The sequence below is a fragment of the Pseudomonas sp. Sample_22 genome, from assembly GCF_004307635.1.
Lineage (GTDB): Bacteria > Pseudomonadota > Gammaproteobacteria > Pseudomonadales > Pseudomonadaceae > Aquipseudomonas.
On the sequence record NZ_RCNY01000004.1, the window covers coordinates 84552 to 142222 of the forward strand.

General features: G+C 59.4%; 44 protein-coding genes and 2 riboswitches (2 of these 46 cut by a window edge). Of the genes, 22 read left to right on the plus strand and 22 right to left on the minus strand.

Going from position 1 to position 57671, the window contains the following annotated elements:
- The 6 genes from D8U73_RS00375 to D8U73_RS00400 all read right to left on the minus strand — a co-directional run.
- Positions 1-166 carry the beginning of an amino acid ABC transporter ATP-binding protein gene (locus D8U73_RS00375; protein WP_056852803.1) on the minus strand. It extends 629 nt beyond the left edge of the window, so only the first 166 of its 795 coding nucleotides appear in the window; its start codon is at positions 164-166; the stop codon falls past the left edge of the window.
- A complete protein-coding gene (locus tag D8U73_RS00380) occupies positions 163-825 on the minus strand; it encodes an amino acid ABC transporter permease (protein WP_130903422.1) in 663 nt (220 codons plus the stop codon). Before D8U73_RS00380 ends, D8U73_RS00375 begins: the two co-directional genes overlap by 4 nt.
- Before the next feature lie 8 nt (positions 826-833).
- Complete coding sequence (locus D8U73_RS00385; protein WP_130903423.1) at positions 834-1496, minus strand: amino acid ABC transporter permease; 663 nt, start codon at positions 1494-1496, stop codon at positions 834-836.
- A gap of 51 nt (positions 1497-1547) precedes the next feature.
- The gene (locus D8U73_RS00390; protein ID WP_056852806.1) at positions 1548-2396 is read right to left on the minus strand and encodes a transporter substrate-binding domain-containing protein; all 849 of its coding nucleotides are present in this window, start codon (positions 2394-2396) and stop codon (positions 1548-1550) included.
- A gap of 387 nt (positions 2397-2783) precedes the next feature.
- Positions 2784-4343 carry a TerC family protein gene (locus tag D8U73_RS00395; protein WP_056852807.1) on the minus strand — a complete coding sequence of 520 codons (1560 nt, stop codon included), beginning with the start codon at positions 4341-4343 and terminating at the stop codon, positions 2784-2786.
- A gap of 312 nt (positions 4344-4655) precedes the next feature.
- Complete coding sequence (locus D8U73_RS00400; protein ID WP_130903424.1) at positions 4656-5522, minus strand: LysR family transcriptional regulator; 867 nt, start codon at positions 5520-5522, stop codon at positions 4656-4658.
- Positions 5523-5625: 103 nt separating this feature from the next.
- Here D8U73_RS00400 and D8U73_RS00405 point away from each other — a divergent pair, with 103 nt between their 5' ends.
- Entirely contained in the window at positions 5626-7170 is a 1545-nt protein-coding gene (locus D8U73_RS00405) for an MFS transporter (protein WP_130903425.1), read from the plus strand.
- Here the strand turns inward: D8U73_RS00405 and D8U73_RS00410 are convergent.
- Positions 7156-7560 (minus strand): MerR family transcriptional regulator, encoded by a 405-nt coding sequence (locus tag D8U73_RS00410; protein ID WP_130903426.1) that lies wholly within the window; start codon positions 7558-7560, stop codon positions 7156-7158. The two genes, D8U73_RS00405 and D8U73_RS00410, sit on opposite strands and share 15 nt — an antisense overlap.
- A gap of 77 nt (positions 7561-7637) precedes the next feature.
- Here D8U73_RS00410 and D8U73_RS00415 point away from each other — a divergent pair, with 77 nt between their 5' ends.
- Positions 7638-8861, plus strand: coding sequence for an NADH:flavin oxidoreductase/NADH oxidase family protein (locus tag D8U73_RS00415; protein WP_130903427.1), 1224 nt, complete (start codon positions 7638-7640; stop codon positions 8859-8861).
- Between the two features lie 72 nt (positions 8862-8933).
- Here the strand turns inward: D8U73_RS00415 and D8U73_RS00420 are convergent, their stop codons facing one another.
- From D8U73_RS00420 to cobW, 4 genes are all read right to left on the minus strand, one after another.
- Positions 8934-9596 carry a VWA domain-containing protein gene (locus D8U73_RS00420; RefSeq protein ID WP_130903428.1) on the minus strand — a complete coding sequence of 221 codons (663 nt, stop codon included), beginning with the start codon at positions 9594-9596 and terminating at the stop codon, positions 8934-8936.
- Between the two features lie 2 nt (positions 9597-9598).
- Positions 9599-10606 (minus strand): ATP-binding protein, encoded by a 1008-nt coding sequence (locus tag D8U73_RS00425; RefSeq protein WP_130903429.1) that lies wholly within the window; start codon positions 10604-10606, stop codon positions 9599-9601.
- A 309-nt stretch (positions 10607-10915) separates the two neighbouring features.
- Positions 10916-14758 (minus strand): cobaltochelatase subunit CobN, encoded by a 3843-nt coding sequence (gene cobN / locus D8U73_RS00430; RefSeq protein ID WP_130903430.1) that lies wholly within the window; start codon positions 14756-14758, stop codon positions 10916-10918.
- A gap of 3 nt (positions 14759-14761) precedes the next feature.
- Positions 14762-15829, minus strand: a complete 1068-nt coding sequence (gene cobW / locus D8U73_RS00435; RefSeq protein WP_130903431.1) for a cobalamin biosynthesis protein CobW — start codon at positions 15827-15829, stop codon at positions 14762-14764.
- A 98-nt stretch (positions 15830-15927) separates the two neighbouring features.
- Positions 15928-16140: riboswitch (cobalamin riboswitch) on the minus strand.
- 255 nt (positions 16141-16395) lie between these two features.
- Positions 16396-16621: riboswitch (cobalamin riboswitch) on the plus strand.
- Positions 16622-16741: 120 nt separating this feature from the next.
- On the opposite strand from cobW, the gene D8U73_RS00440 reads away from it, so the two are divergent.
- The 4 genes from D8U73_RS00440 (at position 16742) to cobM (ending at position 18901) form a co-directional block, all read left to right on the plus strand.
- Positions 16742-16936 (plus strand): CbtB-domain containing protein, encoded by a 195-nt coding sequence (locus D8U73_RS00440; protein ID WP_130903432.1) that lies wholly within the window; start codon positions 16742-16744, stop codon positions 16934-16936.
- 11 nt (positions 16937-16947) lie between these two features.
- Positions 16948-17661, plus strand: coding sequence for a CbtA family protein (locus D8U73_RS00445; protein WP_130903433.1), 714 nt, complete (start codon positions 16948-16950; stop codon positions 17659-17661).
- Positions 17658-18071, plus strand: coding sequence for a cobalamin biosynthesis protein (locus D8U73_RS00450; protein WP_056852817.1), 414 nt, complete (start codon positions 17658-17660; stop codon positions 18069-18071). The genes D8U73_RS00445 and D8U73_RS00450 overlap by 4 nt, the downstream gene beginning before the upstream one ends.
- A gap of 83 nt (positions 18072-18154) precedes the next feature.
- Positions 18155-18901: a precorrin-4 C(11)-methyltransferase gene (gene cobM, locus D8U73_RS00455; protein ID WP_056852818.1), complete on the plus strand. Its 747-nt coding sequence runs from the start codon at positions 18155-18157 to the stop codon at positions 18899-18901.
- Positions 18902-19064: 163 nt separating this feature from the next.
- Here the strand turns inward: cobM and nfuA are convergent, their stop codons facing one another.
- Together nfuA and D8U73_RS00465 are read right to left on the minus strand one after the other, a co-directional pair.
- A complete protein-coding gene (gene nfuA, locus D8U73_RS00460) occupies positions 19065-19649 on the minus strand; it encodes a Fe-S biogenesis protein NfuA (protein WP_007959519.1) in 585 nt (194 codons plus the stop codon).
- A 199-nt stretch (positions 19650-19848) separates the two neighbouring features.
- Positions 19849-22158, minus strand: a complete 2310-nt coding sequence (locus tag D8U73_RS00465) for a fatty acid cis/trans isomerase (protein ID WP_130903434.1) — start codon at positions 22156-22158, stop codon at positions 19849-19851.
- Between the two features lie 156 nt (positions 22159-22314).
- Here D8U73_RS00465 and metH point away from each other — a divergent pair, with 156 nt between their 5' ends.
- Positions 22315-26025 carry a methionine synthase gene (gene metH / locus D8U73_RS00470; protein WP_130903435.1) on the plus strand — a complete coding sequence of 1237 codons (3711 nt, stop codon included), beginning with the start codon at positions 22315-22317 and terminating at the stop codon, positions 26023-26025.
- 61 nt (positions 26026-26086) lie between these two features.
- Here the strand turns inward: metH and D8U73_RS00475 are convergent, their stop codons facing one another.
- Positions 26087-33148, minus strand: coding sequence for an NEL-type E3 ubiquitin ligase domain-containing protein (locus D8U73_RS00475; protein WP_130903436.1), 7062 nt, complete (start codon positions 33146-33148; stop codon positions 26087-26089).
- Between the two features lie 152 nt (positions 33149-33300).
- Between D8U73_RS00475 and D8U73_RS00480 the strand changes: the two genes are divergently transcribed.
- The gene (locus D8U73_RS00480; RefSeq protein ID WP_056852822.1) at positions 33301-33519 is read left to right on the plus strand and encodes a DUF2970 domain-containing protein; all 219 of its coding nucleotides are present in this window, start codon (positions 33301-33303) and stop codon (positions 33517-33519) included.
- A 6-nt stretch (positions 33520-33525) separates the two neighbouring features.
- Here the strand turns inward: D8U73_RS00480 and D8U73_RS00485 are convergent, their stop codons facing one another.
- Positions 33526-34611 carry an ABC transporter substrate-binding protein gene (locus D8U73_RS00485; RefSeq protein WP_056852823.1) on the minus strand — a complete coding sequence of 362 codons (1086 nt, stop codon included), beginning with the start codon at positions 34609-34611 and terminating at the stop codon, positions 33526-33528.
- Positions 34612-35130: 519 nt separating this feature from the next.
- Here D8U73_RS00485 and D8U73_RS00490 point away from each other — a divergent pair.
- The gene (locus tag D8U73_RS00490; protein ID WP_130903437.1) at positions 35131-36789 is read left to right on the plus strand and encodes a nitrite/sulfite reductase; all 1659 of its coding nucleotides are present in this window, start codon (positions 35131-35133) and stop codon (positions 36787-36789) included.
- Positions 36773-37267: a DUF934 domain-containing protein gene (locus D8U73_RS00495; RefSeq protein ID WP_056852825.1), complete on the plus strand. Its 495-nt coding sequence runs from the start codon at positions 36773-36775 to the stop codon at positions 37265-37267. Before D8U73_RS00490 ends, D8U73_RS00495 begins: the two co-directional genes overlap by 17 nt.
- A gap of 59 nt (positions 37268-37326) precedes the next feature.
- Here D8U73_RS00495 and D8U73_RS00500 read toward each other — a convergent pair whose 3' ends face one another.
- The 3 genes from D8U73_RS00500 to sohB form a co-directional block, all read right to left on the minus strand.
- Positions 37327-41178, minus strand: a complete 3852-nt coding sequence (locus tag D8U73_RS00500; protein ID WP_130903438.1) for a DUF6543 domain-containing protein — start codon at positions 41176-41178, stop codon at positions 37327-37329.
- 176 nt (positions 41179-41354) lie between these two features.
- Complete coding sequence (locus D8U73_RS00505; RefSeq protein ID WP_056852827.1) at positions 41355-41660, minus strand: hypothetical protein; 306 nt, start codon at positions 41658-41660, stop codon at positions 41355-41357.
- 193 nt (positions 41661-41853) lie between these two features.
- A complete protein-coding gene (gene sohB / locus D8U73_RS00510) occupies positions 41854-42876 on the minus strand; it encodes a protease SohB (RefSeq protein ID WP_130903439.1) in 1023 nt (340 codons plus the stop codon).
- Positions 42877-43077: 201 nt separating this feature from the next.
- Between sohB and D8U73_RS00515 the strand changes: the two genes are divergently transcribed.
- The 5 genes from D8U73_RS00515 to D8U73_RS00535 all read left to right on the plus strand — a co-directional run bounded on the left by D8U73_RS00515 (position 43078) and on the right by D8U73_RS00535 (position 47524).
- Positions 43078-43788 carry a histidine phosphatase family protein gene (locus D8U73_RS00515; RefSeq protein WP_130903440.1) on the plus strand — a complete coding sequence of 237 codons (711 nt, stop codon included), beginning with the start codon at positions 43078-43080 and terminating at the stop codon, positions 43786-43788.
- A gap of 79 nt (positions 43789-43867) precedes the next feature.
- Positions 43868-44182 (plus strand): SCP2 sterol-binding domain-containing protein, encoded by a 315-nt coding sequence (locus D8U73_RS00520; protein WP_007987439.1) that lies wholly within the window; start codon positions 43868-43870, stop codon positions 44180-44182.
- 141 nt (positions 44183-44323) lie between these two features.
- Positions 44324-45187: a LysR family transcriptional regulator gene (locus tag D8U73_RS00525; protein ID WP_130903441.1), complete on the plus strand. Its 864-nt coding sequence runs from the start codon at positions 44324-44326 to the stop codon at positions 45185-45187.
- Positions 45188-45293: 106 nt separating this feature from the next.
- Positions 45294-46439 carry an SRPBCC family protein gene (locus D8U73_RS00530; RefSeq protein ID WP_130903442.1) on the plus strand — a complete coding sequence of 382 codons (1146 nt, stop codon included), beginning with the start codon at positions 45294-45296 and terminating at the stop codon, positions 46437-46439.
- The gene (locus tag D8U73_RS00535; protein ID WP_130903443.1) at positions 46436-47524 is read left to right on the plus strand and encodes an SMP-30/gluconolactonase/LRE family protein; all 1089 of its coding nucleotides are present in this window, start codon (positions 46436-46438) and stop codon (positions 47522-47524) included. The genes D8U73_RS00530 and D8U73_RS00535 overlap by 4 nt, the downstream gene beginning before the upstream one ends.
- 54 nt (positions 47525-47578) lie before the next feature.
- Here D8U73_RS00535 and D8U73_RS00540 read toward each other — a convergent pair whose 3' ends face one another.
- Positions 47579-47812, minus strand: coding sequence for a DUF465 domain-containing protein (locus D8U73_RS00540; protein WP_130903444.1), 234 nt, complete (start codon positions 47810-47812; stop codon positions 47579-47581).
- Between the two features lie 255 nt (positions 47813-48067).
- On the opposite strand from D8U73_RS00540, the gene D8U73_RS00545 reads away from it, so the two are divergent.
- On the plus strand, positions 48068-48586 hold the full coding sequence (locus D8U73_RS00545; RefSeq protein ID WP_056852834.1) for a DUF4142 domain-containing protein: 519 nt from the start codon (positions 48068-48070) through the stop codon (positions 48584-48586).
- 60 nt (positions 48587-48646) lie between these two features.
- Here D8U73_RS00545 and D8U73_RS00550 read toward each other — a convergent pair whose 3' ends face one another.
- Positions 48647-48871, minus strand: coding sequence for a hypothetical protein (locus D8U73_RS00550; protein WP_130903445.1), 225 nt, complete (start codon positions 48869-48871; stop codon positions 48647-48649).
- A 262-nt stretch (positions 48872-49133) separates the two neighbouring features.
- On the opposite strand from D8U73_RS00550, the gene D8U73_RS00555 reads away from it, so the two are divergent.
- From D8U73_RS00555 to D8U73_RS00580, 6 genes are read left to right on the plus strand one after another with little or no spacing between them, the layout of a single operon-like run.
- Positions 49134-49985 carry an STAS domain-containing protein gene (locus D8U73_RS00555; protein WP_130903446.1) on the plus strand — a complete coding sequence of 284 codons (852 nt, stop codon included), beginning with the start codon at positions 49134-49136 and terminating at the stop codon, positions 49983-49985.
- Between the two features lie 4 nt (positions 49986-49989).
- Complete coding sequence (locus D8U73_RS00560) at positions 49990-50352, plus strand: STAS domain-containing protein (RefSeq protein WP_056852837.1); 363 nt, start codon at positions 49990-49992, stop codon at positions 50350-50352.
- Complete coding sequence (locus D8U73_RS00565; protein ID WP_056852838.1) at positions 50349-50753, plus strand: anti-sigma regulatory factor; 405 nt, start codon at positions 50349-50351, stop codon at positions 50751-50753. The genes D8U73_RS00560 and D8U73_RS00565 overlap by 4 nt, the downstream gene beginning before the upstream one ends.
- On the plus strand, positions 50744-51760 hold the full coding sequence (locus D8U73_RS00570; RefSeq protein WP_177336553.1) for an ATP-binding protein: 1017 nt from the start codon (positions 50744-50746) through the stop codon (positions 51758-51760). The genes D8U73_RS00565 and D8U73_RS00570 overlap by 10 nt, the downstream gene beginning before the upstream one ends.
- Complete coding sequence (locus tag D8U73_RS00575) at positions 51753-52628, plus strand: ATP-binding protein (protein WP_130903447.1); 876 nt, start codon at positions 51753-51755, stop codon at positions 52626-52628. The genes D8U73_RS00570 and D8U73_RS00575 overlap by 8 nt, the downstream gene beginning before the upstream one ends.
- Positions 52618-54561 (plus strand): response regulator, encoded by a 1944-nt coding sequence (locus D8U73_RS00580; RefSeq protein ID WP_130903448.1) that lies wholly within the window; start codon positions 52618-52620, stop codon positions 54559-54561. The genes D8U73_RS00575 and D8U73_RS00580 overlap by 11 nt, the downstream gene beginning before the upstream one ends.
- Positions 54562-54669: 108 nt before the next feature.
- Here D8U73_RS00580 and D8U73_RS00585 read toward each other — a convergent pair whose 3' ends face one another.
- Together D8U73_RS00585 and D8U73_RS00590 are read right to left on the minus strand one after the other, a co-directional pair.
- Positions 54670-57297 (minus strand): excinuclease ABC subunit UvrA, encoded by a 2628-nt coding sequence (locus D8U73_RS00585; RefSeq protein ID WP_130903449.1) that lies wholly within the window; start codon positions 57295-57297, stop codon positions 54670-54672.
- 40 nt (positions 57298-57337) lie between these two features.
- Positions 57338-57671, minus strand: partial view of a PAS domain-containing hybrid sensor histidine kinase/response regulator gene (locus tag D8U73_RS00590; RefSeq protein WP_130903450.1) — the 3' end only. 1778 nt of this gene lie beyond the right edge of the window; only the last 334 of its 2112 coding nucleotides appear in the window; its start codon lies off the right edge, out of view; it ends in the stop codon at positions 57338-57340.

Sequence of the window (57671 nt, forward strand, 5' to 3'; positions counted from 1 at the left end):
AGGTGGTCTTGCCCGAACCGCTGGAACCGATCAGCGTCACCACGTTGCCGCGCTGCATGCTCAGGTCAACGCCCTTGAGCACTTCGAGCTGGTCATAACGCTTGTGCAAGCCGCGAATGTCCAGCAGCGGCTGGCCGTTTTGACTATTGGATTGAGTTTGAGTCATGGCAAGGCCACCCGCTTTTCAATGTGCCGGCCGAGTAATTCGATGCCGTAGTTGATGACGAAGAACAGAAAACCGGCGAACAGATAGAACTCCAGGGTCATGAAGGTTCGGGCAATGACCTGCTGGCTGCTGAGCAGCAACTCGGCCACGCCGATCACCGACAATAGCGTCGAGGCCTTGACGATCTCGGTGGACGAGTTGACCCAGGTCGGCAGGATTTGCCGCAACGCCTGGGGTAACAGTACGTAGCCCAGGGTCTGGTTGAATGTCAGGCCTATGGCCTTGCTCGCTTCCATCTGCCCACGGGGCAGTGCCTGCAAGGCACCGCGCACGATCTCGGCGACGTGGGAGCCGCAAAACAGCGTCAAGCCCAATGCACCGGCCTGAAACGCACTGATCTGCCAGCCCAATGCCGGGGCCATGTAAAAGCAGGCGAGCACCAACACGAACACAGGCGTGCCGCGAATCACGTCCACATAAAAACGAAACGGCGCGCGCATCCAGAACTTGCCGTAGGTCAGCACCAGTCCGGCAAACATACCGACCACCGTGCCCAGCAAAATCGCCAGTGCCGACACCTGCACACTGGTCAAGAAGCCTTGCCAGAGCGGCTCGCGCGCGATCCACAACTCATGCAACCAACTGGGGGATTCGTACATGGAGCCTCCTATCGGCGGATTGCCAGACGCTGCTCGAGATAACGCAGCAGCATGGCAATGAGGTAACAGGCCGCGACATACAGCGCCGTAGTCACCAGCCAGGTTTCGATCACCCGGTAGCTTTCGACATTGATCTTGCGCGCGTAATAGGTCAGCTCCGGCACGGCAATCGCCGCCGCCAGCGAGGTGTCCTTGAACAGCGAAATGAAGTTGTTCGATAACGCTGGCAGTACGTTGCGCAGCATCACCGGCACGGTGACATAGGCCTTGACCTGCCATTCCCCCAGGCCGATCGCCAGACCCGCTTCGCGTTGGCCCTTGGGAATGCTCAACAAACCACCGCGGAACACTTCGGTCAGGTACGCCCCGGCATACAACGACAAGGTAATGATGAACGAGGGAATCTTGTCCAGACGAATCCCCAGGCTCGGCAATGCAAAGTAGATCAACAGAATCAACACCAGAATCGGCGTGTTACGGATCACCGTCACATACACCGAAGCCAGCACCCGCAACGGGCGGTGCTTCGACAACAAAGCAAACGCCATCAGCAGGCCGATCACGCAGCCGATGGCGATCGACACCAGCGCCAGCTCCAGGCCCAGGCCGAGCCCCGCCAGCAAGGTGTCGAAATCGCGCCAAACGGCGGCAAAGTTCAACTGATAGTTCATGGTCAGCAGTACCTGAACGGGGCGATTCAGAACCGCCCCTCTCTCACGGGATCATTGAAATTCGACGGGGAAACCAATCTTTGGCGAAGGCAGATCCACACCGAACCATTGCTTGAATGACGCGGCGTAAGTCGGGAACTCGACGCCGGTCATGGCCTCATGCAAGGTGGTGTTGACGAAGTTCAGCCAGTCCTGATCGCCGCGCTTGACCGCACAGGCATAGGTCTGCGGGCTCCAGGCGTAAGCCGGGCTGCGGTAGCGACCGGCGTTCTGCACCATCAGGTATTTCACCGAAGACTGGTCGGTGGCCGCCGCGTCGGCGCGACCGGAGTTCACGGCCTGGTACATCAGGTCAACGCTGTCGTATTGGTCGACCTTGGCATTGGGCAATGCCTGATGCACCAGCTCTTCGGCGTAGACATTCTGCAGCACCGCCACGGTCAAGCCGTCGCCAGCGGCCTTCATGTCTTCGATTTCCTTGTACTTGCTGTTGGCCGGCAACAGCAGGCCAACGCCTTCACGGTAGTAAGGCAGAGTAAACGCCACTTGCTGCGCACGACTGGCGGTCACGGTGATGAACTGGCAGCTCATGTCGACCTTGTCGGTCAGCAGGTTGGGAATCCGCGCATCGGATGACTGCACAACAAACTCGACCTTGCTCGGGTCGTTGAACAGCCCTTTGGCCACCATGCGCGCGATGTCGATATCAAAACCCTGCAATTTGCCATCTGCACCCTGGAAGTGCCACGGCGCATTAGTGCTGCCGGTGCCCACGATCAACTTGCCGCGGGCCAGGACACTATCGAGCTTGCCGTCTGCCGCCTGGGCCACGCCCATGGCAGCAGCAGAAGCCGCGAACAGAAAAACACACGCTTTGAACAACGAAGGTCGGCGATGCATGGCAAGCACTCCAGAATGATGTTTATTCCGCTATACCGGAACATGGTATGTAACAACGGAATAGACAGCAGAAAGTGTGCCACAGGATGTGCAGGGAATGTAGGGAGATTGAAAAGTGTTTTGAATCAGGGGGATGCGTACATGCGAAAGAAAGGGTTACCAAAACGAATCAAATAGAAACCGCTACCATCGGCTACAGCAGTCGGGAATCTGATTCACAACAGGGCCCAAGAGAATCAATCAGGTGCATTTTTGTATCGTGGTGATTGATAAGAGTGAGTCGTCTGGCGGTCTGCAATCGCGGGCAAGCCCGCTTCCACAAGCTCAGCGTATAACTTGTAGGAGCGTGACTTGCCCGCGATGAGGCCATTGGCATCAATACAACATCTACGCGCCAATGCGCGCCAGCCGAACCCGCGTCACCCGCCGCTCTTCCACCGACAACACGGTCAAGCACCAGCCTTCCCATTCGTGGCTGTCGCCGATCATCGGCAGGCGATCCAGCAAGCTGACCACCAGACCGGCGAGGGTCTGGTAGTCGTCGGTAGGCTCGGCAGCAAACCCGGTGTGCTGTCGAACTCGCGCCAGGTTCAAAGCGCCGCTGACCACAAACCCGCCCTTTTCCTCGACCACGTCCGGCCCTTCGATTTCGCTGGCATCGGGTAATTCACCGGCGATCGATTCGAGGATGTCGGTCATGGTCAGCACACCGACGAAGTCGCCGAACTCGTTGACCACGAATGCGATGTGCGTCGACGCCTTGCGCATCTGCTCCAGGGCGTTGAGGATCGAGTAACTCTCCAGCAGGTTGATGGTCTGACGCGCAAGATGCGCAAGATCCGGTTGGTTACCTGCCAGGAACTCTTTCAACAACTCCTTCTTGTGTACGAAACCCAGCGGTTCATCCACCGCACCGTCGCGGATCAGCGGCAGGCGCGAGTAAGACGAATGCATCAGTCGCGTGCGAATCGCCTCGGCGTTGTCGGCCAGGTCGATATGATCGACGTCGGCGCGCACGGTCATCAACGTGCGGATCGGCCGCTCGGCCAGTTGCAGCACGCCGCTGATCATCACCCGCTCGCGGCGATCGAACAGCGCTTCGCTGGGCGCCTCGCCGTTGTCGAGCATGTCGGCAATTTCCTCGCCGACTTCTTCCACCGCCAGTTTGCGCCCGCCCAGCAGGCGCATCACCGCGTGGGCGGTGCGCTCACGCATCGGTCGCAGGCCCATCATCGATCGTTTGCGGCGAGCCCGGGCGATCTGGTTGAACACTTCGATCAGGATCGAGAAACCGATGGCTGCATACAGATAGCCCTTCGGAATATGGAAGCCCAGGCCTTCGGCAGTCAGCGCAAAGCCGATCATCATCAAAAAGCCCAGGCACAGCATGATCACCGTCGGATGCGCGTTGACGAACCGGGTCAGCGGTTTGCTGGCGACGATCATCAAACCGATGGAAATGATCACGGCGATCATCATCACCGCCAACTCATCAACCATGCCCACTGCGGTAATCACCGCATCGAGGGAGAACACCGCATCCAGCACCACGATTTGCGCGACGATTGGCCAAAACAGCGCATAGGCGGCGTTGGAGGAACGCTCACCGACGTGTCCTTCAAGCCGTTCGTGCAATTCCATGGTGGCCTTGAACAACAGGAACACACCACCGAACAGCATGATCAGGTCGCGCCCGGAGAAGCTCTTGTCGAATACCTCGAACAGCGGTTGGGTCAGGGTCACCAGCCAGGAAATACTCGCCAGCAAGCCAAGACGCATCAGCAACGCCAGGGACAAACCGATGATCCGCGCACGATCGCGCTGGTGCGGCGGTAGTTTGTCCGCGAGGATCGCGATAAACACCAGGTTGTCGATGCCCAGTACCAGTTCCAGCACAATCAGCGTCAACAGGCCCAGCCATGCGGTGGGGTCAGCTAACCATTCCATAAAAACGTCTCGATCTCTTCAGTGGATTCAGAATGCCGGGCACGGCAAGGCACGGCACAGACGCCGAGGAACTGCAATGTCATGGGAAAACGCAAGCCAAAAGACGGGGTGCTTCGCGTGCATCAAGACCGCGCGATGGCGCGTGGGGAAAGGATAACTGGGGGGCTCCGTGAGGGTGTTCATACAAGTCCTGAAAGGAAAAAGAACTTGGATCGTACAAGCAATAGCGACTGTTCCTACAGCCGGAAATCATTTCAAGATCTGTAGCGGCTATGAATCTTCGGTATTTCGAACAACGCGATGCTTGCGCACTCAAGCATTTTTTACGCGATCGATGTACTTGATCACTGCCGGCGACCTCTCGAACCGCCGATGAACCAAGGCCAACCAGGAAATCACCTGGCAATCCGCAATCTGCCGATACACCACGTTCGGCAAACTGACATGGCCGACCACGGACTCCGGCACCACCGCCACGCCCTGCCCCAGCGAAACCAGGGCAATCACCGCGACCAACCCACCCGGCTGCGCCCCCAGCCTGGGTACAAACCCACCCTGCGCGGCGACTTGCAAGGTGCCGACCACTTGCTCGGGAAGAATGAAGTTTTCGTTCTGCAGATGCACTGAATTGATCATCGGCAAACGGTTGAGCCATGAATCGACCGGTAGCGCCAACACAAAGCCTTCCTCGTCGAGCCGCACACTTTCGATACCGTCGGGCAACGCCAACGGGCAGCGGATGTAGCCGAGGTCGAAACGTCCCTCGAGGATCATGTTCGGCAGGCTGGCCATCGGGCTCTCCCGCACATTGAGGCTGACGTCCGGGAATTGGCAAGCAAACCCCTGCACTTGTTTTTGCAGCACTCCTGAGTACACCGCCGACGCCACATAACCGAGTTCGATGTGTCCGACTTCACCGCGACCGGCACGTTGTGCATTGCGTTGGGCAGACTCGAATTGCCGGACCGTGGCTTCAGCCTCGATTACCAGCGCCGCGCCGGCTTCGGTCAGGCTGACGTCCCGCGACTGACGGAAAAACAAGCGCGCCCCCAACTCCGCTTCCATGTCTTGAATCTGCCGGGTCAGGGTCGGCGGCGCGATGCCTAATTGCTCGGCGGCGCGGGTGAAATTGCGATGGCGAGCGACGGCGAGGAAATAGCGGAAGTGGCGGATGTCCATGGGGGCATTAGCTCAAAGGTAATGAAGTGATGAGGCGCGCCTAACAACGACACTGTCAGCCAGGGATAAGCTGCTCGAACCGTCACAGTAGAGAACCCTTGCCATGCCCGTCAAACCCACGCCAAGTGCACGTCAGACCTTACTGACCGCATCCGCCGTGTGCTCGCTGATCGTGCTCGACACCAACATTGTCGCCGTTACCTTGCCCAGCATTGCGCGTGACCTGGGGGCTAATTTCGCCGACATCGAGTGGGTGGTCAGCGCCTACATGTTGGCGTTCGCCGCGTTGCTGTTGCCGGCCGGTAGCCTGGCCGACCGTTTTGGTCGCCAGAAGACCCTGATGTGGGGCCTGGGAATTTTCATCGTTGCTTCACTGGGCTGCGGTGCGGCTCCGAACGCCCTGTTTCTCGACATCGCACGCGCGATCAAAGGCGTCGGCGCCGCACTGCTGTTGACCTCGGCGCTCGCAGCCATCGGCCACACCTTTCATGATGAAGCCGAACGGGCCAAGGCCTGGGCATTCTGGGGTGGCTGCATGGGCGTTGCCATGACCGCCGCGCCGACCCTGGGCGGACTGATCACCGAATTCGTGGGCTGGCGCTGGATTTTCTACCTCAACCTGCCAGTGGGCTTGTTCCTGATGTACAGGGTCTGGCGCGCGGTGCCGGAATCACGCGATGCGCAAGCAGCGCGCCTTGATCCCTGGGGCAGCCTCGCCTTCAGCGCCAGCCTGCTGTGCCTGATCTGGGGCCTGATCGAAGCCAATCGGATCGGTTGGAGCAACCCGGTCACTTATGCGCGCCTGATCGGTGGAGCAGCGTTGTTGGGACTGTTCGTGGTGATCGAACGTCTGCAACAGCGCCCGATGATCGACCTGCAGTTGTTCCGTCATCCGCGCTTCATCGGTGCGCTGCTCGGCATGTTCGCGTACGCCGCGTGTGCTCAGGTCATGATGACCATGCTGCCGTTCTACTTGCAGAACGGGCTGGGGTTCACCGCGATTTCGGCGGGCTTGGGCATGTTGCCGTTCGCCGTCACCCTGCTGATTTTCCCGCGCATCGGTGCTCGGCTGACGGGGCGGATCACGCCGGCAAACATGATGGCCATCGGGCTCACCCTGGTAGGCTGCGGCAACTTGCTCAGTGCCTGGGCGGTCAACAGTGGCGGTTATCTGCCGTTCGCCCTGGCGATTGCCGTCACCGGTGCCGGCGCAGGTCTGCTCAACGGCGATACGCAGAAAAACATCATGGCCTGCGTCCCGCGGCAACGCACCGGCATGGCCTCGGGCATGAGCACGACCATGCGCTTCAGTGCGGTGATGCTGGCCATCGGCGTGTATGGCGCGCTGCTCGCTGGCCACACTGAACAACAGCTGCACTTCGGCTTGTCGAGTCTGGCGCCGGAGTTGCTCGAACAGTCAAAGGATGTCGCCTCGCGGGTGGTCGCCGGTGATATGAACGCGGCGATGAGTCTGTTGCCCGAAATCGCGCGGCCGCTGGTTGAAGCCTTGGCCCGGGAGGCGTTCGTCGCGGGGTTCAGTCTGTTGTTGTGGGTGGCGGGACTCGCGGCTTTGCTCGGTGCGCTGGTGGTGGGGACGTTGATGCGCAAGCCGATTCCCACCCCTCAAACTGCTTTAGTGCCTGAATGACTCCAGCACCCGCTCGGCATTCGCGTCACAAGCCATGCCTTCCGGCCGGGCCTGGATGTTTTCGATCAAACCCTGCAACTGCGCCTTGCTTTGCGCCAGGTGCCGTTGCATGGCTTCGATCTGTTCGATTTTGCGATGCAGGCCGACCATCAACTCATCATGCTTGAACGCCCCCGTCACCGTGTCCGGTAACAGTTGCTTGAGTTCTTCGAGGCTGAACCCGGCCTGCTGGGCGCACTGGATGATTTGCAGGGTTTGCAGGACCTGTTGCGGGTATTGTCGATAGCCGTTCGCCGAGCGCTGAACCTGTTGAATCAAACCTTGAGCCTCATAAAAGCGAATGCGCGAGGCGCTCAATCCGCTCAGCAGTGCCAATTCACCGATTTTCATTGCGACCTCATTTGCCTGCTTGACATTAAAGTTAACTTTAAGCTTAGCCTCTACTCTTCACTGATGAGGAGTCAAGCATGTCGCCCTTTCAAGCGTTGAATCTGCCCAACGGCCAGACCATCGGCAACCGCATCGCCAAAGCCGCGATGGAAGAAAACCTCGCCGACATCGATCAGGCACCCGATGGTGCGCTGTTTCGCTTGTACCAGGCCTGGGCAGATGGCGGAGCCGGGCTGCTATTGACCGGCAACGTGATGATTGACCGGCGCGCCATGACCGGCCCAGGCGGTGTAGTACTCGAAGATGAGCGGCATCTGCAACGCTTCCGTCAGTGGGCCGACATTGGGCGCAGCGGTGGTGCGCAGTTCTGGGTGCAATTGAATCACCCCGGCCGCCAGACCATGGCCAACCTTGGCCAGCAAGCGTTGGCACCTTCGGCGGTAGCACTGGATCTGGGACAGTTTTCGAAGATGTTCGCCGAACCGAAACCCATGAGCGAAGCCGACATCGACGAGGTGATCCAGCGCTTTGCCGCCAGTGCCGCGATGGCCGAAAAAGCCGGTTTTACCGGCGTGCAGATACATGCCGCTCATGGCTACCTGATCAGCCAGTTCCTTTCACCACTGACCAATCGCCGAACCGATCGCTGGGGCGGCTCATTGGAAAACCGTGCCCGCTTGCTGCTTGCAGTGGTCGATGCCGTGCGCCAAGCGGTATCACCGCAGTTTTGCGTAGCGGTGAAGCTCAACTCGGCGGATTTCCAGCGCGGCGGCTTCGATGCCGACGACGCCCGGCAGGTTATCCAATGGCTGAACGAGCTGCAGATCGATTTGCTCGAACTCTCGGGCGGCAGCTACGAAGCACCGGCCATGCAAGGCGAGGCCCGTGACGGGCGGACGTTGGCGCGCGAGGCTTATTTTCTGGAAATGGCCGGTGAGTTGGCTGCAGTGGCATGCATGCCGGTAATGGTCACCGGCGGGATTCGACGCCTGACAGTTGTCGAACAAGTGCTCGCCAGCGGCATCGCCATGGCTGGAATAGGCACGGCCCTCGCCGTTGAGCCCGGCTTGGTCAAGCATTGGCGAGAAGGTCTGAACAGTCACCCGCAACTGCCGCCAATTCGCTGGAAACGCAAACCGCTGGCAGCATTGGCAAACATGGCGGTCGTGAAATTCCAGCTGCATCGATTGAGTCGTGGCCGTAAGACCCGACCTGGAGTGTCGGCGCTGTGGGCGTTGATTGTCGACCAGTTGTACCTGGGCAAGCGTACCCGGCAGTATCGGCGGGCGATGGCGAAGTAATTCGATTGAGGCTGGCGGGTACACCGCTATCGCGAGCAGGCTCGCCGTGATCGGCGCGCAGCACAGGAAAAATCACCCCGGCAACAACTCATCGATATGCCGATACTCCGACTGCAACTGCTCCGCCATCACCTTGCAGCGACCCAGCCTGATCGGCCCACGCTCGATATCGATCAGCAGCCCGGGACAATTGAATGGCTGCAATGTCGCCCCGTCCTTGATCCGCCCATCCGTGATCACCAGCAAGCGTTGCTGCTCGGCCGGAAAGCGCTTTCGCCGGGCCGCAAGCCACTGCCCCGCTTCGCTCAAGGCCGCCAGCAACGGCGTGCCGCCACCGGCGCCCAGTCCATCAAGCCAGTGACGCAAACCGCTGGACGCTTTCAACCCTTGAACCTGCCACTTCGGCGCAGCGCCACTGGCAGACAGCAAGGCCAGCCGGGCGCGTTGGCGATAGGCGTCATCGAACAACTGCGCGAGCAAACCCTTGGCATCGCTCAAGGCATGGTGCCGACGGGTCGAAGCCGACGCATCGACAATCACCAGCCACAATTGATGAGCCGAACGTGTGCGCACGTGGAACAACAGATCCGCACGCACACGTGGCCGACCAATGAGCAAGGTCCCCGGCCAGTTGATCGAACCGCTGCAGGCAGCGTGACGCTTGCCCTGTCGGCCATGGTCCAGTCGTCCGGCGCGGGGCCTGGCATTCGCCCCCGCGTCGGATCGGGGGCGAATGCCTAGGGCTTTTTTGGCCAGCTCGGCACTTCCCGGCGGGCGCCGACAGGCGATGCCTGAGGAGCCATTTCACCCCACTGCCCCTGGCCTTCACCCGGATTGGTCGTTTGCGGCGAAGACGACTGTGGCGCTTGCGCCGGTTGTGGTGCCGATGCGGCAAGCTCACGGCGACGATGGCGCAAGGCGAACTCGGCGACCGCGTCGATATCTTCGACGCTGATGGCACGAGCGCCACGCCAGGCTGCGTGGGCGCGAGCCGCGCGCAGCCAGACCAGATCGGCGCGCATGCCGTCGACTCCGGCGGCGAAGCAGCGTTCAGTGATCTGCGCCAGCGCGTCGTCGTCCAGCGGGATGCTCGTCAACGCAACGCGTGCCTGCTGGCAACGCTCGCGCAGGCTCGCTTGTTGGCTCTCCCACGTGGCGCAAAAGCGCTGGGGATCGCTGTCGAAATCCAGGCGCCGACGGATGATCTGGCCGCGCTCTGCCGGTGCGGTGTGGCCGCTGAGGGCGACATTCAAGCCAAAGCGGTCAAGGAGCTGCGGCCGCAATTCGCCCTCTTCCGGGTTCATGGTGCCGATCAACACGAATTTCGCCGAATGCCGATGGGAGATGCCATCCCGCTCGATCAGATTGGTACCGCTGGCGGCGACGTCGAGTAGCAGATCGACCAGATGATCCGGCAGCAGGTTGACCTCATCGACGTAGAGCACGCCGCCATCAGCCTTGGCCAGCACACCCGGTGAAAATTGCGCCCGGCCTTCACTCAGCGCGGCATCCAGATCGAGGGTACCGACCAACCGCTCCTCAGTCGCGCCCAACGGCAAGGTAACGAACTGACCGCTGGCGAGCAGGTCCGCCAACCCTCGAGCCAGGGTCGACTTGGCCATGCCACGCGGACCTTCGATCAGCACACCGCCGATCTTCGGGTCAATGGCGGTCAGGTACAGCGCGAGCTTCAAATCGTCGGCGCCGACCACGGCGGACAGGGGGAAATGCGGAGTGTCGGTCATGTCGGGTTTCTCATCATGGTCGGTCATTACTCTGTGGCGAGGGAGCTTGCTCCCGCTGGGCTGCGCAGCGGCCCCAAAAATCAGATACACCACGGTTTCGGGTTTTTTGTGATCGTTCCCACGCTCTGCGTGGGAATGCCTCAACGGACGCTCCGCGTTCGGCTCTGGGTGGGACGCGGAGCGTCCCGGGCTGCATTCCCACGCGGAGCGTGGGAACGATCAGCTATACGCCACGGTTTCGGGTTTTACGACTGCTTCGCAGCCGAGCGGGAGCAAGCTCCCTCGCCACAGGTGTCCACTGTTCTCTAGTCAACTGTCTTCTTCTATGTCCAGCAGCAGGTTTTCCAGCGCCTCGCGATACTCGCCCGGCGCTTTCCACATGCCTCGCTGTTGCGCTTCGAGCATGCGTTCGGTCATGTCGCGCAACGCGTGGGGATTGTGCTCGCGAACAAAATCCCGGGTGTCCGGGTCGAGCAAATAGGCATCTGCCAGCAAGGCGTACTGATGATCGTCGATCAGCTGTGTGGTGGCGTCGAAGGCGAACAGGTTGTCGACAGTCGCAGCCATTTCGAAGGCGCCTTTATAGCCATGTCGCTTTACCCCGTCGAGCCACTTGGGATTGGCTGCCCGCGAGCGGATGACCCGGTTCAGCTCTTCCTTGAGCGTGCGGATTTTCGGCAAGTCCGGCTGGCTGTGATCGCCGTGGTAACTCGCCGCCGCGGCTCCGCTGAGGCTTTCCACCGCCGCGAGCATACCGCCCTGGAACTGATAGTAGTCATTGGAATCGAGCAGATCGTGCTCACGGTTATCCTGATTTTGCACAACGGCCTGCACTTGGCCCAGGCGTCGACTGAAGGTTTCTCGGGCCAGGGTGCCCTCGTCAGATCCGCCATAGGCGTAACCGCCCCAATTCAGATAGACCTCGGCCAGATCCTCACGGCTTTGCCACAGCCGGCCATCGATAGCGCCCTGCACACCTGCGCCATACGCGCCGGGTTTGGCACCGAAAATTCGCCAACCGGCCTGGCGTCGGGCCGATTCCTCATCAACCCCCGATTGCAGCAACGCTGCCCGCTCGGCACGGACCTTGGCCGCCAACGGATTGAGATCGTCAGGTTCATCCAGCGCAGCCACCGCTTGTACCGCGGCGTCGAACAAGCGGATCAGATTGGCAAACGCGTCGCGGAAGAAACCGGAAACGCGCAAGGTCACGTCCACTCGCGGCCGATCGAGCAAGCTCAGCGGCAGGATTTCAAAATCGTCGACGCGCTGACTGCCGGTAGCCCATACCGGGCGCACGCCCATCAACGCCATGGCCTGTGCGATATCGTCGCCACCGGTGCGCATGGTCGCGGTGCCCCACACTGACAGGCCGAGCTGACGCAGATGATCGCCATGATCTTGCAGGTGGCGTTCAAGAATCAGGTTGGCCGATTGAAAACCGATGCGCCAGGCGGTTGTGGTCGGCAGGTTGCGCACGTCCACCGAATAAAAATTGCGCCCGGTGGGCAGCACGTCCAGCCTTCCGCGACTCGGCGCGCCGCTGGGGCCGGCTGGCACGAAGCGGCCGCCCAAGGCATCGAGCAGGCCGCGCATTTCTGCCGGGCCGCAGGCGTCCAGGCGTGGTGCGACCACTTCGCGCAGATTGTCGAGGATGGCCTGGACCTCGGACCAACCCGGCCCCTGCAGGAGCGAGCCTGCTGGCGAGGCTGTGTCAGCTGCGTTGGCGTCGACTGACACGCCATCGCCAGCAGGCTCGCGCCTACACGGATCGGTCAACGCCTGCGAGATCAGTTGTGCGGCGAACAACTCAAGGCGTTCGCGGGCATCGCCAGCGGTGCGCCAAGCTTCATGGGTGAGGTTGTGCAGTTCAATTGGTCGCGGCCCGGTCCATGGTTCGGCCAACACGCAATCCAGCGGATCGAAACCCAGCGAGAATGCCTTGGCCAAAGCGCGCAGCAAGCTCGATTGCGCACCACGCCCGTCACCCCGGGGGATTCGCAGCAATGCCAGCAACGTATCGATACGCAAGCGCCCGACCGGCGACTCGCCGAAAACATGCAAGCCGTCGCGGATCTGCGATTCCTTCAAGTCACACAGGTAAGTGTCCAGGCGCGGCAACCAGATCGCCGCATCGACATCGCTGTCGAGTTGTTCGTCCAGTTGCAGTTCGCGGTCGATGTGGGTGTCGCGCACCAGTTGCAGGATGTCGCGCTGCAACTCGCGGGCGCGACGCGGATCGAGCAATTGCGCTTCGTAGTATTCGTCGGCGAGCAACTCGAGATTGCGCAGCGGGCCGTAGGTTTCGGCACGGGTCAGCGGTGGCATCAAGTGATCGATGATCACTGCCTGGGTCCGTCGCTTGGCCTGGGCGCCCTCGCCCGGATCGTTGACGATGAATGGATAGATGTTGGGCAGCGGCCCGAGCAATGCATCCGGCCAGCAGTGTTCCGACAGGCCTACCCCTTTGCCCGGCAGCCATTCGAGGTTGCCGTGCTTGCCGACGTGGATCAGCGCGTGGGCGCCATAGGTGTTGCGCAGCCAGAAGTAAAACGCCAGATAGCCGTGGGGCGGCACCAGGTCCGGGTCGTGATACACCGCGCTCGGGTCCACCTGATAGCCGCGCGCCGGTTGAATGCCGACGAAGGTCAGGCCGAAACGCAGCCCGGCGATCATCATTCGGCCGTTGCGGCACATCGGATCGTTTTCCGGCGCCCCCCAGCGAGCCAGCACCGCGGCGCGATTCGCTGCGGGCAGTGCGTTGAACATTCTCAGGTAATCATCCATTGCCAGACTTTGCTGGCAGGGACGCTGATCGAGAGTGTCCAGGTCATTACTGACACCGCCAAGCAATTGCTCGATCAGCGCGGTGCCGCTGTCCGGCAATTCGGCCGGTAGCGGATAGCCTTCGTTATACAGCGCACGCAGAATGTTCAGGGCAGCGGCCGGCGTGTCGAGACCGACACCGTTGCCGATGCGGCCGTCGCGGGTCGGGTAATTGGCGAGGATCAGCGCCACGCGCTTTTCAGCATTGGGCAGGTGTGCCAGGTCGGTCCAGCGCCGTGCGAGCTCGGCGACGAAGTCCATGCGTTCGGGTTGCGGGCGGTAGCAGACCACATCCGATTGGCTGCGCTCACTGCGCCACGCCAGATCCTTGAAGCTGATCGGTCGGCTGATAATCCGCCCATCCAGCTCTGGCAGGGCAATGTGCATCGCCAGATCACGCGGGCCGAGGCCTTGTTCGCTGGCGCGCCAGCCCGGCTCGTTGTCCTGGGCACAAATCGCCTGGATCACCGGGATATTGCGGCGAAATGGTCGCAAGTGCGGCGCTTCAGGGCTGGACTGGGCGAAACCGGTGGTGTTGAGAATCACCGCCGCTTCAGCCTCGTCCAGCAGGTCCTCGACCACCGTCAGGCAACCGGGCTCTTTCAAACTGGCCAGCGCGATGGGCAACGGATTCAACCCGGCAGCCCGCAAACGCTGGCAAAAAACATCGATGAAACCGGTGTTCGCCGCTTGCAAATGCGAGCGGTAAAACAGCACGGCCGCCACCGGTTGACCCGCCTGCCATTCAGCCTGCCAGTCATTCAATTCAACGGTGTTTTTTTGCGGATGGTAAATCGCCGTGCGCGGCAAGGTTTTCGGCTCGGCCCAGGCGTAATCCCGCGCCAACCAACGATTGGCCAGGCAACGGAAAAAATCCAGGGCGTTGCCCATGCCGCCCTGACGAAGAAACTGCCAGAGCCGATCACGATCCTCGGCACCGACGGTGCTCAGGTCACTGAGTTCCGGGTCCGGGCGATCGTCGCCCGGCACCAGTATCAACTGCACTCCACGCTGCGACAATTGCACCAGCCGCTCGACGCCGTAACGCCAATAGGCAATGCCGCCGTGCAGCGAGATCAGAATGACCTTGGCGTGGCGCAAGACTTCATCGACATACAGATCAACCGAGGCATGATTCTGCACCTGCATCGGGTTCGCCAGGCGCACGCTCGGATAATCGTCGGGCAATTGCTGCGCCGCTTCGGCAAGCAGCGCCAGGCTGGAATCGCCGCTGCACAGGATCACCAGCTCGGCGGGGGTTTGTCCAAGGTCGGCAATGTTGTCATCCGACACGAAACCGCCGGGCTGGGTCCTGAGCAGGTGCATGGCTTACACGCTGAGCGCGGCGCGCAATTGCGCTTCGAGCAGGCTGGCGTCCAGTGCCTGGCCGATCAGCACCAGACGAGTGACGCGTGGTTCCTCAAGGCTCCATTGACGATCGAAGTGCTTGTCAAAACGTGTGCCCACGCCCTGAATCAGCAGACGCATCGGTTTGTTCGGGATTGCAGCGAAGCCTTTGACACGCAGGATGCCGTGCTGGACCACCAGTTGGGTCAGCGCGTCCATCAGCAGGCTTTCGTCGGCTTGCGGCAGCTCGATGGAGATGGAATCGAAAGCATCGTGATCGTGATCGTGATCGTCTTCGCCTTCATGGTGGTGATCATGATGGCTATGACGGCTGTCGATGTGCTCTTCAGAGCCGGCACCCAGGCCGATCAACACGTCCAGCGGCAAGCGCCCGCTGCTGGCTTCGATGACTTTTACCGCAGGCGGCAGTTCTTCGGCGACTTCCAGGCGCACGCGGGCCAGGTCTTCAGGGCTGATCAGGTCGGCCTTGTTGAGGATCACCAGGTCAGCGCTGGACAGTTGATCGGCGAACAGTTCGTGCAGTGGCGATTCATGGTCCAGGTTTGGGTCGAGTTTACGCTGGGCGTCGACCTGATCCGGGAATGCGGCGAAGGTGCCGGCCGCCACGGCCGGGCTGTCGACCACGGTGATCACCGCATCAACGGTGCAGGCACTGCGGATTTCCGGCCACTGGAAGGCTTGTACCAAAGGTTTTGGCAGGGCCAGGCCCGAGGTTTCGATAAGAATGTGATCGAGATCACCGCGCCGGGCGACCAGTTCGCGCATCACCGGGAAGAACTCTTCCTGAACGGTGCAGCACAGGCAGCCGTTGGCCAGCTCATAGACACGGCCACTGGCTTCTTCTTCGGTGCAACCGATTGAACACTGCTTGAGGATCTCGCCATCGATGCCCAGCTCACCGAATTCGTTGACGATCACTGCGATGCGGCGACCCTGAGCGTTGTCGAGCATGTGTCGCAGCAAGGTGGTTTTACCCGAGCCGAGGAAGCCGGTAACGATGGTGACGGGGAGTTTGGCCAGTGTTTTCATCGGATGCCCTTTGGCAAGGTGGCGGGCATACGGGACGAGAACCGGCAACGCCTGTGCGCGCCGGAAGCGTTCGCCACCGGATCACCCCGCCCGGTTGTAGTGAGAATCTGTATCGAGGCAGGTCTCCTGGCTGACGGTGTCCCAGTCGCTTGACTGGCGTTGGCTGCGCCTTCCCGCGGGCTCAGGACTTGAGCGTGCAGTGGCGTGGCAGCGAACATCACCGTTCACAGTTGCGGGGGCAGCCGCGGCATTGACCGCGTTCCCTTCTTAGCTTCGACAAACGCCGAAGAACCTCGAAAGCGCAAGGCTACGCATGGTATTGGGGCGGGTCAATGATCAAGCCGAATCGATCGTTCCCGCGCTTTGCGTCGATCGTTCCCACGCTCTGCGTGGGCATGCCTCAACGGACGCTCCGCGTTCGGCTGTGAAAGGGACGCAGAGCGTCCCGGGCTGCATTCCAACGCAGAGCGTGGGAACGATCAAACGAATGATCAACGCAGAGCGTGGGAACGATCAACTCAAACGAGAACCCTTGCCAATTGACGCCCAACCTCCGCCCATGCTCTCCTATGCATCTTGTTACGGGTGCCCTTCACAGGGTGAAACGGGAAACCGGTGAATCATGTGCTTTACTCCAAGCCATGTCAGTCCGGTGCTGCCCCCGCAACGGTAAGCGAGCGAAGCGTCAGATCCACTGTGCCGATGAGGCATGGGAAGGTGATGCTTGCAGGAACAGGCTCAGGCCTGCGCCCCTCGTGAGCCCGGAGACCGGCCCGCAACACAAGGTGAATACACCATCACTGAATGACAAACCCGCGGTGGGCGGGCGCTGTTCGAAGCTCTGCGCGCCCGTTCGTGCGGGCTTTCTGCATGCGCTTCTGATTCCCCGCTGACAGACCAGAGGGAAACGCCATGTCGATCACCAGCAGCACCGCTCATAGCAACACTGCCAGCGCCACCACTACCCTGACTCAACGTCTGACCGCCGCTGTCTGCGCGTCGATTCTCGGCGCATGCCTGGTGTACTTCGCCGGTTTCTCGCACATCGAAGCCGTGCACAACGCCGCGCACGATACCCGTCACAGCGCCGCGTTCCCGTGCCATTGAGACCTTCAGACATGATCAAGCGTATTGCGCAAACCGCAGGTTTCAGCGGGCTGCTCGCCGCCCTGCTGCTCACTCTGCTGCAAAGCTTCTGGGTCTCACCGCTGATCCTGCAGGCCGAGACCTACGAGAAATCCGAACCCGCCGCTGTTGAAGCCCACGAACACACCCACTCCGAAGGCGCCGTTGCCGCGCACACCCACGATGGCGAAGCCTGGGAACCGCAAGACGGTTGGCAGCGTGTGCTTTCGACCACTGGCGGCAATCTGGTGGTAGCCGTCGGCTTCGCCCTGATGCTCGCCGGGCTCTACACCTTGCGCGCACCGACCAAAACCTCCCAGGGCCTGCTCTGGGGCCTGGCGGGCTACGCAACCTTCGTGCTGGCGCCAACCCTGGGCCTGCCGCCTGAATTGCCGGGCACCGCTGCCGCCGATCTGGCGCAACGGCAGTTCTGGTGGATTGGCACCGCGGCCTCCACCGCGGTGGGTATCGCCCTGATCGTGTTCAGCCGTCACTGGCTGATGAAAGTCCTCGGCGCGGCGATCCTTGCGGTTCCCCACGTGATCGGCGCGCCGCAACCGGAAGTGCATTCGATGCTGGCACCCGAAGCACTGGAGACCCGTTTCAAAATCGCTTCGCAGCTGACCAACGTGGCGTTCTGGCTGGCCCTGGGCCTGATCAGCGCCTGGTTGTTCCGCCGCAAAAACGATGGCCAATACCGCGCATGACTGAAGTCAGCACAGTGCCGACCCTGGTGGTCGGCCTGGGCTGCCAACGGGGCTGCCCGGTGAGCACGTTGCGCGCACTGCTCGATCAGGCGCTGCAAGCACACCGGATCGAGCTTCATGACATCAAGGCCCTGGCCAGCATCGACTTGAAGCGCGACGAACCGGCTCTGATCGAATTGGCCACGCAACTGGCGTTGCCGTTGATGTTTTTCAGTAGCGAACAACTGGCTGGTTATCAGCCACACCTCAGTCACCATTCACAGATCGCCTTCGAGCGCACCGGTTGCTACGGCGTGGCGGAAAGTGCCGCCCTGGCCTTGGCCGAACAACTGGGCCATGCACCGGCAAAACTGCTGATCCGGCGACAAAAATATGCCCAGGCCACTCTGGCATTGGCCTGCGCTGCGTAAAATCCCCGATAATCCGCGCAATCGATCATGAGCAATCTTCATTTGAAGCCTTGCCCAGCCCCTTTTTTCCACAGGAACCGACGATGACCGTCTATTTCATTGGCGCAGGTCCCGGCGACCCGGAACTGATTACCGTCAAAGGCCAGCGCCTGATTCGCAGCTGTCCGGTGATCATTTATGCCGGCTCATTGGTACCCGCCGCTGTTCTTGAAGGCCATCACGCCGAGACGCTGGTCAACAGCGCCGAACTGCATCTGGAACAGATCATCGAGCTGATCAAGCGCGCCCACGCCAACAACCAGGATGTGGCGCGGGTGCACTCGGGCGATCCGAGTCTGTATGGTGCCATCGGCGAGCAGATTCGCCACTTGCGCGAACTCGGCATTCCTTTCGAGATCATCCCCGGCGTCACTGCGACCGCCGCCTGTGCCGCGCTGCTTGGGGCGGAACTGACGTTGCCGGACGTGTCACAGAGCGTGATCCTGACCCGCTATGCCGACAAAACCGCGATGCCGACGGGCGAAGAGTTCTCCAGCCTGGCGCAGCACGGGGCGACCATGGCGATTCATTTGGGGGTTAATCACCTGACGAAGATTGTCGAAGAGCTTGTGCCGCATTACGGCGCAGATTGCCCGATTGCGGTGGTTCATCGGGCGACCTGGCCAGATCAGGATTGGGTGCTCGGAACGCTTGAGGACATTGCCGACAAGGTTGCCGCCAAAGGGTTTCGTCGTACGGCGTTGATTCTGGTGGGGCGCGTGCTGGGCAGTGACCAGTTCAGCGAGTCGTCGCTGTATCGCGCCGGGCATGCGCATTTGTACAGGCCCTGAAACACCTGTGGCGAGGCAGCTTGCTCCCGCTGGACCGCTAAGCGGTCCCTCCATCAGCCATTGCACTCATCACGGGAAATGCATCGGCTGACAGGCGACTGCTTCGCAGTCGAGCGGGAGCAAGCTCCCTCGCCACAGTGTTTTTCATGTCGCAGCGAACACCTTAGTAGTAGGCGTTTTCTTTCTGCGTGTGGTCGGTCACGTCACGGACGCCCTTGAGCTCCGGGATGCGCTCGAGCAAGGTGCGCTCGATACCTTCCTTCAGGGTCACGTCTGCCTGGCCGCAGCCCTGGCAACCGCCGCCAAACTGCAGAACGGCGATGCCGTCCTCGACCACATCGATCAGGCTGACCTGGCCGCCGTGACTGGCCAGCCCCGGGTTGATCTCGGTTTGCAGGTAGTAATTGATACGCTCGTTGATCGGGCTGTCGGCATTGACCATCGGTACTTTGGCGTTTGGCGCCTTGATGGTCAGCTGGCCACCCATGCGGTCGGTGGCGTAGTCGACAACCGCGTCGTCCAGGAACGCTTCGCTGAACGAATCGATATACGCGGTGAAGCTCTTGAGCCCCAGCGCCGTGTCTTCGGGTTTTTCTTCGCCAGGTTTGCAGTAGGCAATGCAGGTTTCTGCATACTGGGTGCCAGGCTGGGTGATGAAGACGCGGATGCCGATACCCGGGGTGTTCTGCTTGGACAGCAGATCAGCCAGGTAATCGTGGGCGGCGTCGGTAATGGTAATAGCGGTCATGGAAACTCCTCGCAGGCTTGGGCGCAGTTTACGCCAATCATCGCCGCGGACAAAGTCCTAGTATTTTTGTCGGGAAAGATTCCGACGCTACTCCTCTGTAGGAGCAAAGCTTGCTCGCGATAGCGTCAGGCCAGCCAGCGTTGAGTCTGAATGTGCCGACGTCATCGCGAGCTAGCTTTGCTCCTACAGAATGGGTGTTTCAGAGGTTTTCGTAGCGGTTCATGTCGAGTACGCCCTCTTCCAACGGTTCGGTCTCGTGGATGTAGCGGCTCAAATCATGGAAGTACTGCCAGAATTGCGGATGACTGCGGCGGATTCCCCAACGCTCGACGATTTTCTCGAAACGATCGGCGTCCTTGGCGTTTTCCATGGCTTCGACGAACGCAGGCACCTGCCCGGCGGGAATGTTGAACATGAAGTTCGGATAGCTGCTGAGTACCCCAGGAAAAATAGTCAACGTGTCCAGGCCTGGCTGATAGCGCAACGACTCGCCGAGCATGAACGCCACATTACTATGGGCTCGATTGCGCAACATGCTGTAGACCACGCGTTGGCCGCTGGCCGTTTCGATACGCAGCATGGTCGCTTCCGGCAGTTGATCGATAACCTTGAGCCCCGCGGCGGGTCGTGCCGTGAGCGTGCTCAGGGCTTGTTCGGCGTTTTGCAAGTCAGGGTCGATGTTCGGCCGGGAACAATAGGCTCCGTTACAGCGGTTGATCGGATCAGGGTTGGCATTGAGGTCGCCATAGCGTGCCAGCAACTGCAGGGCAAAGTCGCGCTTGGGGTCTTTTTCGTCGAGTTTCAGCGCGGTGGGCGTATCGTCGTCGATGGCTTCATAGTTCAACCACATCTTGAATTTGCCGCCGCTCTGATACCAGTCGCTGAGGTAATCGTCCCGCGAATCCGCAGGCATCAGGCGCAGGAAGTTCTGCTCGGCACCATTGCGAATCAGATCGAAATACAGGCGTGTCTGAGCCTGATGGGAAACGTTGCCGAACACGTCAAAATTCACCGCCAGCTGATAGTAAGTACGTTCCAGCAGCGGGAAATCGAACAACCACATGGTTTGCGGCACATCGCCAATCAGGCCTTTGGTCACGGCAGCACTGTCGAAATGACGGAAAATGCTCAGCAGCGCATTGTCGTTACCCGCCCACAGGGTCGACCAGCTCGGTGCCGGCATTTCGGCGTAGTTGTCCCGGCGCAAGGCCTCGTATTCGTTGCGTTTGTCGCGGTAGTCACGCCACAGACTCAAGACACTGCCGACATCGTCGTTCTGCCCCGGCATCGCCAGCAGCGGCGTGGCCTGGCCACGATAGTTCGGGTCTGTAATGTAAAGGTCATGTTCCGGTGCCTGAAACAGCGCCCAGAAGTTGTCCCGGATCACGTCGGTAGCGATCTGCCCCCGACAAACCGGGCCGCGAATAAAGGTGCGCACGAAATACTCGGCGTTATCGAGCATGAACTGGTAACGCGCCTGGGCCGGGATTGCCTCGAAGGTGGCAAACGGGTTGGCCCGGCTCTGCGGTCCATAGCCGGGCAGCGCATTGGCCTGCCAGTTGCCGCTGTAGAACAGGCTTTTGACCCGCGCCATTTTCGCGGCACTCAAAGGGTAAGTGATGTGGGTCTTGTGGACGATCACACCCTGTACCGGCCACAGCCGGTAGTAAAACTGGTTACCTGGGTCATCGTTCGGGCGACGGGTATTGATCAGATCGATGGGCTGGCCAGTCGGTGTGCGCGAGCGCACCCACTGAAAGAAATGACCCGGTTCACCGTCCTTGAAATAGAGGTGCGCGAGAAACCAGTGCTCATACAACCAGCGCCCCACCAGGCTTTGCCGGGCGCCCGCCGAGTTGAGCAGGTTCTCCCACTGCACCACCTGCAACGCTTCTTTGGCGCTCGGCACCAGGCCCTGTTCATCGATCGGCGCACCGGAAGCCAGCCAACGTTGCAGCGTCTGGTACTGCTGATCGGTCAGGCCGGTGACTGCCAACGGCATGCCTTCCTTTGGATGGGAGCTGGCGTACCCATCAAATTCGCCGGGCATCGCGCACATGTTGTCCCGGTTCAGGCCCAGGACGATCTCTGCAGGCAATTTGGCGTTGGGCTGCAGTGGCGTTCGATGACCCAACTCCAGCATCCGCGCCATCAAGGCAGCCTGATTGCTCTGGGCGTCGAGCACCGAATAAAAACCCAGTTGCTGCCAGGCCTGTTTGCCGCTCGCGTCATAAAACAAACGGGTTGGAGTTACCGCCTGGCCACGATCACCGTCATACACCGGGACTTTGGTCGCGCCGCGTGCCGCACCTTCGCCGCTGCCGAGGTTGAGCTGGCAGGCCGCGTCATTACAGGCGTGGCAGGCCACACACTTTTCAGTGAAGATCGGTTGAATGTCACGGGTGTAGGAAATGGAAGAGGAACTGCCAGCAGTAACCGCCGGGTCTTGCGCCGTTGCGCCCCAGCTTAAAAACAGCAAAACACTGCTGATGACGACGCGATACGACATGTCCCTGGTCCCGATCCTTTAAAAAACGCCGCGATTCTACCGGTCCGGCGCCCTCTCCAACATGAACGATATTCATGCAAAACCCGAACATGCTCTAAAAGCGCACAGGTTTGCTATTATCCCGGCCCTTCGTCATGGTCTTTCCGAGTAGTCCCAATGTCCGATCGCAGTGTTCGCCTTCAAGCTCTCAAGCACGCCCTCAAAGAGCGCATTCTGATTCTCGATGGCGGTATGGGCACGATGATCCAGAGCTACAAGCTCGAGGAGCAGGATTACCGTGGCAAACGCTTCGCCGACTGGCCGAGCGATGTCAAAGGCAACAACGACTTGTTGGTGCTGACTCGTCCCGACGTGATTGGCGGCATCGAGAAGGCTTATCTTGACGCCGGCGCCGACATTCTGGAAACCAACACCTTCAACGCCACCCGGATTTCCATGGCCGATTACGGCATGGAAGAACTGGCCTACGAGTTGAACGTAGAAGGCGCACGCCTGGCCCGCAAGGTCGCCGATGCGAAAACCCTCGAGAACCCGGACAAGCCGCGCTTCGTCGCTGGCGTGCTCGGCCCCACCAGCCGCACCTGCTCGCTGTCGCCGGACGTCAACAATCCCGGCTACCGCAACGTGACGTTCGATGAGCTGGTGGAGAACTACACCGAAGCCACCAAAGGCCTGATCGAGGGCGGCGCCGACCTGATCCTGATCGAAACCATCTTCGATACCCTCAACGCCAAAGCGGCGATTTTCGCCGTGCAAGGTGTGTTCGAAGAGCTGGGCATCGAGTTGCCGATCATGATTTCCGGCACCATCACCGACGCCTCCGGCCGTACCCTGTCCGGCCAGACCACCGAGGCGTTCTGGAACTCCGTGGCCCACGCCAAACCGATTTCGGTCGGCCTTAACTGCGCCTTGGGCGCCAGCGAACTGCGCCCGTACCTGGAAGAACTGTCGAACAAAGCCAACACCCACGTTTCCGCGCACCCGAACGCCGGTTTGCCAAACGAATTCGGCGAGTACGATGAACTGCCGGCGCAAACCGCCAAGGTCATCGAAGAATTCGCCCAAAGCGGCTTCCTGAATATCGTCGGCGGCTGCTGCGGTACCACGCCGGGCCACATCGAAGCCATCGCCAAAGCCGTGGCCGGTTATGCCCCGCGCGAAATTCCGGACATTCCCAAGGCCTGCCGCCTCTCGGGCCTGGAACCGTTCACCATCGATCGCAACTCGCTGTTCGTCAACGTCGGCGAGCGCACCAACATCACCGGTTCCGCCAAGTTCGCCCGCCTGATCCGTGAAGACAACTACACCGAAGCCCTGGAAGTCGCCCTGCAGCAGGTCGAGGCCGGCGCACAGGTGATCGACATCAACATGGACGAAGGGATGCTCGATTCGAAGAAGGCCATGGTGACCTTCCTCAATCTGATTGCCGGCGAGCCGGACATCTCCCGCGTACCGATCATGATCGACTCCTCGAAGTGGGAAGTGATCGAAGCCGGCCTCAAGTGCATTCAGGGCAAGGGCATCGTCAACTCGATCAGCATGAAAGAAGGCGTCGAGCAATTCATTCATCACGCCAAACTGTGCAAGCGCTACGGCGCCGCAGTCGTCGTGATGGCCTTTGATGAAGCCGGCCAGGCCGACACCGAAGCCCGCAAGAAAGAAATCTGCAAACGCTCCTACGACATCCTGGTCAACGAAGTCGGCTTCCCGCCGGAAGACATCATCTTCGACCCGAACATCTTCGCCGTGGCCACCGGCATCGAAGAACACAACAACTACGCGGTGGACTTCATCAATGCCTGCGCCTACATCCGCGACGAACTGCCGTATGCGCTGACCTCGGGCGGCGTGTCCAACGTGTCGTTCTCGTTCCGGGGCAACAACCCGGTGCGCGAGGCGATCCACTCGGTGTTCCTGCTGTACGCAATCCGCGCCGGCCTGACCATGGGCATCGTCAACGCCGGTCAACTGGAGATCTACGACCAGATCCCGGTGGAACTGCGCGACGCCGTCGAAGACGTGATCCTCAACCGCACCCCGGATGGCACCGACGCCCTCCTCGCCATCGCCGACAAGTACAAGGGCGATGGCAGCGTCAAGGAAGCCGAGACCGAAGAGTGGCGCAACTGGGACGTCAACAAGCGCCTGGAACATGCACTGGTCAAAGGCATCACCACGCACATCGTTGAAGATACCGAAGAGTCGCGCCAGTCGTTCGCCCGCCCGATCGAAGTGATCGAAGGTCCGCTGATGTCGGGCATGAACATCGTCGGCGACTTGTTCGGGGCCGGCAAAATGTTCCTGCCGCAGGTGGTGAAATCCGCACGGGTGATGAAGCAGGCCGTGGCCCACTTGATCCCGTTCATCGAACTGGAGAAAGGCGACAAGCCGGAAGCCAAGGGCAAGATCCTCATGGCCACGGTCAAGGGCGACGTGCACGACATCGGCAAGAACATCGTCGGCGTGGTGCTGGGTTGCAACGGCTACGACATCGTCGACCTCGGCGTGATGGTACCGGCAGAGAAAATCCTCCAGGTGGCCAAGGAAGAAAAGTGCGACATCATCGGTCTGTCCGGGCTGATCACGCCGTCACTGGATGAAATGGTCCACGTCGCTCGCGAGATGCAGCGCCAGGACTTCCATCTGCCGTTGATGATCGGTGGCGCTACCACCTCCAAAGCGCACACCGCGGTGAAGATCGAGCCCAAGTACAGCAACGATGCGGTGATCTACGTCACCGACGCCTCCCGTGCGGTGGGCGTGGCGACCCAGTTGCTGTCCAAGGAACTCAAGGCCGGTTTCGTCGAGAAAACCCGCCAGGATTACATCGAAGTCCGCGAACGCACGGCCAACCGCAGCGCCCGCACCGAACGCCTGAGTTATGCCGCAGCAATCGCGAAAAAGCCACAGTTCGACTGGAGCACCTACACGCCGGTCAAACCGACGTTCACCGGCACCAAGGTGCTGGATAACATCGATTTGAAAGTGCTGGCCGAGTACATCGACTGGACGCCGTTCTTCATTTCCTGGGACCTGGCCGGCAAGTTCCCGCGCATCCTGCAGGACGAAGTGGTCGGTGAAGCCGCCACCGCGCTGTACGCCGATGCCCAGGAAATGCTCGCCAAACTGATCGACGAAAAGCTGATCAGCGCCCGTGCGGTGTTCGGCTTCTGGCCGGCCAACCAGGTGCGTGACGATGACATCGAACTCTACGGCGATGACGGCAAGCCGTTGGCCAAGCTGCATCACCTGCGCCAGCAGATCATCAAGACTGACGGCAAGCCAAACTTCTCCCTGGCTGACTTCGTTGCACCCAAGGACAGCGAAGTGACCGACTATGTGGGTGGCTTCATCACCACCGCCGGTATCGGCGCCGAAGAAGTGGCCAAGGCTTATCAGGACGCTGGCGACGACTACAACTCGATCATGGTCAAGGCCCTGGCCGATCGTCTGGCCGAGGCCTGCGCCGAATGGCTGCACCAGCAGGTGCGTAAAGAACACTGGGGTTATGCCAAGGACGAAACCCTCGACAACGAGGCGCTGATCAAAGAGCAATACACCGGCATCCGCCCTGCCCCGGGTTACCCGGCGTGCCCGGATCACACCGAGAAAGCCACGCTGTTCGCCCTGCTCGACCCCGAGGCTGCCGAAATGCGCGCTGGGCGCAGCGGAGTGTTCCTCACCGAGCACTATGCGATGTTCCCGGCCGCCGCGGTCAGCGGATGGTATTTCGCTCACCCGCAGGCGCAGTACTTTGCCGTGGGCAAGATCGACAAGGATCAGGTCCAGAGCTATACGTCGCGTAAAGGCCAGGAGCTGAGCGTGACCGAGCGGTGGTTGGCGCCTAACCTGGGTTACGACAACTGAGGCTGATCCCGGGAGTCGACTCGTGCGACTCCCGGGGTTGTTTCAACGCTGCGGGTTTACGTTACAACCCCACCAGCGTCCGCTCTATTTCAGACAGTTCGCGCAACAGCTTTCCTTGCTCGAAGACAAGGTCTGCCTCGATCGCCTGCATGGCGATCTTGTACTGCTCCTGCGCGCCTTCGCCGTAATTCGGAAACTGCTCATCCACATCGTGCTCTCTGCCTGCGAAACCCTCACGCAACTGGGCAAACCGTTCAGGGTATTTTTCTTTCAAATAATCGCTCCAATATTGGCGGCCGACCAACTCATCAATCAATGCCGGTGATTGTTCTGCCGCGATCACTTCAGCATGGGCCGCCTCCAGCATGGCAGACGAAACGTTGCCGCTGTAGCGCATGCCTCTGGGTTGTCCCGGCAGTTCAAGTCGCTCGGCAAGGCCGATACGATAAGCCAGACGCACTTCAGCCGGATCAGTCGAGCGGCGCTGTGCCCGGCGCTGGGCAATATCGCGGTTGGCGATCTCCTCGACCTTGCCAAGTCGAAACAGATTCCTGCCGAGCCGGAACAAGACTTGGCCATGCTGCCCCGGTGCAATTGACTTCGAGGTTTCGAACTCGAAAACCTTGACCTCTATATTGCTGAACAACAGGATTTGGCCATCGACGCAGGTTGCGCCGGCTCTCGCCAATTCGAAAATCGTATCCCTCAGACCTGCGTCGCTATCGGCCACCCTCAATACGGTGTGGACCCGCCGCACAAGATCAGCACGTCCTGTCATGAAGTCTGTCGTACCTTCCAGCCGGGTCAGCAGATTGAAAAAGAACTGATTGTTTTGCGCTTGCTCAAAATCATTCCAGATCCGTATCAACTCCTCGGCATCTGCAGCTGACGAATCGATCCAACGTTCACGAGCCTCGGCACCCGTCACCTCATCCATATCCACTTCAACGTCACTCACGATCGAGTCATCGCTATCGCTGTCGTCAACGCTGCTGCTTTCGCTACTGCTGTCAAACCGCTCCAGTGCCTCGTCAATCTCTGTTGAACGCCATCCCACTATCTGCTCGCCTTCCTGCACTTGATTATGCAACATCAGCAAGCTTGTACCATCGAGGGTCTCGTTGCCGGCCAGATTGGTGCCCGCACGCAATACCCTGTGCGCGTCGGCCATCAGGGCTGGCGGAATGAACTCGATCATGTTGTCGCGCAAATCCAGGGTGCTGAGTGAAGGAAGCTCAAGTGCACCCTGCGGCCAGATGACCAGACGATTGCCACTCAGATCGAGGGTTTGCAAACTTCCAAGGCCGCTGACATCCAGTGACTCGAGCCAGTTTTCTGAGAGGCTCAACGACTCCAGGTTGCTCAACCCGGCAAGCTGACGCTCAAGCTCAGCTGCATTGGAGAAACGGTTATTGGCCGCCGAAAGTCGCTTGAGGCGGCGCAAAGAGGTCACTGACGCTGGCAAGGCATCCATCGCGTTGGCATCCAGCGCCAGGGTATGAAGGTGAGTAAACGCGCCAAGAAATTCGCTTAGCCCGTCTTCACTCAGATACACATTGTTGAGGTTCAACTCACCGACATGAGCGAAGTCGGCAGGTAGCGTCGGGAGATGGCCCAATGGGATATCGGACAAATCAAGGGTAATGCCTGCCGATGTACCACGCAGGTTCTGCCTCCAGCACGCCATTATCCGGTCAGCTGCCTGGCGGCGTTCGGTGGCGGCGATCCACACAGGAGGTGACGATTCAACGCGGTGCTGTGGCGGGGTATCGATCCATGTGTTCAGGGACTTCGTCAATGCCTGGTGTTGGCTGTCCCACTTGGCCAATTGCTCGTACAGAGGGCCAGCCCCGCCATGGCGCGTGGCGAGCACATCGATGATCCGTATCGCCTCGGCCGCCGGCAAATCCGGATCAAGCCTTTGCAGGCGGGCTTGCGGGGTCAAGCGTGTCAGGTCATTGCCAGGTACAACGGGCAGCGGCAACAACAACTCCGGATTCTGCGCGACCAGCACCGGAAAATACTCGGGTTCGCCCTCTGTAATGCCTGTCTGCAAGCTGGCCCTGGAAATGCCCATAGGGTTTTCCGACGAACTGCTTGCCAGCAAATCGCTGCGGGCCTTTGCCGTCAATCGGCAACCCTGCAAATCGATTTTTGAAACGTGTTGAGCGGTCAGAGCCGTCTCGGGAATCGTCGTGATAGCGCTGTTGTTCAGCTCGATCCTGTCGAGGCTGGACAAGCCCCACAAACCCGATGGCCAGTCTTTGATGGCGGTATGCCCCACACGCAAAGTCTGTAAGCGGGACATGGCACTCACGTCCAGCGAATCGACCCGGTTATAGCGCAAGTCCAGGCTTTCCAGGGCAGATAACCGGTTCAGGCGCTGCTGCATGCTCGGGGTGATGGTCAGGTGATTGCGGCTCAGATTCAGCTCACTGAGTTTTGTCAGGTTGCCCAGTGTCGTCGGCAGACTCTGCAGCTGATTGCTACTCAGGTCCAACCGCCGAATGTCGGTGAAACCGCGCAAAAATCCACTGACATCTTCGGATGAGGCCATGACCCCCGACATTTGCAAGGTTTGCACATGAGCAAAATCTGTTGCCGACAACGTCGGCAGTTCAGGCAGGTCGCCCAGCGCCCAGCCTGACAAATCCAGATTCGATGAAATGATTTGTCCGGGCATGAGGGGCCATGAGCGCACCGTCGAAGGGCCGACCTCAGGTTGCGAAACCTGTACCTCCTGCGCGCCGCCATAACGTTTACGCAGGCCATCACGCCAGCACTCGCGGATTCGCCGGGCAATGACCTCCCGCTCCCGAAGGTTGACTTGCCGGCCATTGGCTTTTGTCGTTTGCTGCTGCCACCGCTCCAGTTGCAGGCGCAGCGCCTGTCCATCCTCGCGCAGTCCATTGATCCGTGCCAGCAATGCCCGCCCTGCCAACCCTTCTGCCTTCATTCGCCCAAGGGCAGCCTTTGAAAGCTCTTCGCTGGTTTCCAAGGCATCACTCAGCGTGCCTCGGCAATATCGATCGAGCATGTGCCCGCTATCCTGCAAATGCGCAGGATGCTCGTGCACATACTCATAAGCCCTCACGAAGTCCTCGGTACTCAGCCTGGCCCAATTGAGTTTCATGCCGGGCCACAGTGCTTCGTGACCGGCAAGCCATTGAGCGGGGAGTGTCTTGACGCTTGAGTGAGTGAGGTCCAGCGCTCTGAGCTGAGGCAATTGCAGGGCGCCCTTGGGCCAAACCTCTGTCGTTCCGTAAACACTCAACGAATGCAGGCGGGTCAGACCACTGACATCCAGTTCACCCGCCATGCCGATCACGTCCAATTGTTGCAGTTGCGGCATGGCGTCTATCGCCGCTTGGACAGTTGCGCTGTACTCCTGCCCCAGCGGCCCGGCGATTCGCAAGTCATGTATGCCTGGCAATGCCTTCAGCTTCGCGGCCAACTGAACTCTGTCGACGCCATCCCGGACGCCCAACTTCAACGACCGGGCGTTGGGGAACTGACGTAAAAAGGCTTGCGGTGTCTGACTCAACATTGCACCCGCACTCATATGCAGTCGACTGACGTGAGGAAAGTTGCCAGCCAGTTCCGGCAAGCTGTCTGCAACACCGATATCCAGGTAAACACTGGCAGCGCCATCATAAATTCCCCGCTGCTGCCAGACGCCTTTGATGTTGCGCGCGACCTGATGACGGAGAGTATGCGGACCGCCGCTTTCAACCCACTGGTCCAGTTGCGCCGACAGCGTCTCGTACTCCTGGGCGCGCAAGTTCAGTAAATGGGCAATTTGCGTTTCGGTCATACCATCAAGCGCAAGCTGAATGACCATCGATTCCGCCATCTCATCGGAGACGTTCGGATAGACATCCCGCAACCTGGAGACCAACGACGGATTGACCATTGCGCCGGCACCTCGCCCGCTCATCGGGTAGCCGACCCTGCCGTCCGCCAGGCGTCGCGGCGCACGGAATCGTGAAGTGCTGGCGCCAGGTGCGAGGGTTTGCATCATCTGCTCACGGTGGCCCATGGCATAGGTGGTCACGGCCTCCTGCAACCTGGCACCCTGCGCGACATTGGGCATGCCCAACCGGGCGCGGGCATCGTCTGGTAACGCATGCATGAGCGAAGAAAAAAAGTTGTCGCCTGCTTTCGGTACGCTGTTCAACGAATTCTGGTGCTGGTCAAAGGCCTGGTACTGGTTGGCTTGATGATGCTGAGAGCCGTCCCTCACCAGGTATTTGACCTGTTCGGCGGTTTCGCTACCGATGCTGTCGAGCAGTTTTCCGTCGCAATGACCCAGACGCACTTCCAGACGCAGGTTGTTCGGCCAGCCGGGGAGCCGTTCCAGGCTGTGCAGAGCCAAACGCTGGCTGTCCAATGACGCCATGCTTTCCAGATGCAGTCCGGCCAAGGCTTTGTTCAGCCGAGTCACCCGGGCGCGCGCCCTCCCCTTGAGTAACAGGCTTGTGGGGAGCCGGCCGGTTTGATTGATGTGCAGCCGCTCCTTGGCTGTGGCATTGGCCAGGACTTCTTGCGCCGCGTCCGTCGACAGGCTCGGGAAAGTGCTGCGCAGCGCCTGAGTTTCACGGTCCGTCGACTTGGCGCTCTGGCTGAGTTTGTCGAACAACGCGGTTTTGTTGCCTGCAAGGTGATCGCCCAGCTGTTGTCGAAATACAGCTTCGCGCTCTGCCTCGACTCGCGCACCTTCACTCCCCAGCAAGCGAACGATTTCGCCCTCATCCAGTGCTGCAAGCACGCGTTCAGGGAGTTTCCCGGCAGACACATCCTCGCGGGAAATCCTGATGCCCGGCTTCGCCGGTAATGACGCCTTACCATAGCGGGACGAAGCTCCCGTCAGGCCTGGATTGTCGAACACGTCGATTACACGTCCATGGGGCCAACGGGGCATTGTGATCACTTGCGGCAAAACGTCGTTGTAACGGCTGTCCGGCACCGGCTGATCGAGACGAATCTGTTCAATCAGTTCATTGAGCTGCCGGTCAGTCTGAAACTGCCGCAACGTATCGGACAACGCAGAGGGCAAGCTCAGGTGATCCATATGGATCTTGCGCAACGCGTCGTCGTCAACGCCGCTGATATCGGCAATTTTCTCAAGCGTCGCTGCATCGATACCTTCGGTGACCGGGCCCAGACGTCGCAGTAATGTCGCTCGATCCCACTCCAGGGGGCGCTCGAAACGATGGCGCCACGCGCCTCCTGCGTAGTGTTCAAGCACCGGGGAGTAAGCATCCGAGACACTCGGTTTTTTTAGTCGCCATTTGTTCAGCACGGGATCGAAGGTCTTCTCGTAGACGTTACCGTCAAGCCTGATATAGGTTTTGCCATCCACTTGATATTGCCCACGCTCGTTGGGCTTGAGGCCCACCGGCAAGACCCTGTCGCTCAAGTAAGGCCTCAAGCCAGGCCGCCACAACTGTTCGCTGCCAAACGGCAATTTGACTTTGACCAGGCCATCGGCGATGGGCGTCGACAGCACTTTCGGCACTTTACCGGCTACCGTACCTACCGCCGCCATGAAGGCAACATTCACGGCCACCGACTTCAAGTAACTCCAGGCCTGATCCGTGTCGCCAATGCTCCACGCTTCAACGCCGTGATAAACATCCATGGTCAGTTGCACGGCCATCACGGCCATCATGACCTCGCCCAGGCCAGGGACGAAAAATGCTGCTGCGTTGAGTACGCTCAGCCCCCATTCGGCATACCGGGCGAGTCGTTCATACCAGGCCTCATGATCAACTTTGGCGGTCGGCACCGCCAATTGCTCGGCAGTCTCTTTCAGGCGCTTCTGATGCCGCCTGTACAGCTCGCCGAACAGTTCGGCATCAAAAAATTCTTCACTGATATCCAGAACCGGCTCGTCCCGATACACGTGTTCGTAAATGCCGTCGATGTGCCCCAGCACGGTTTGTTTGCGGTAAGGAAAATCGGGGTTCCATTTGAGCGTTTGCAGGGCGGTCTTGATCTTGCCGAGGAACTTCCCCGCATCACCGTGGGGAATCAGTCTGAGAAATGAGCGCTGATAATTGACATCTCGCAGCCTGTAGCACAGGTCATTTTCAAAGGACTTGAGCGAGGCATATTCCATGACCGGCGCCAATGGATCACCGGGAATACAGACGATGATCCGCGAGTCCTGATAACCCAGCACGTCAAACAGATTGACTCCCGGATTGCTCCAACCGAAATCGATCTTTTTACCTTTGCGCCGAAGTGCACCGATGACAAACAGCTCACTGACAGGCGACCCCAACACATGCAACTGACTGCAAGTGACGCGCTCGCCGTCCAGTGTTGGCGAGGGCTCGCCATTGAGCACGGCCAGCAAAGTACGGTAGGCCGAAGGCGTGATCAGCGACTTGAGGTGAGCGATATCGGCGTGCACTCGCAGACTGGCCTTCCATGCATCGATGGTCTGGGTGCGCACGGTGGCCGCCCGGTGCCCCGCGTCAAACATCGCCGTCAGGTGTTCCTGATACTGTTTGCCGATATCCAGCTCCCGGCATAACGATGCAAAATCGGCAGGTTTTAGCGCTAGCGGCTTGATCCTGTAGCGCGTTGAAGGCCCCGTTTCCGGATAGTCCCAACCGTAAGGTCCTCCTTGAGTTTCCAGATGGGCTGCGCGCAGTCCCCGCTCAGCAATGACGTCACCGGCATTGAATACCGGGTCTTCTTCAAAATTGCGCAGTGCCAGCTGCAGGAGTGACTGGTGCGTGATCAGAGAGTCTGCGAAAGGCTCGTAGAGCCATGTCTGCGTCACATCGACTTTGAGCCCGAACTTTTTTTGCAACGCCGCCTCAAGCAACGGTTGTGCGAATTCGGTGACGCCCTTGAGCCCGGTGAGGGTTTTTGCCAGGGTTTCGTTGCACGTTCGACTGCGCTTCTGCTGGTCTCGCACAGTGAGTCGTTGGTCACTGGTGGCCTTCTGAAACCATTGCGGCATGGCATCTTCGGCCAGCCCTCCGGGTGTTCTTGCCCGATCCAGAGCCCGGATGTTTGCCGGGGTCAAATGTCGTATGCGTTCGTGCAGCTTTTTTTTGATGAAATGGTTATGAAGGCCCTTTTCCTGGGCTTTTGGAATTCCACTCATGTGGCACTACCTGATGCTGTTGTATGAAGCATCAGTCAATCAGCGGGCCTGTCGTCCAGGGCGGTACATATTTATACCGGGGTAGCTCCCGACCGATCTTCTTTGGCGCGGGTTGTCTATGCTTGTTTTACTCAAACGGGAGACAAGGGTTTATGGACGATCCAGCCGATAACAAGCCGCCCACTTTCTGGCAGATGTTGCACAGCGTCATGGCGGCAGCGTTCGGGGTGCAGAGCGGCAAGAACCGGGCGCGGGACTTCACCCATGGCAAGCCGAGTCATTTCGTGATCCTGGGGATTTTGTTCACCACGGTGTTTGCCCTGACGCTGTTCGGCATCGTCAAACTGGTGCTGCTGCTGGCAGGGATCTGAAACGGGTCAGTGCATCAGGGTTTGCAGGCTGAACGGATAGCGGTATGACGCGGGTCGTCCCTTGGCCGAAAGCTTGTGGAAATCCACCCCGTAGTCCTGCGTGCGACTCATTGCCAACAGTCGTTTGGCTTGCGAACGGTTGATCAGTTGCAACAGTGGAATCTGTCGGTCGCGACCGCCGTACTGGCTGATGTCGATCCCTTCGTCATAATCATGCAGTTCAACCAACGCCCAGCCGCCCAGGCTGAAATGCCCGCCAAGCAATACGCTCAAGCGATTGTCGAGCAGAGCCTGCAATGCCTCGGGTGAATTGTTGATGGCGCCGAACAACGCGTCCTTGCCCGGGACTCCCCCTGATTCGACATACGCCTGCATGACGCCAAACGCCATTTCGTCGTTGGCCGCCCACACCAGTGAAGTCTGCGGATAGCGCTTGAACAACAGCTTGGCTTGCTCGTAGGCGCGCTGACGGGTCCAGCCGCCATACACCAGCTGGCGCAAACGCACTTGCGGGTGTTCCGCCAGCGCCCGACGCATGCCTTTTTCCCGCAACTGCGCCGAGGGCGTCACTTTCAGCCCGGAAAAAGCCAGCAGATCAATCATTTCGCCCGGCGCTACCGGAGGATGCGAGCGGATCAGTTCCTTGAGCATCAGGTAACCGCCCTCCTCGTCATTGGGCACCAGGCTGCCGATCCAGTCGGGATACTTGTTCGGTCGGGCGCCGAGCAGTTTTATCTGATCCACCGTCAGGGCATTGTTGACCATGAATAACTTCACCCCGCTGCCTTGAGCCAGGCGCAGTACTTCGGGGGCGACCGATTGCTCGTTGACGAACACCAGATAGTCGGGGCGATCGCTGCCCTGCAGGGCTTCGCGTGCCTGCTTGATAATGTTTTCAGGAACCCGGTCGGAATACTGGATGCGCAGGTCCATGCCCAGATCAGCGGCGGCCGCCTGCATGAATTGCGAATAGCTGACCCAAAAGGCTTCCCTGGTGGTCCCCGGGTTGAGGAACAGCACTGACGCCGCTTGAGCACACGGTCCCGCGACCATGCCCAGCGCCAGCAATGCACCCCTTAGAAACTTCAACATGTGTCGTCCGAGCCCCCGGAAATTCGCCACGCATTATAGCCAGCGAACGTCCGCAAAACGGCGTTTATTGCGGTTTTTGTCCGACAATCGTCGGAACGAGGCTCGGTCGGGTCGGTTATTGATGACTTACCCAGAATACGGCGGTGCCGACCACAAGAATGATCAGGAACAGAATCGCCCAGGCATCGACTGTGCTGTCGCTTTTCCTTGCTTTGGTTGGGTTGCTCATTGCATCGCCTCTTGTCGGTTTTATCGGTGATTGCATAAGGACTCGACCACAGTTAAGACGATGATTGCCCGCACGACAAATGTGGGTTATCTAACAACCCTTCTCGTTAGGCGATTTGGTTCTTTATATATACTCAAACATCACTTTTGCGCATAACTGCAAACTGGTATCTTGCCCCGGCTCCATTAGGAGTGCGCGGCCGTGCGCGCAGAATTGCAGAGGCTCTTGGACTGCGGCAAGCAAAAAACGCAGCTGCATCCGAGCGACCCAAGCCTGAGAACAGGACTTATATGTACGTATACGACGAATACGATCAGCGGATCATCGAGGACCGCGTCAAGCAGTTCCGTGATCAGACCCGACGCTATCTGGCAGGTGAGCTGAGCGAAGAAGAATTCCGCCCCCTGCGCCTGCAAAATGGCCTTTACATCCAGCGTTTCGCACCGATGTTGCGAGTCGCGGTGCCTTACGGCCAGCTGACTTCGCGACAAATGCGAATGATGGCCAAGATCGCCCGGGACTACGACAAGGGCTACGCCCATATCAGTACCCGGCAGAACGTGCAGTTCAACTGGCCGGCCGTGGAAGATATCCCGGACATCCTCGCTGAACTGGCCACCGTGCAGATGCACGCGATCCAGACCAGCGGCAACTGCCTGCGCAACGTCACCACCGACCAGTTCGCCGGTGTCGCCGCCGACGAACTCATCGACCCGCGCCCATGGTGCGAGATCGTCCGCCAGTGGACCACGTTCCACCCGGAATTCGCCTACCTGCCACGCAAATTCAAGATCGCCGTGAACGGTTCGACCTCCGACCGTGCCGCCATCGAAGTCCACGACATCGGCCTTGAGCCGGTGCACAACGCCGCTGGCGAACTGGGCTTCCGTGTGCTGGTCGGCGGTGGTTTGGGGCGTACCCCTGTGGTGGGCGCATTCATCAATGAATTCCTGCCGTGGCAAGACCTGTTGAGCTATCTCGACGCCATCCTGCGTGTCTACAACCGCTATGGCCGTCGCGACAACAAGTACAAGGCGCGGATCAAGATCCTGGTGAAAGCGCTGACGCCTGAAGTTTTCGCGCAGAAAGTCGATGCGGAAATGGAGCACCTGCGCGGTGGCCAGACCACGCTGACCGAAGCCGAGGTACATCGCGTCGCCAAACATTTCGTCGATCCAGACTACAAGTCCCTCGACAACCAGAACGCTGCCCTGGCCGAACTCGACCAGCAACACCCGGGCTTCGCCCGCTGGCGCGCGCGCAACACCCTGGCCCACAAGAAGCCGGGTTATGTTGCCGTGACCCTGTCGTTGAAGCCGACCGGTGTAGCACCGGGCGACATCACTGACAAGCAGCTGGACGCCGTGGCCGACCTGGCCGACCGCTATAGCTTCGGTCAACTGCGCACCTCCCACGAACAGAACATCATTCTGGCCGACGTTGAACAGGACAAATTGTTCACGCTGTGGGGCGAATTGCGCGAGAAAGGTTTCGCCACGCCGAACATCGGCCTGCTGACTGACATCATCTGCTGCCCGGGCGGCGATTTCTGCTCCCTGGCCAACGCCAAGTCGATCCCGATCGCCGAATCGATCCAGCGCCGTTTCGACGACCTGGACTACCTGTTCGATATCGGCGAACTGGACCTGAACATCTCCGGTTGCATGAACGCCTGCGGTCACCACCACGTCGGCCACATCGGCATTCTCGGGGTGGACAAGAAAGGCGAAGAGTTCTATCAGGTTTCCCTCGGCGGCAGCGCCAGTCGCGACGCCAGCCTGGGCAAGATCCTTGGCCCGTCCTTCGCTCAGGAAGACATGCCTGACGTGATCGAGAAGCTGATCGACGTGTACATCGAACAACGTACCGAAGACGAGCGCTTCATCGACACCTATCAGCGTATTGGCATCGACCTCTTCAAGGAACGCGTCTATGCAGCGAATCATTAAGAACAACGCCGTCGTCGACGAAACCTGGCACCTGCTGCCCAAGGATTTCAACATCGACGAGATCACCAACTGCGACGACTACATCGTTCCGCTGCAATTGTGGCGCGAACACAGCCGTATGCTCCTGGCCCGCGACGGCGGCCTGGGTATCTGGCTGGATGCCGATGAAGAAGCCGAGGAAATCGGCGAGGACGTCGAGAGTTTCCAGGTCATCGCCTTGAACTTCCCGGCCTTCACCGATGGCCGCAACTACTCCAACGCCCGTCTGCTGCGTGACCGCTACGGTTTCAAAGGCGAATTGCGGGCGATTGGCGACGTGCTGCGCGATCAATTGTTCTACATGCACCGCTGCGGTTTCGATGCATTCGCGATCCGCGCCGATAAAGACCCATACGAAGCCCTGGAAGGTCTCAAGGACTTCTCGGTGACCTATCAGGCCGCCACCGACGAACCGCTGCCGCTGTTCCGTCGCCGTTGACCGCTGTAGCCCTGCTCCCCATCGGCAGCAGGGCTATTGGCTACCCGCCCTTGAAATCCTTATTGCTGGATGGGAATCGGTTGCCCCAACGCCGCCCAGTCCCGGTATAACTGCGCACGGCTTTCCAATGCCGTGAACACCGCGACAGGGTTATCCAGAGCGCCCGCCGGAATCGGCGTATTGCGGGTCAAGCGCTCCAGCAGTTCATCCGATGCATCCGCATCGACCAGCAGTCGCCAGACCCGTGTTTGAAGATCCAGGTAATTGACCCGGAAATCCGCGGTGAGGGTCAGGGTATTCATCGTTCCTAAAAATCGCCCACCTCCCGGCCTGAGCGCCAGGCGCTGCCAGACCTCAAGCCGAGCGTTTCGCTGCGTTCCTTCAATCCCGTTCAACCAGGCCAGCGGATCCGAATACGCGGGGCCAGGCGCACCCAGCCACAAGTTGATGCCTGTTTGCTCCCGATGCGTGACCAACCGCCGCAAGGTGTCCTCATCATCCAGCGGGTTATTCCACAGCAGCACCCGATCCCTGGCGATGGCTTGATTCAGCACGGCCAGCGGCACTCGGCGAATGCCGTTGTTACGCAGATCCAGGGTCGTCAGGTAGGGCTGATCCATGACCCCGATGGGGCACGTGGTAATGCGGGTGTTGTTCAGATTGAGCGAACGTAGCTTGTCCATTCCCAGTATCACCGGTGGAACGCGCAACGGGTTTTCGCTCAAGTCCAGCGATTGCAAATTGGTCAGCGAGCTCAACTGCGCTGCCGTGGTTTCCTCAAAGGTCAGTTGGGTGGCACGCAGATTCAAGGTTGTCAGATGCTGCAACTGGGCAACGGCCGGTGGCAACACAGATTCCAGTTCACCATCGAGGTTGAATAACCGCAGGTCAGTGTCTTGCAGATTGAGTGTCCGCAGGTTCGCAAAACACTCCAGAAAGCCATTGAGCGTCTCTCCTTCCGTCAACTGCAACTGCTGCAGATTCAGCCCGATGACATCATTGAAACGCACGTTGAGCGCCGGCAGCCGATGGTAGTCTTCGTGGCTCATGTCCATCACGAAACCATCGACATGATTGCCTGAATAGTGGCTATGTTCCTGCGGTGCGCGTTTTTTCCAGATGGCGATCAACTCTTCGGCCAACTCGTCACGAGTCGCCGTTTCCTGGCGCATGGTGTCCTGGATCATCTGTGCATTGCGCAAAGCAAGTTGCGCGTGGGTCAATCCTTCTGTTCCAGGATCGCCCATGTTCAGGAACGGGATATCCATTTCGTCGATATCCACTCCCACCTGATCGATCCAGGTATCGATGTCCATATGCAGTTGATGCATTTGCTGGCGCAACGTGTCGATGTGGCGTTGCGCACCACTGCCCAGAGGTAGCAGAACGTCATCGGCCTCACTGTCGGTGAATTCAGGATAGATCTCCCTGAGCTGCAACCTCATGATTTCGTGGGTCAATTGCGCGGCGTGGGGCGTATCCGGAAAACCTCCGCCTTTCAAGCCCTGTGCTTCGAAGGGCAAACCGGAGTCCATCCTGCCCAACCCCAGCATGAGCTCTGAACGGGGCAACGGTTGGTCACCGATCTTGAGTTTAAGTTGTTTGCCCGGGTCACTGGATATCAGCCCTAAGGCCGAGCGCTCATCCTCTGACAACAGCTCTGCAACCGCTGAGTAGACATCGGTGGTTGAAGCCGCTTGCGTGGACGGCAGATATCCCGCCTCCACCCTGATCAGGATCCGGCAATCCGGCGCTTCGAGCGGTCCGCTGCGATCCAGCAGGCGTCCGCCGATGGAGGCGTCGCGCACTTCGATGCGCAAACCTTTGGGCCAACCTGGCAGACGGCTCATTGAATGCAGGGCCAGGGTATCCGACGCAGGATTGGCGATTGACTGCAGATAAAGACCTTCATAGGCCCGGTTCAGGCGCACATGCTGCTGGTATTGACGAGCCTTGCCATCGAGTTGTCTCAACAGCCACCGGGCCTGGGAAGCGTCCGGTGCCGCCGTCAAATCAACCCCATAGCGATCGAGCATTTGTTCCACAGCCGTTCTCGGCAATTCGGGATATTGGCGCTGGAACAGCTTCACCCATTCGTATTCGGACTGCTGCAGCGCCTGATACCGCTGATAGAAAAGGTCACCTGGCGCGGTGGATGAACGAGTTTGTGCCATGACTTCCTGATCGATGCTGAAGCGCTCAATGGTGTCCGCCAGCAACGGGGTCGGCGGCCGGCCAGACTGCATCAGGCGCAGCATGTCATTGTCGACCGCACTGACCTTGCCGATCTGTGCCAGCACCTCGTCACTGAATGTGCCCGCAGGCGCGCCGACGCCCCGCAGCAGATCCACCCGTGAGGGCATTGGCCCAGGTGGCGGTGCAGGCAATGCGGTGGGTTCGGGATGGGGTCCGGCTGCGGGTTCGCGCGGTAAGTCTTGCGACGGAATCAGCTTGCCAGCCTGAGCCTCTTCGCCAATGGCCGACGTGGCATCCGCAACCAGAGGCAACGCGTTGAGCAACCCGAAGACCGTGCGGGTCACACCCTCGGAACGCTGTTCGGCCGTTTCAGCAGTTACTGCCTGATCCAGGCCATAGGCCGCATCGAGCAGCCCGGCCAGGGCCAGAAAACCCTCACCGCCCGGGACGAACAATGCCAGCGGACCGAATCGGTTGACCCATTGCACAATGGGTTCGATGACCGCGTTCAAATTATCGCGGTTGACCTGGGCGTCATCACGAATAGTATCGACGCTGGCCTGAGCGGCCTGCTTCATGCTCGATACCAGTTGCGCGAAAGGGTCGGTTCTCGGGGAAGCCAGGTCGAAGGCAATGTAATCATCGGGGTTCCAATAGCCATCGTCATTGAAGAAGCCGGCCTGCTTCGTCAACCGATGCTCCCTGGGGTATTGCGCCATGCCCTCCAGCGCGGTAAGTACACCGGCGTGAAAGGTGCCGTCGCTGCGATCCTCCTTGGCGAAGTGCGCAGCCAGCGCCTGCCTCGTTTCGGCGTCCCGCGCCTGGTCAACGACCCACCGGCGCAGCTGGGAGGTATCGGTAAACTCGTGCAAGGGTGAAGAGTTGCCCGGGACAAACATCAACACTCTGCCGCTGGACCGCTCGCGGTAACACCAGATATCCGTTGCGGTGTATCGGTAAAGCCTGAGACGGTTTGCCTGCACATTCGAAGGCATTCGCGTCACGGCTTGCAGCTGCTCGATCGTCAATGTCCCCCAGGTCTGGCCGACAGGCAAACCCGCCGCCTGCATCGCCAGCTCCAGGCCCTCTGGAGACAGGCTGTTTTCTTGCCGTTGCAGCCAGGAGGACATGACAAACGCGGCTTTGGTGGATGTTCTCAGGGCAAAAGGTTCGGCAGCCGCAATCACCTCGTCGGTGGGCCACGCTTTGTCGACATAGTCCCTGTACAAATCCTTGAAAGACAGCTGCCAGACCCATTTCTTGAAATCTGCGGGCCGCACATTGATTTGGGTCTGCGGCCCGAAGGTTTGCGGCACTGTCTGCCGATAAATACCTTCATAGGTTTTGTGATTACCGCTACCGTCATCGGCGAATTCATCGACATGCTCAACGACGCGAACGGCCGGCCCGATATCCGGCGGCGTATACAGTCCGAAAGCCGTTTCACCGAAATGCCCGTCGCCGACGGTCTGGTAATTGCTGAGCAGCACCTGAACCAGGCTTTGCGAATTCGCGACCTGTCCCTGGTAAATGCCGTCCTGTGCAGGATGGCCGCGGTAATCGTAATCGAGGGTGACAAGCAGGGCATCCTGCGGGTCGATAGCCCATTTTTGCTTGATCAGATACTCGGCAAACTGGGTCGGGGTTTGTGGCAGCGTAGTGTCGACAGCGACCTTCAGCGCCTCGTACAGGGGTTGGAGAGGATACTCGTTCATTGCGCAGTCCGTTGCAGTGGAAGGATTTCACTCTAACCAATGTGAACGTTTTGCAATGTGGGAAGAAGCAGATAGCACTTGTAGGAGCGGGCTCGCCTTGTCCACCGTCACCCATAAATAAGTCTTGATGATGTTGATCATCAAGACCTTACTTGAACTTCGCTTCTAAAGAAGGGTTAAAACGCGACTTGCTGCAGTCCTCTTTTCTGAATGGCATATGCCAATGCAGCGACATCTTCAAATAACGTACCGTTCAAACTTCCCCAGTTTGCACCTACGATGAAAACCTTGAAGTCCGGCTTCGACGGACTGGGCTGATGGCGCCTGATAAGGGTGAACAGGATTTCACCATTGGATCGATGGACAACCTTGTGATCCTTTTTGGGCCGTAGATCGATAAGAAACATGGACTCTTCGGGCAATAGCTTTACAAAAAGAGCTAAGTCATCCGGATTACCATTGTATTGAGTGCTTATTTCCATTGTGCAACTTCCTTGCTGCTGATTAGGGAAAGCCGATTCTAATCAATGCACCTGACAAGTAAACGCCATTAATAAGCACAAAATATTTATTGGACTAGAGATTCTAATACTTAACTAACGCACTCAACTTTCCGCCCAAAATAAAACCGCAGCTAACGCTGCGGTTTTATTGAGTGCCGGTGTAGCTCATGCATTACCAGAATCGATTTTGTGTCAGGCGTCCCCACACGTTCATCAGCACACGCTCCACCGAACCACTGGCCGCCATGCCAATGCGTTCCTGCAGGCTTTTGCGTTCGGCATAGTGCAGGTGATAGAGCTCGGACTGCTTGGCACGCTCGGCCAGGTATTCGTCGCTGGTCTTGAGTTCGTCCACCAGTTGCTTGTCGAGCGCCGCGACACCCAGCCAGATTTCGCCAGTGGCGACTTCGTCGATGGCCAGTTGCGGGCGGTAGCGTGATACGAAGTTCTTGAACAGTTGGTGAGTAATGTCCAGGTCTTCCTGGAACTTCTCCCGGCCCTTCTCGGTGTTTTCGCCGAACACCGTCAAGGTGCGCTTGTATTCACCGGCCGTCAGCACTTCGAAGTCGATGTCGTGTTTTTTCAGCAGGCGATTGACGTTGGGCAATTGTGCCACCACGCCGATCGAACCGAGAATCGCGAACGGTGCGCTGATGATCTTCTCGCCTATGCACGCCATCATGTAGCCGCCGCTGGCTGCCACTTTGTCGATGCACACGGTCAATGGCACGCCGGCTTCACGGATACGCGCCAGCTGCGAAGATGCCAGTCCGTAGCTATGGACCATACCGCCACCGCTTTCCAGACGCAGCACCACTTCGTCTTTCGGGGTGGCGAGGGTCAGCAGTGCGGTGATTTCATGGCGCAGGCTTTCCGTGGCCGACGCCTTGATGTCACCGTCGAAATCCAGCACGAACACCCGTGGTTTGGCCTCGGGCTTTTTCTTCTGTTTTTTCTCGGTCTTGGCTTCGACCTTGCGCAAGGCTTTGAGCTGATCCTTGTCGAGCAAGGTTTGCTCCAGGCGTTCACGCAGCCCTTTGTAGAAATCATTGAGCTTGCTGACCTGTAACTGCCCGGCCGATTTACGTCGACCTTTGCTGCGCAAGGCCGCAAAACTGGCCAGGACCACCAGAATGGCGATCACCAGGGTCACAGTCTTGGCCAGAAAAATGGCGTACTCGGAAAAAAACTCCACAGGGACTCCTCAAACGATGCGCGACATCTACGCGCGCGGGATGCCTCCAGCATACCCATGCGCCAGCCTTGCGACCAGCCGTGAAACCTCTGGCAACACGGCTGGAACGAGCATTTCAAACAAGCGTATGTTTTTTCATTGACAGCTCACCGCCATCCTCATAACCTCGCCAAACCTTCAACGTACCGGGATGACGCGGACGTGGGCAGCATCTATTTGATTCGACATGGCCAGGCCTCCTTTGGTGCAGACGACTATGACGTCCTGTCGCCGACCGGTATCCGTCAGGCAGAAATCCTCGGCCAACACCTGGCCGAACTCGGTATCAGCTTCGATCGCTGCATTGCAGGCGACCTGCGTCGCCAGCAGCACACGGCCAACAGCGCCCTGGAGCAATTTGCCGCCGTAGGGCTGCCGGTTCCCATTCTCGAAACCGATTCCGCATTTAATGAATTCGATGCCGACGCAGTGATTCGCGCGCTGTTGCCCGCCATGCTGCCGGACGAACCCGAAGCCCTGAACATTTTGCGCAACGCGGCGCAAAACCGCGGCGAATTTCAGCGCATTTTCGCCCTGATCATCGAGCGCTGGCTGGCGGGGACCTATGACACGCCGGGCCTGGAAAGCTGGCTGGGTTTTGTCGAGCGTGTACAGGCCGGCCTGCACCGGATCCTCGAACAGGCCGACAACACGCAGAAAATCGCCGTGTTCACCTCCGGCGGCACCATCACTGCCCTGCTCCATCTCATTACGCAAATGCCTGCCAAACAGGCTTTTGAATTGAACTGGCAAATCGTCAACACCTCGCTCAACCATTTGAAGTTTCGTGGTCGCGAGGTGGCTCTGGCTTCCTTCAACAGTCATGCGCACCTGCAACTGCTGAAGGCCCCGGAACTCATCACGTTTCGCTGAGTCCGGACTATTGTGACCCTGGCTGTAATCACCCAGCTCTAATTACCCTGCTCTATCTATCAGAAAAAAGGATCAAACCATGACCTCCGTAGCAGATGCAGTACAAGCAATGAAAGCCAAGTTCAACCCAGCCGCTGCTGCCGGTCTGGACCTGGTCTTCGGTTTCCGCATCGACGACACCAAGAACTTTTCGCTGATCGTCAAGGACCAGACCTGCGAACTGCAGGAAGGCGAGAACCCGGACGCCCAGGTCACTCTGGTGATGGACGGCGAAACCCTGGAAGGCATCGTCAGCGGTGAAACCGACGGCATGCAAGCGTTCATGGGCGGCAAACTGCGCGCTGAAGGCGACATGATGCTGGCGATGAAACTGTCCGAGCTGTTCCCAAGCTAAGCAAGTCGCTCCCGGCTTTTCGGGAGCACGCCTGGCTACAAACGAATCCCGCCCTGGTGGCGGGATTTGTCGTTTTCGGTGCCTGTAGCCTGCGCACAATTACGCTCTTACAATGCCTGCACTCTTCGCACCGGCCACCCCATGGACATCGACCTAGCCCGCACCTTCCTGGAAATCGTCCGCCACGGCAGCCTTGCCGCAGCCGCCGAAAAACTTCACGTCACCCAGACCGCAATCACCGCCCGAGTGCAGAAACTCGAAAGCCAATTGGGCAGCACCCTGTTCGTGCGCAATCGCGCCGGCGCCCGGTTGACGCCCAATGGCGAAGCCTTCGTGGTGTACGCCAACCAGTTGGTGGAAACCTGGGCAGCGGCGCGGCGCGATCTACCATTGCCCGAGGGTTACCACGATGTGTTGCATATCGGCGGAGAGGTCAGCCTGTGCAACCCGCTGATGCTCAGTTGGGCCGCTGAACTGCGGGAAAAAATTCCTGGCCACGCCCTGCGCATGGAGATTCGTGACGGCGAAAACCTGCTGCGGCAGCTGGAACTCGGTGTGCTGGATGCGGCGCTGGTCTACCAACCCGAGTACTGGCCGCGTCTGCAAGTCGAGCAGATTCTCGAAGAAAAACTCATCCTCGTCCGCCATCCTGCGCGTCCTGACCCTTACGTGTATATCAATTGGGGCCCGGACTTCCGGCGCCAGCACGATGCGGCGTTACCGGAGAAAGCCAAGGCTGCGCTGAGCTTCAATCTTGGCCCGCTGGCCTTGCAATACATTCTGGAAAACGGCGGCAGTGGCTATTTCCGCACCCGCGTCGTGCAGAGCTATCTGGAAAGCGGCGTGCTGGAGTCCGTCGCGAAAGCCCCGGAATTCAGTTATCCCACCTACCTGGTCTACTCCCGCGATCGCGACTCGGAAACCCTGCAACAGGCTTTCGATCTACTGCGCGAAGTGATCAAGTCCGATGACGACTGGTCGCAACGCTGGAACCCGCTGACGTGAGTCCGGTTTGCACCGGATCATGGCCGTTGTGTCCTCAAGGTTCGGCGGGACAACCTGTCGAAATCGTCTAATCTGCTGGAGATAATAAAAACGACAGGTGATTGCAGTGAGGCAGACCACCGAAGCATTCCGCAGCCGCTACCGCGCCGACATCCACCCCCGCTACAACCCTTGGTTACATGGCATTTTTGTATTGTTGTTCGGCATGCTGGCCATCGCCATGTTCTGGACTAGCGTGCACCAGGTGCGCCCGCTGCAATGGCTGGCGGTGCCGTTGACCCTGCTGGCGTTCAGCTTTGGCGTTTACATCGTGCATCGGCACCTGGGGCATCACAAAAAAGCCTTCGCACGGATGTTCTATGCCCGCCATGCCGGCGACCATCACAGCTTCTTCGCCCCCGGGCATATGACTTACGACAACGCCCGCGACTGGCGGGTGATCCTGTTTCCCGCATGGCTGATCGTGTTGCACACACTGGTGATCGCCCTGCCCCTCTGGTGGCTGCTCAATCAGTTTGACGCCAACGTCGCCGGCCTGGTGGGCGGGTGCATGGTCCTCGGTTATCTCACGTATGAAGTGTTTCATGCCTGCGAACATTTGCCGCCGCACAATCCGCTGACACGCCTGCCGTGGATTCGTCAGATGCGTCGCCTGCATGAACTGCACCATCGCCGCGAGATGATGCAGGAGCGCAATTTCAACATTGTTTTTCCGTTGATGGATTACCTGTTCGGCACCCTTTACTGGGAACCGGAGCAGGCCTCCCCGTACCTGACGAGAACAGCCATGACCCGCATGCAGCACCAGATCGAAATTGCCGGCAATCCCATCGAAGTTCTCGCCTACGCCAGCACCGTGAGCCTCTGGCCGCAGTGGCATCCATCATCGTTGAAGATCAATGGCCAGAAAGGTTCGTTGCATGCCGGCGCCCGGTTCGAAGAAGACATCCGTGCCGGTGGCCGCGACGGGCATTTGCGTTGGGTGGTCGACGAGTATCTGCCCGGACGGCGTTGGATTGCCCGGGCTGATGGCGACCATGGACTGTCGCTGGTGGTGACTTACGAATGCGAGGCCCAAGGCGACAGCACACGATTTGTCCGCACGCTGGAGTATCAATTCAGTGGTCTGGCGATGCGCATTGCCAATCGGTTGCTGCTCAAGCGGCGAATAGATCACGAGTCGGCGGCGTCGATGCTGGCTTTGCGCGAGATGGCACAAAAGCACTTGGCACAATCAGGAGTCGGCGCGTGAGTCGATCGATCAGGTTCCACCATTGGGTGTTGCTGCTGATTGTTGCCATTGGCGGGTTCCTGCTGCTGATGCCAACCAAGGTGCAACCGGTGGCCTGGACGCCGTCACCTGCTCCGCCCCTCACCGCAGGTGTCTACGCCGACAATCAGCGCCTCAAAGGCATCGAGCGCGTGGGCGCAGTGGACATCGACGGCCCGGAAGCACTGCTGCTGGAAAATGATGCACTGATCAGCGGTTTGCATGACGGCCGCGTCATCCGCACCAGCCTGGATGGCAAGATCACCAAAATGCTCGCCGATACCGGTGGCCGACCATTGGGGCTGGCCCGCCATCCAAATGGCTTGCTGGTCATCGCTGATGCGGTCAAAGGCTTGCTGTCGCTCGATGCACAAGGTCGACTGGTGGCGTTGACCACCGAGGCCAATGGTGTGCCCTTTGGTTTCACTGACGACGTGGTCATCGACAAACCGGGGCACTTTGCTTATTTCAGCGATGCTTCCAGCCGCTTTGGCTATGGCAAGGATGGCGAGGCAATCATTGAGCATGGTGGCGACGGTCGATTGCTGCGTTATGACTTTCAGACCGGTAAAACTTCGGTCCTGTTGGACAAACTGGAGTTTGCCAACGGTGTGACGCTGGGTCCGGAAGATGCCTACGTACTGGTCAATGAAACGGGCGCCTATCGCATCAGCCGCTATTGGTTGACCGGACCGAACGCCGGTACCCACGAGATATTCATCGACAATCTGCCGGGCTTGCCGGACAACCTGTCATTCAATGGCCGCGACCGCTTCTGGGTGGCGCTGTATGCACCGCGCAACGCTCTGCTCGATGCCACCGCACCTCACCCGTATTTGCGCAAGATGATCGTGCGAGCCATGACCATACTGCCCAAACCCGTGGAAAAACGTGGTTTTGTGCTGGGTCTGGATCTGCAAGGCAAGGTCATCGCCAACCTGCAGGACGGCAGCAGCGGCAACTACTCCCCGATTACCACAGTGCGCGAGTATGGAGACTGGTTGTATTTCGGTTCGCTGAAGGCCAGGAACATGGCGCGTTTGCCCTTGAGCAGCGCACTGCAATAACGCCGGAACAATGCGGGAGCGAGCAACCTCGCTCCTGCAACTCTTAAATCGTGATCAGGTCCGCGACTGCAGCTGTCTGACGATTTTGTCCTTGACCTCCAGGCGCTTGGCCTTGAGCTTCGTCACTGCATCATCGCTGGATTTGGCTTGCTCGGCCTTCACCACCTCGGCGTCTGCCAGGGAATACTTGTTGATCAGTGAATCCAGTAACGGATCCTTGGTGCGTTTCTGCTGGATATCTTCCTTTGAAATTTTCAGATCCTGATAAAGGTCGTGGGACACCGGCATGGAACACCTCCGTTTGTTAATCGGTAGCGAACGCGACTGATTGCGCTCGCCAACTATCAGAATGGCCTTGCTTGGACGGTTCTGTCGACCACCTGTCAGACCAGCGGCGTCCGTTCGTCGTCCTGTCGCAAATGCGATAAAACCTTTGCCGGTAAATCCGCCTCCACAGCTTAACGATCACTGCGGATCGCCCATCAAACCTGCCCTTGAAACCTGACCTTGAAACCTGACCTTGAAACCAAGCGGAGAAAACCAATGGACGGATTCAAAATGCGCCACCTCGCCTTGGTCGTAGCCCTGAGCACCAGCATGGGCGCGGCATTCGCTGCCACTTCCAATGATTTCGTCGACAAAGCCGCAGCGGGTGGTATTGCCGAAATCGAAACCAGCCGGCTGGCGCTGGAAAAAAGCCAATCGGCGGACGTCAAGGCATTCGCCAACATGATGATCACCGATCATGGCAAGGCCAATGACGAACTGGCGGCCATCGCGAAGAAAAACGACATTGAAGTGCCAGACGAAACCACCTTGGTAAAGCAGGCCAAGGAAAAAATCCTCGACATGCGCGATGAATCGTTCGATGCGGCCTACGCAAACAATCAGGTCAAAGCCCACGAAGAAACCATCGAACTATTCAAGAAAGAAGCAAATACGGTAACGGATGACAAAACCAAAGGCGCCGTCGAACTCAAAGGCTTCGCCCAGAAAATGTTGCCGGGACTGCAAAAACACCTGGACATGGCGAAGAAACTGCAAGCTGCGCATGCCAAGTAAATGATCGCAGCGCAAAAAAGAAAGCCGCACGTTAGATGCGGCTTTCTTTATTTGCGGATTTCAGCCGCCATCGGTGTCGATATCGGCATCGGTGTCATCGCTGGGTTTTGGGCGGTCCGGGTTGGGTTTGAAGCCCGGGCTGAACTCATTGTCGTTATCGGTATGGCGGTTTTTCTGGTCAACCGCGTCATCGCCGCTTTGCGGCTGCGGGGTGTTTTCCACGGGTTCGCCAAGGTTGTCGCTTTGCGGTCGATCCTTTTGCGGCGTTATCGATTGGTCTTTCATGGTTACGTCCTCGTCACTGCATCCGCGCGGCCAGACTCAATAGCCGAGCCTTGAAGTTTCGAAGTCGGCTGAGCTTCAGGGTTCCTTCGGAGCACTGATTCTCCGTGAAAAACTACCGAAACGGCCTTCGCCGACTAAAGTCCATGTGCCGAAATGAAAAAAAGCCTTGGAAAACCAACAACTATTTCATCCGGCAAAGGTCATTCAACTGCGCCGGTCATTTTTTGGGGAGTCGGCGCTTAAACTCAAGGAGTCAAGTCTCATGGCGGCACTGCAATCCACCACGCTCGATGCAATGAAAAAGAACTCGGCACAATTGCTTGCCCAATGGACAAACGACCTCGAAACCAGTGGTGCCACACGCAATCTCAAAGTCCAGGACTTGCAGCAGCAAACGTCGCAATTCCTCGAGCTGATCATCTCGGGCCTGCAGAGCGGCAACACCCAGAATATCGCCGCCCCGGGCTGGGACGACATTCGCCAGTTTCTCGAAAAACTCTCCCATAGCCGTGCCCTGCTGGGCCACGACTCTCAGCAGACCGCCAGTTTCATCTTCGCCTTGAAAGGGCCGTTGTTTGCACTGCTGCAAAACCACTATCAGGACAGTCCGGCGCTATTGGCCGAACAGCTTCTGGAAGTCTCCGAACTGCTCGACGCCCTGGGCCTGCACACTATCCGCACCTTCCAGAAATCCCGCGAGGCGGTGATCAAGCGTCAGCAGGAAGAACTGCTGGAACTGTCGACGCCGGTGGTCAAACTCTGGGATGGCGTATTGGCGCTGCCGATGATCGGCACCCTGGATTCGCAACGCACTCAGGTGGTCATGGAATCGCTGTTGCAGCGAATCGTCGACACCGGTTCGGAAATTGCCATTATCGACATCACGGGTGTGCCCACCGTCGATACGCTGGTGGCGCAACACCTGCTCAAAACTGTCACGGCGATTCGCCTGATGGGCGCCGATTGCATCATCAGTGGTGTGCGTCCGCAGATTGCCCAGACCATCGTGCACCTGGGCCTGGACCTGCAAGGCGTGGTGACCAAAGCCAATCTGGCCGATGCCCTGAAACTGGCACTGACCCGGTTGGGAATGACCATCAGCAAGGCGGTGTGAGCTTATGGAGCGAATCCCGATATTACAAATGGGCGACTTCTTGCTGGTGACCATTCAGGTCGACATGCACGACCAGTTGGCGCTGACGCTTCAGGACGACTTGTCCGAGCGGATCAGCCGCACTTCCGCCCGGGGCGTACTGATCGACATCTCCGCCCTGGACATGGTCGATTCCTTTATCGGCCGGATGATCGGGACGATTTCCGGTCTCTCGAAAATCATGGATGCCCAGACCGTGCTGGTCGGCATGCAACCGGCGGTGGCGATCACCCTGGTGGAACTGGGCCTGACCTTGCCCGGCGTCAGCACCGCGCTGAATGTCGAACGCGGGATGAAACTGCTTCAGGAACGAGTACGTGAACAATGATCGTACGCAGCAGCGGCACTCATCCGATTCACATCGAGCAGGACGTGGTCCTGGCTCGGCAACTGACACGCAAGCTGGCCCAGGAATGCGGCATGCGCCTTATCGACCTGACCAAACTGGTGACCGCTGTCAGCGAACTGGCGCGTAACACCATGGTGTACGGCGGAGGCGGCGACATGGACTGGCAGATCCTCGACGACCAGGCCCGTTGCGGCCTGCGCCTGGTTTTTCGCGACGAAGGCCCCGGCATTCCCGACATCAAGCTGGCAATGACCGATGGCTGGACCTCCGGCAGTGGTCTTGGACTGGGCCTGACCGGCGCCAAGCGGCTGGTCAACGAGTTCGAACTCGACACCGCGCCTGGCCAGGGCACTCGCGTGACGATCACGCGATGGACTTGAATATTGGCGGATCGATGACCCAGGTGCTGGTGATCGAAGACAGCAGTCAGATCGGGCACGCACGGCGCACCGCCCAACAACTCGCCGAAAAACATGACTTCGACAGTACCGATGCAGGTCGTGTAGCACTGGTGGCGACCGAGCTTGCCAGCAACATTCTCAAACATGCCACCCATGGCGAACTGCACCTGCGGGTATTACCCCGCGGGAAGAGTACCGGCATTGAAATGATCGCAATAGACCGCGCCAGAGGCTTTGACCTGCAAGCGTGCCTGGCCGATGGTTTCTCCACCGGCGGCACTCAGGGCATCGGGCTGGGCGCCGTTTCGCGTCAGACAGAAGTCTTCGACGTGTATGCAGACTCACGCGGCACCGTGCTGCTGACGCGCTTGTATCCACGCCAGGACAAGACGGCTGATCGCCGCGTCGGCATCAGCCAGCACTCGTTGCACAACGATCCGGCCTGCGGCGATGTCTGGCACCTGGCCTTCGACGGGCCACGCATCAGCGCGCTGGTGATCGATGGCCTGGGCCATGGCGAAGAAGCCGAACGAGCCGCCCGCGCCGGCGAAAAAACCTTCGCACTGGCGCCATTTGCTTCGCCGGTACTGGCGCTGCAAGAAATGCATCTGGCCATGGTCGGTACTCGCGGCGGTGCAATGGCCATTGCGCAGTTCGATGCTGGCAACGATGCGTTGAAATTCGTCGGCATCGGCAATATCGGCGCCTGCCTGATTGCAGCGGACAAGTCTCGCGGACTGGCCTCTCATCCCGGCATCGTCGGCGGCCAGTATCGAAAGGCACAAGCCTTTGACTATGCTCAGGTCAACGGACAGTTGCTGATCATGTACAGCGACGGCCTGCAGTCGCGCTGGAACCTGCAGGATTACCCCGGCCTGGTGCATCGCCATCCCGCCGTGATTGCCGCGATTTTGCACCGCGACTTCTGCCGTGGACGGGACGACGTCACGGTATTGGTCATTGCTCTGGAGGCCGCTCATGCCTGACGCACCTGCGACTCAGATTGACGAACAAGCAGCACTGATCGCCCAGTTGCAGGGGGAAGCCGATGCCCTGCGCGCCGAACTCGATGAAACCAACCAGGGTGTGCTGGCGCTGTACGCGGAACTCGACACCCAGGCCGAACAATTGCGTCAGGCCTCGGATTTAAAAAGTCGCTTTCTGTCGTACATGAGCCATGAGTTTCGCACCCCATTGGGCTCGATCCTGAGCATCGCCAGTCTGTTGACCGATGAACTCGATGGCCCTTTGAGCGCCGAGCAACACAAGCAAGTGGCATTCGTCAGCAATTCTGCGCGCGAGCTGAGCGATATGGTCGACGACCTGCTGGATCTGGCGAAGATAGAAGCCGGGCGCATCACCATATCGCCGGCCTGGTTCGATATGTTCGACCTGTTCGCCGCCCTGCGCGGCATGTTTCGACCGATTGTCGACGCGACCGCCGTGGACCTGATATTCGAAGAGCCGGTGGGACTGCCGCGCCTGTACACCGATGACAAGAAACTCGCGCAGATCCTGCGCAATTTCATCGCCAATTCGCTGAAATTCACCACCCATGGCGAAGTCCGGGTCTCGGCACGCCTTGAAAACAGCTCCCACGTGCGTTTTGCCGTCAGCGACACCGGAATAGGTATCGCTCCGGAGCTACATGGCGCATTGTTCGAAGACTTTTCCCAGGTCGATTCACCGCTGCAAAAGCGCCTGCGCGGAACCGGGCTCGGGCTGTCCCTGTGCAAACGCTTCGCCGGTTTGCTGGGCGGCGAAGTCGGCGTCCAGAGTACGCCAGGCACGGGCTCGACCTTTTACGTGATCATCCCGCTGGCGATCGCCACGGAGTACACCGATGAAACGTGACCTTCGCTTATTGATTGTCGACGACAATGTCGCCACCCGCTACGCCCTGCGTCGACGCCTTGAGCGCCATGGCTATGAAGTGCTCGAAGCCGGCACCGGCAACGAGGGCCTGGAGTTGATCGACAGCGTCAACTTCGATGCATTGATTCTCGACGTCAACCTGCCGGACATGAGCGGGTTCGACATCGTGCGCAAACTGCGCTCCGATCCCGCGACCGCCTTGCTTCCGGTGATCCACGTATCAGCCGCCTCGATCCAGACCGGGGACATCATCACCGGCCTCGACGCGGGCGCCGATGCCTACCTGATCCATCCAGTAGACCCGGACGTGCTGCTGGCGACGCTGCGCACCTTGTTGCGGGTGCGCGAAACCGAGAATGCGCTACGCGAAAGCGAGGCGCGTTTTCGCGAGATCTTCGTCAACGTGTCGGCGCCTATCGCGGTGCTGGATGCCGGGCTGAAGATCCATGAGTGCAACCATGCCTTTGCCCAACTGACCGTGGACAACCTCGCGTCCGATACACTTCACGAGTGCTTCGCCGACGATCAGGCCTCGATCATCAACGAACTGCGTCTGCGGCTGTCATACGGCGAACGCTGGAAAGGCACCCTGAACATGCGCGTGCAGGGCCAGATCCGTGAAACCGAGTGGCAGATTTCGCCGTATCGCACACCGCAACTGAGCCTGGTGTTTGTCGAGGATGTCACCGAGCACCGCCACCGCGAACGCTCACATCTGGCACGGCTGGACGACGCCACCACCCAGTTGGCCAAGGAAGTGGCGGAACGCGTGCGCACCGAGGCGCAGTTGTTGCAGGTGCAAAAAATGGATGCGCTGGGCAAATTGACCGGCGGTATTGCCCACGACTTCAACAACTTGCTCACCGGCATCATCACCAGTCTGGAACTGATCCAGAAGCGTGTGGCCGATTCACGCACCGACAAGGTCCAGTTCTACACCGAAGCGGCGTTGAACTCGGCGATGAGTGCAGCTTCCCTGACCCATCGCCTGCTGGCATTTGCCCGGCAGCAACCGCTCGATACAAGGCCAGTGGACATCAACGAGCACATCCGCTCCCTTGAGGAACTGCTGGTGCGCACCATCGGCGAACGCATTGCCTTGAAGCTTGAGCTGACGAGCAAAGCGGCGATTGCCCTGGTCGACCCGATCCAGCTGGAAAGTGCCGTCCTCAATCTGGTGATCAACGCGCGCGACGCTCTGCCACAGGGTGGCAACATTTGGGTCAATACGTATGCCGCGTATTCCCACGGAGATCCCAACCTCGCCGATGGCGCTTATGTCGCCTTGTCCGTGCGTGACGACGGCACCGGTATTGACCACAGCGTGATCGACAAGGTGTTCGATCCGTTCTTCACCACCAAACCGCTGGGCCAGGGGACCGGGCTCGGATTGTCGACCATCTACGGTTTCGCCAGGCAATCCGGTGGCGATGCACACATTCGCAGCGTGGCCCGGCGCGGCACCGAAGTGACCATCATGCTGCCGGCAAGCTCCGATCCTACCTCCAATGAAATCCTGCCCACTACCGTCGACCCGCAAGGGGCGGGCGAACACATATTGATCGTCGAAGACACTCCGTCGGTGCGCATGTTCGTCGCCGAGGTTTTGGTGGACGCCGGTTATCGCTGCACGCAGGTCGCCGAGATCGAGGAAGCCCTGGAGCGCTTGCAGAATGATCAATCCATTGACTTGTTGCTCACCGACGTCGGCCTGCCACGCATGACCGGTCGGGAGTTGGCCGATGTTGCCCGTGGATGGCGCAGTACCTTGCCGATCCTGTTCATGACCGGCTACGCCGAAACCGCAATCAACCGCCAGGTGTTCCTCGGTGACGGCATGGACATGCTGATCAAGCCGTTCCAGATCAAGGAACTGCTGGACAAGGTGCGGCGTACGATCGACGGCGCCTGATGACCTTCAAACCCTGTAGGCGATGGGCGTCAACGGTAACGTGCCCTGTCTGAATGATCGTGGTGTCGGGAGATTTTTCGCCGGCAGACGGGCTGCCACAGGGATTGATCACAAGGCACGAGCCAAAAACGGCGCTGTCCGGCTCTTTTTGTTCTTCGCGACTTTCTGCGGCGTCCCTGCCACGACAATCTTGCCGCCCTGATCTCCGGCTCCCGGTCCGATATCGATCACCCAGTCACTCTGCGCGACCACACGCATTTCATGTTCGACAACGATCACCGTATGCCCGGCCGTCACCAGGTTGTTCAACTGTTCCAGCAGGCGATCGACGTCCCGCGGGTGCAGGCCGGTGGTCGGTTCATCGAGCACGTACAGCGTCGCCCCGCGTTGATTGCGCTGCAACTCTGTGGCCAGTTTGATCCGCTGCGCTTCGCCGCCTGACAGTTCGGTGGCCGGTTGGCCGAGACGCAGATAACCGAGGCCGATGTCGCGCAGCACTTCCAGTGAGCGTCGAATTGCAGCTTGCTCGGCGAATACTTCCACCGCCTCGTCCACGGTCAATTGCAGCACCTGGGCAATATTGCGGCCCTGCCAACCGATCGCCAGCGTTTGCGGGTTGTAGCGCGCACCGTGGCACGTCGGGCAAGGCGCATAGACGCTGGGCATGAACAGCAACTCAACGCTGACAAAACCTTCGCCTTCACAGGTTGGGCAACGGCCCTTGGCGACGTTGAACGAAAACTGCCCGGCGTCGTAACCCGCCGCCTGAGCCTCAGGTGTGGCGGCAAAGAGCTTGCGCACGTTGTCGAACAGCCCGGTGTAGGTCGCAAGGTTGGAGCGTGGTGTGCGGCCAATGGGTTTCTGATCGACTTGCACCAGTCGCTTGATCGAATCCAGGCCTGCGCTGACCTGCCCGCCACTGACTTGCGGCGCGTCGTCTTCCAGGCTCAGTTCTTGCGGATCATGGTCGACCGTTGGGCGTCCCAGGTGCGCGCCGACCAGTTCCAGCAGCGCCTGGCTGACCAGACTGGATTTGCCAGACCCTGAGACACCGGTGACCGCGGTGAAGCAACCCAATGGAAACTCAACACTGAGGTCGTTGAGGTTATTGCGCGTGATGCCCTCCAGGCGCAGCCAGTCGCTGGGCTTGCGGCTGGCTTGCGATTGGCGGGTTTTGTCGGCGAACAGATACGCACGGGTTTGCGAGTCAGCAACGTCGGCCAAGCCGGCCGGCGCGCCGCTGTACAGCACGCGACCGCCAAGCTCACCCGCGGCCGGGCCGACGTCGATCAACCAGTCGGCGCGACGCATGGTTTCCAGATCGTGCTCGACCACAAATAACGTATTGCCCGCCGCTTTCAAGCGTTGCAGCGCCTCGAACAGCGCCTCGCCATCCGCTGGATGCAGGCCCGCAGAGGGCTCATCCAGCACGTAGATCACGCCGAACAGTTGTGAGCCCAGTTGCGTCGCCAGGCGCAGACGCTGCAATTCACCCGAAGACAGCGTCGGCGTACTGCGCTCCAGCGCCAGATAACCAAGCCCCAGATCGGTCAGGGTGCTGACCCGTTCCAGCAGATCCTGGGCGATCCTTTGTGCAGCCAGGCGTTTCTCCACCGACAGGTTTGGCGTGTGGCGCACATCCGGGGCGTTGGCATGACCGCTGGCCCCGTGGGCCACGCGTTGTTCCCGGGCCTGGCGGGTCTGGTCGTGAGTCAGCACTTCCCCTGCCTCCTCGCCTTCTTCCAGGTAGTGTTGGGCCGCCACGGGCTTGAGCACTTCAGCGACTTGCAGCAAGGGCATCTGCGACAGTTCGCCGATGTCGTAGCCGGCGAAGGTCACCGACAACGCCTCGCGCTTGAGGCGTTTGCCTTCACACAAAGGGCAAGGGCTGCCGAGCATGAATTGCGAAACACGCTTCTTCATCAGCGCACTTTGCGAGTGGGTAAACGTGTGCAGGATGTAGCGCCGCGCGCCGGTGAAGGTGCCCTGGTAACTCGGCTCCATTTTGCGCTTGAGGGCGACCCGGGTTTCTTCCGGCGTAAGCCCGGCATACACCGGCACCGTAGGCGTTTCTTCAGTGAAGAGAATCCAGTCGCGCTGTTTTTTCGGCAGTTTGCGCCAAGGAATATCGACGTCATAGCCCATGGTCACCAGAATGTCCCGCAGGTTCTGGCCCTGCCATGCCAACGGCCAGGACGCCACGGCACGCTGGCGGATGGTCAGGTTCGGGTCCGGCACCATCAGCGCTTCGGTGACTTCATAGACCCGGCCCAGCCCATGGCACTCAGGGCAGGCGCCTTGCGGTGTATTCGGGGAAAAGTCTTCGGCATACAGCATCGGTTGCCCCGCCGGGTAGCTGCCGGCACGGGAATACAACATGCGGATCAGGCTCGACAGCGTCGTTACGCTGCCCACCGAAGAACGTGTACTCGGCGTGCCCCGTTGCTGCTGCAAGGCGACGGCAGGCGGCAAGCCTTCGATGGAGTCCACGTCCGGCACGCCGACCTGATCGATCAACCGCCGCGCATACGGCGCCACCGATTCGAAATAACGCCGTTGCGCTTCCGCATACAGTGTCGAAAACGCCAGAGATGACTTGCCCGACCCGGATACCCCGGTGAACACGACCAAGGCATCGCGCGGGATATCGACGTCGACGTTCTTGAGATTGTGTTCCCGGGCGCCGCGCACCCTGACCATGCCGGAGGTTGGGTTGGAGGTGCGCGTTGAAGTCATCGGGTAGCCTTGAAAAGTAAGGTCGCGAAAAAATCCGGTGTCAGCCGTTGAGGACCGTGCGAATCATCCGGGTCAGCGCATCCGGGCTGTAGGGTTTGCTCAGCAGATGGGTATCGGGGCTGAGCTGGTGATTACGCGAGATGATGTCACGGGTATGCCCTGAGGTGAACAGCACCGCCACCGGAGGATTTTGCACCTTGGCCCAGGCGGCCAGGTCCGAGCTCTTGATCAGGCCAGGCATGACCACATCAGTGAAAATCAGGTCAACCGATACCCCTTCCAACAGCATTTGCATGGCGACATCGGCGTTCGCGGCGGTCAGCACCTCATAGCCCTCCTCTCGCAGCAACTCCACCGACGAAGCACGCACCGCG

What these genes read in the sequence shown, in the direction of transcription:
- D8U73_RS00545 (WP_056852834.1), top strand. Translation starts at nt 48,068, where the DNA reads ATGGACGGATTCAAAATGCGCCACCTCGCCTTGGTCGTAGCCCTGAGC.
- D8U73_RS00400 (WP_130903424.1), bottom strand. Translation starts at nt 5,522, where the DNA reads ATGGACATCCGCCACTTCCGCTATTTCCTCGCCGTCGCTCGCCATCGC.
- nfuA (WP_007959519.1), bottom strand. Translation starts at nt 19,649, where the DNA reads ATGACCGCTATTACCATTACCGACGCCGCCCACGATTACCTGGCTGAT.
- D8U73_RS00440 (WP_130903432.1), top strand. Translation starts at nt 16,742, where the DNA reads ATGTCGATCACCAGCAGCACCGCTCATAGCAACACTGCCAGCGCCACC.
- D8U73_RS00540 (WP_130903444.1), bottom strand. Translation starts at nt 47,812, where the DNA reads ATGCCGGTGTCCCACGACCTTTATCAGGATCTGAAAATTTCAAAGGAA.
- D8U73_RS00415 (WP_130903427.1), top strand. Translation starts at nt 7,638, where the DNA reads ATGTCGCCCTTTCAAGCGTTGAATCTGCCCAACGGCCAGACCATCGGC.
- cobN (WP_130903430.1), bottom strand. Translation starts at nt 14,758, where the DNA reads ATGCACCTGCTCAGGACCCAGCCCGGCGGTTTCGTGTCGGATGACAAC.
- D8U73_RS00500 (WP_130903438.1), bottom strand. Translation starts at nt 41,178, where the DNA reads ATGAACGAGTATCCTCTCCAACCCCTGTACGAGGCGCTGAAGGTCGCT.
- D8U73_RS00585 (WP_130903449.1), bottom strand. Translation starts at nt 57,297, where the DNA reads ATGACTTCAACGCGCACCTCCAACCCAACCTCCGGCATGGTCAGGGTG.
- D8U73_RS00405 (WP_130903425.1), top strand. Translation starts at nt 5,626, where the DNA reads ATGCCCGTCAAACCCACGCCAAGTGCACGTCAGACCTTACTGACCGCA.
- cobW (WP_130903431.1), bottom strand. Translation starts at nt 15,829, where the DNA reads ATGAAAACACTGGCCAAACTCCCCGTCACCATCGTTACCGGCTTCCTC.
- D8U73_RS00425 (WP_130903429.1), bottom strand. Translation starts at nt 10,606, where the DNA reads ATGACCGACACTCCGCATTTCCCCCTGTCCGCCGTGGTCGGCGCCGAC.
- cobM (WP_056852818.1), top strand. Translation starts at nt 18,155, where the DNA reads ATGACCGTCTATTTCATTGGCGCAGGTCCCGGCGACCCGGAACTGATT.
- D8U73_RS00580 (WP_130903448.1), top strand. Translation starts at nt 52,618, where the DNA reads ATGAAACGTGACCTTCGCTTATTGATTGTCGACGACAATGTCGCCACC.
- D8U73_RS00410 (WP_130903426.1), bottom strand. Translation starts at nt 7,560, where the DNA reads ATGAAAATCGGTGAATTGGCACTGCTGAGCGGATTGAGCGCCTCGCGC.
- D8U73_RS00445 (WP_130903433.1), top strand. Translation starts at nt 16,948, where the DNA reads ATGATCAAGCGTATTGCGCAAACCGCAGGTTTCAGCGGGCTGCTCGCC.
- D8U73_RS00560 (WP_056852837.1), top strand. Translation starts at nt 49,990, where the DNA reads ATGGAGCGAATCCCGATATTACAAATGGGCGACTTCTTGCTGGTGACC.
- D8U73_RS00505 (WP_056852827.1), bottom strand. Translation starts at nt 41,660, where the DNA reads ATGGAAATAAGCACTCAATACAATGGTAATCCGGATGACTTAGCTCTT.
- D8U73_RS00395 (WP_056852807.1), bottom strand. Translation starts at nt 4,343, where the DNA reads ATGGAATGGTTAGCTGACCCCACCGCATGGCTGGGCCTGTTGACGCTG.
- D8U73_RS00495 (WP_056852825.1), top strand. Translation starts at nt 36,773, where the DNA reads ATGCAGCGAATCATTAAGAACAACGCCGTCGTCGACGAAACCTGGCAC.
- D8U73_RS00570 (WP_177336553.1), top strand. Translation starts at nt 50,744, where the DNA reads ATGGACTTGAATATTGGCGGATCGATGACCCAGGTGCTGGTGATCGAA.
- metH (WP_130903435.1), top strand. Translation starts at nt 22,315, where the DNA reads ATGTCCGATCGCAGTGTTCGCCTTCAAGCTCTCAAGCACGCCCTCAAA.
- D8U73_RS00465 (WP_130903434.1), bottom strand. Translation starts at nt 22,158, where the DNA reads ATGTCGTATCGCGTCGTCATCAGCAGTGTTTTGCTGTTTTTAAGCTGG.
- D8U73_RS00385 (WP_130903423.1), bottom strand. Translation starts at nt 1,496, where the DNA reads ATGAACTATCAGTTGAACTTTGCCGCCGTTTGGCGCGATTTCGACACC.
- D8U73_RS00475 (WP_130903436.1), bottom strand. Translation starts at nt 33,148, where the DNA reads ATGAGTGGAATTCCAAAAGCCCAGGAAAAGGGCCTTCATAACCATTTC.
- D8U73_RS00575 (WP_130903447.1), top strand. Translation starts at nt 51,753, where the DNA reads ATGCCTGACGCACCTGCGACTCAGATTGACGAACAAGCAGCACTGATC.
- D8U73_RS00550 (WP_130903445.1), bottom strand. Translation starts at nt 48,871, where the DNA reads ATGAAAGACCAATCGATAACGCCGCAAAAGGATCGACCGCAAAGCGAC.
- D8U73_RS00485 (WP_056852823.1), bottom strand. Translation starts at nt 34,611, where the DNA reads ATGTTGAAGTTTCTAAGGGGTGCATTGCTGGCGCTGGGCATGGTCGCG.
- D8U73_RS00380 (WP_130903422.1), bottom strand. Translation starts at nt 825, where the DNA reads ATGTACGAATCCCCCAGTTGGTTGCATGAGTTGTGGATCGCGCGCGAG.
- D8U73_RS00390 (WP_056852806.1), bottom strand. Translation starts at nt 2,396, where the DNA reads ATGCATCGCCGACCTTCGTTGTTCAAAGCGTGTGTTTTTCTGTTCGCG.
- D8U73_RS00490 (WP_130903437.1), top strand. Translation starts at nt 35,131, where the DNA reads ATGTACGTATACGACGAATACGATCAGCGGATCATCGAGGACCGCGTC.
- D8U73_RS00525 (WP_130903441.1), top strand. Translation starts at nt 44,324, where the DNA reads ATGGACATCGACCTAGCCCGCACCTTCCTGGAAATCGTCCGCCACGGC.
- D8U73_RS00450 (WP_056852817.1), top strand. Translation starts at nt 17,658, where the DNA reads ATGACTGAAGTCAGCACAGTGCCGACCCTGGTGGTCGGCCTGGGCTGC.
- D8U73_RS00520 (WP_007987439.1), top strand. Translation starts at nt 43,868, where the DNA reads ATGACCTCCGTAGCAGATGCAGTACAAGCAATGAAAGCCAAGTTCAAC.
- D8U73_RS00480 (WP_056852822.1), top strand. Translation starts at nt 33,301, where the DNA reads ATGGACGATCCAGCCGATAACAAGCCGCCCACTTTCTGGCAGATGTTG.
- D8U73_RS00555 (WP_130903446.1), top strand. Translation starts at nt 49,134, where the DNA reads ATGGCGGCACTGCAATCCACCACGCTCGATGCAATGAAAAAGAACTCG.
- D8U73_RS00565 (WP_056852838.1), top strand. Translation starts at nt 50,349, where the DNA reads ATGATCGTACGCAGCAGCGGCACTCATCCGATTCACATCGAGCAGGAC.